Origin of the sequence: Mesorhizobium temperatum, from assembly GCF_002284575.1 — a bacterium.
In the GTDB taxonomy this organism is placed as follows: Bacteria; Pseudomonadota; Alphaproteobacteria; order Rhizobiales; family Rhizobiaceae; genus Mesorhizobium; species Mesorhizobium temperatum.
Window position 1 is genome coordinate 109,327 of the sequence record NZ_NPKJ01000068.1, and the last position, 54,198, is coordinate 163,524.

The window sequence follows — 54,198 nt, forward strand, 5'->3', positions numbered from 1 at the left end:
GGCGCGGCCGGAGCCGGACTGCATCTGGCGCATGAAGAATATCCAGACTCCAAGGATGAGGATCATCGGCAGCCAGGAGATAAGATAGCCGAACAGCGAATTGGAACCGTCGGATTCGGGGCGCGCGTTGATGGTGACGTTCTTGTCCTGGAGTCTCGAAACCAGCGACGGATCACCCGGCGAATAGGTCTGGAAGCCGGTAGAGGTGTCGGTATAGGTGCCCGAGATGCGGGCACCCGCTATGGTCACCGTCTTGACCCGACCGGCCGCGACATCCTGCAGGAACTGCGAATAGGGGACATCGCTCGCTGCTCCGCGCGTCTGCGGCGTCTGGAACAGATTAAAGAGAGCGATGAGCAGGACCGCTATGATCGCCCAGAGCGCGAGATTGCGATAATTCGGATTCATCAATTGTCCCGTTGGCGTCCGCTGGCGGACACGCGTCGTGAGAGGAAACTTGGGTCTAACATAGGGATGGCGCCTTCCCTTGCCAAGCAGAACAGCATGTCGCGGTTAAGCTTTCGCCCATGAATAACCGGCAGTGTGGCCGCGGAAAGGCGTGGCAGGAAGAAGCGGCGCGCCGATCAGTGCGGCGACTGTTCCGGCCGGCGCCAGGTCGAAGGACGGCAGGAAGCGGGCAAAGGGCGCGACCACCGCGCATACCGCCATTCGTGGCAAGACCGGTCTGTCCTGCGCCAGGCTAACGGATTCGCCAAGATGTTCACTTGAGCGCCACAGCACCGGCTCGGCCGCCAGAGCCGCGCGGACAAGGCTTGGCGGCGTGCCGTCTTCGGCAATTGCCAGTTTTGCGGCACGAGCCGCGCCGAGCGGCGCGATCAGAAATGCACCTGGCTCGTCGCCCAATGTGATCCTCCGGCGGCCATCCCAGAGGGCATTGTCCACGGCAGGAGCAGCGGGCGGCAGGTTGCGGGTTTCGCGACGCAGGAAGATGCCGGCACGCCGTGCATCGACCACCGTCCGCGACAATGTGGCGCAAAATGGCGGGGTCCTCAGCCGGTTGAGCAGCGCCTCGCTGCGAACCTGGTCGGGCAGAAAGGCAACGCCGCCGACAGTCGCCAGCAGGATGCGCAGCGCATAGACGGCCGCCGGTTCGTCGCCGGCCGTCGCAAAACCCGGATCGAGACGGATAAGGCCATCGGCGGGGCTGCTGGCAAAGCCACGGATCAGCGCGGCGGCGCGATGGCCAAGCTGTTCGCGCTCCACCGCAGCCCGCGCGGCCAGCGCCACCGCATCTTCCACGCGCTGCGCACCATTGCCGTCGGCAAGCGCTGCGCGGATTCGCGGCCGCTCGAAAGCCTCGTCTTCATTGGTCGGGTCTTCGGCCCAGCCGACATTTGCGCGCCGCAGGAATTCGCGCAGCGCCGCACGTCGTGTGCCGAGAAGCGGCCGTGCGATCCAGATCCGCCAGTCGTAAAGGGTTGCAGGCGCCATGCCGGCAAGGCCTCGCCTCTCTTCGCGTGCCCCATTGCCGCGCGCGTGCCGCATCAGCACGGTCTCGGCCTGGTCGTCGGCAGTGTGGCCGGTCAGGATCAGGCCGATACCTTCCGCCTGCGCTGCCTCGGCCAGCAGCCGGTAGCGGGCTTCTCGCGCAGCAGCCGGCAGGCCGGTCGACGGCTTGCGCCCGGACCAGACCAGGATGCGGTGGGCAACGCCGCGCCCGGCACAAAGCCTGGCCACGGCTTGCGCTTCCGCTGCTGAGCCCGGCCGCAGACCGTGATCGATCGTCACGGCCAGCAATTTCGTTGCCGGCGCGGTACGGTCGAGGTGATCTTTAAGGAGAAGGAGAAGGGCGGTCGAGTCGCTGCCGCCGGACACGGCCGCAACAGCGCCGTTCGTAAAATCGATCTGCGAAAAAACCGAAAGGTCAGGCTCGGTTTCGAGCATCAATGCATGTCGCCCAAAAAACTAGCACGCCGCGAGCGCCCTTTCCTGCTTGACGCGTTCCTTGAGCGTGCCGGAAACGTTGGGATAGCGCTTGCCGATCTCGCCGAAAGTGGCGCAGGCCACGTCGCGCTGGTTCAAGCCGACCAGCGAGACACCGAGCTTCAGCAGCATGTCGGGAGCCTTCTTGGCCTTCGGATAGTCCTTGCTGGCGGCGAGGAAAGTCTCGGCCGCATCGCGGTATTTCTGCTGGCCGAGCAGCGACTCACCCAGCCAGTAATGGGCGTCCGCCGCCTTGGCGTCCTTGGGGAAGCGGGCGATGTGGTCGCGAAAACCCTGTTCGGCAGTGCTGTAGTCGCCCGACAGGATGAATTGGTAGGAGTTGCGGTAAAGCTCCTCCGGGTCGTCGGTGGCGGGCAGCGCCGCAACCACCGTATCGTCGGACTTGCCAGCCTGCGTGCCAGCGGCTTGGTCGCCGACGGCTTGGCCACCGGGGACGGGGGCGGTGTTCTGCGCCGGTGCATGTGCCTGCGTGTTGCCGTCGGCGTCTATCACATTGCCGTTCTTGTCGACAGTGATGGTGCCGAACGTCTTCGGCGGCGTGCCCGGGATCACCGCGCCGGGTTCACCCGTCGGCGATTCGACGATAACCTCCCCGCTCTGGTCGCCGGCTGGCGGTGTGCCCGCATCGGCCGGCGCGTGCGTCGCCGGAGCCTCGGCGACGCTGCTGTCGGTGTTGGTGGTCGCGTCCGACTTCTTCTGCTCGGCTGGTTGCTGCGCGCCTTGCGAGCCGCCTTCCAGCTGCTGGAAGCGGAACTCGTTGTCTTCCTGCTGCTTGCGGATCTGCTCCTGCATCTGCAGCACCTGGAAGTTGAGCTCCTCAATCTTGCCGTTCATTTGCCGGAGTTGTTCCTCCAGCGCGGTAGTGCCGGTGCCATCCTGTGCAAATTGAACCTGATCCGGTTTCTTTTTTTCACCGAAAATGCCGAGCGTCGGCAGGCGGAAGGAAAAACCGCTTTTTTCTGCACCTTGCTCATTGCCGATTGCCGGGGCAGCGACGCTTGATACGAGCAGCAGCGCAAGCGTGCCGCTCAAGACCGATCTGAAATGCATGTGCCTCTCGCCGTGAAATTGTTTGCCTGTTGCATGCCTTTCGATCGGAGTGGGACCGTCAGGCGCCTCGGCTCTTAGCAGGACGGCAGGACTTCGGCCAAATTTTGTTTCAAGTCTCATATCCGGGCGTCGGACATGAAAAAGGCGGCCGCGGCCGCCTTTCGCATATATGTGTTGCATTTCTGCCGATCAGGAATTGCCGATCAAGAACCGGCGCCGCTGATCGTGGTGACGGCGCGGCGGTTCTGCGACCAGCAGGAGATGTCGTCGCAAACCGCGACCGGACGCTCCTTGCCGTAGGAAATGGTCTTCAGGCGCTGGGCGGAAACACCCCTGGCGACGAGAAAGTCGCGGGTGGCGGCGGCACGGCGGGCGCCGAGCGCCAGATTGTATTCGCGCGTGCCGCGCTCGTCGGCATGGCCTTCGATGACGATGGCATACTGCCTATACTGGTTCAGCCACTGCGCCTGGCGCGAAAGCGTCGTCTGCGCGTCGGCGCGGATCGAGGACGAATCCGTGTCGAAGAAGATGCGGTCGCCGATGTTGACGGTGAAGTCCTGGGCCGAACCGGGCGTTGCCGCTCCGGCGCCGCTGAGACCGAGATCGGCGGCGCTGTTCGGGGTTTTTTTCGAAGCGCAACCGGCGATGGCGAGCGACGCCACCAGCGCGATCATCACCGGGTTTCTGGTAAGTGCTGCGATACGGCCCATGCCGCCTCTCCTTCGCAATTCGAGTGATTTCGTTGATCGTCCAGTAACCACGTTTGGGTTAACCGGCGTTCAAGAAACACGGTTAAAATTTGGTTTCGGCTGCCGTCCGCAGCCGTTTTGCCAGTGGGCCCACCAGAGAGGGCTATCCGAAGGGCAACAATGCGCGCGGACCGTAGGCGGAAATGCGGCTAAAACGCGACCAAGCCGTGGAAAGGAGCGAATTGAAGAGTTGAGGAATCCCGTTTCTTCATCTCTCCAATTCCTCACTTACTCGAGCAGCGGCGACCAGGCCGGGTCCGAAGCGAAATTCGCCGTCGGGATCGACTGTTCGTTGCGGCCGGTGAGATCGACCGAAACGAGTTTCGGCCCGCCGGCCGAATCGCGGAAGAACATCAGCACCCGGCCGTTGGGCGCCCAGGTCGGCCCCTCCTGCTGGAAGCCGGTTGAAAGGATGCGCTCGCCCGAACCGTCGACGCGCATGACGCCGATCTGGAACTCGCCGGCGGTCTGCTTGGTGAAGGCGATGAGATCGCCGCGCGGCGACCACACCGGCGTCGAATAGACACCATCGCCGAAGGAGATGCGGGTCTGGCCCGAACCGTCGGCGCCCATCACATAGATCTGCGCGCGACCGCCGCGGTCGGAGGTGAACACCACCTTGCTGCCATCCGGCGAATAGGACGGCGAGGTGTCGATGGCCGTCGAATTGGTGAGCCTGGTCGTCGAGCGGCTCCTCAAATCCATGGCGAAGATGTTGGAATTGCCGTCGTCGCGCAGCAGGCTCATGATCACCTTCTGGCCGTCGGGCGAGAAGCGCGGCGCAAAGGTCATGCCGGGAAAGTCGCCGACCAGTTCGCGCTGCCCGGTCTCGATCTGCAGCAGATAGACCTTCGGCTGGCCGCTTTCATAGGACATGTAAGTGATTTCCTGCCGGTTTGGCGAGAAACGCGGGGTCAGCACGATCGACCTGCCGTCCGACAGGTAGCGGATGTTGGCACCGTCCTGGTCCATGATGGCGAGGCGCTTCTTGCGCGCGTTCTTTGCACCCGATTCGTCGATGAAGACGACGCGCGTGTCGAAATAGCCCTTCTCGCCGGTCAGCCGCTCATAGATGGCGTCGGCGATGATGTGGGCGACGCGCCTCGTGTTGGCGTCGTTGGCGAAGAACTGCTCGCCCGACATCTGCTGGCCGGCAAAGGTGTCCCACAGCCTGTACTGGGCACGGACGCGGCCATCGGCCTCCTTGCTGACGCTGCCGGTGACCAGCGCCTGGGCGTTGATCACTTTCCAGTCCTCGAAGCGAGGCGTGGCATCCGGGTTCGAGATTTTTTCGATGAAGGCGCTCTTGTCGATCGGCGCGAACAGGCCGGAGCGTTTCAGGTCAGCGCTGACGATGCCGGAAATCTCCGCGCCCAACGCATCGCCACCCTGGAAATCGGTGATGGCGATCGGCAGCGGCTCGACATTGCCTTTGTTGACGTTGAGCTCAACGAGTGCCCTCGCCGGCAAGGTGGCGGCGGCAGTCATGCCCAGCGCCATCGCTACGATCATCAGGAGCGGCTTGAGGATGAATTTCATGTCTTCTCGCTTCTCTTTAATGATTCTACGGGGCGCCGGGCCTACAGGCCCAGCATCTCCCTCGGATCGAACGTGACCCGGACGTCGGCCCAGATGTCTTGTTTGCCTGCGGGAACCTGCAGGCCGGCCACATCGCATTTCTGAACCGCGCGCACGGCACTTTCGTCGAACGGGCGGTTGCCGCTCGACTTTTCGACAGATGGCCGTCCGTCCAGCTTGCCGGAGGCGTCGAGATTGAACCTGACTACAACGATGAAATTCTCCGAACCCTCGAGCCCTACCGGCAGGGTCCAGCAACCACCGAGCTGTGCCTCCAACGCGCCCTGCTCCGACCTCGAGAGCTTCTGGCCCTGATCCTTGTCCCCACCGAGCGATGCCTGCTGGGTCGAGCGCTTGGCGCCGCCGCCGGACGGCTTCCGCTTGTCGAGCAGCGCCGAAATCTCGTCGGCGTTGAACTGCTTGTCTTCAGATTTCGGCTTGGATGAGGCTTCCTTGACCGGCTTGTCGGCGTCCTTGCGCTCGGGCGCCTTGGCGCTTTCGGCCTGAGCCGGCTGCGGCTTCGGCCGCGCCTGCGGGGCGGGCGCAGAGTCCGGAAGCTGCGTCGTCTCGGTGGGCGGCTCCTTGGCAATGGCCTCGGCGACGGCGTCCGGCTTGACCTCAGGCTGCGGGTCGATGGCGGCGGTCTTGTCCTGCGGCGGCGTCGGCGCCGGCTCCTTGGCCGGTGTCGGCTCCGGCTCCGCCTGCTTGACCGGCTCGGGCTTGACCTCTTCCTTCGGCTGCGGCACCGGAGCGACCTCGGTCGCCGGAACAGGCTTCGGCTGCTCCTTCGGCTTCGGCACGTCCTCGGGCTTTGGCTTCTCTTTCGGCGTCGGTGCGGGCGGTGGCGCTTCTGCCAGATCGACCGGCTTGGGCTTGGGCTCCGGCGTCGGCGGCTTGTCGGTATCGACGCTGTTCTCGCCGACCGTCTGCGCGTCGGCCACGATGTCCGGGCGCTGGGTCGGCAATGGCGCCGGCTTTTCACTCACCGCAGCCTTCTTGTCGCCTTGCTGTATCTGCGCGATCGCTTCCATCGGCACAATTTCGACCGCCAGCGACTCGGCATCAGACGCCGGCAATGCAGCCGGCCCCGACAGTGTGAACAGGCCGAAGCCGATCACGACCGCGTGCAAGATCACCGATGTGGTGAGGCCGGTCCTCATCTTGCGTCTATTGATCCTGTTCCTGCAGTGAAACCAGGCCGATATTCTTGTATCCGGCGGCCGAAATCCGGGCCATCACCTTCATCGCCGTGCCATAGTCGGTGGACTTGTCGCCGCGGATGAAGATGCGCTCATCATAGCCGGTCTTCGAAACCGCCTGCAGCTTCGCCACCAGCTCCTCAACCGGGATTTCGGTCTCCTGGAGATAGATCTGGCCGGCGGAGTTGATGGAGACGGTGATCGGCTGCGTGTCGACATTCATCGCCTTGGCCTGGGTGTCCGGCAGGTCGATCGGCACGCCGACCGTGAGCAAGGGCGCCGCGACCATGAAGATGATCAACAGCACCAGCATCACGTCGACCATCGGCGTGACGTTGATTTCCGATATCATCGCGTGATGGCGGCCGCGCCGCCTGTGGCCGCGACCACCGCGTCCCCCGCCACCCGCGCCTACAGACATTCCCATGATTGTTCCTCAGGTCTTCTGCGCGACTTTTTCATCGATTTGGCGCGAGAGTATGGCGGAGAACTCGTCCGCGAACCCCTCCATGCGCACGGCGATCTTGCTCGCGTCCGACGACAGCTTGTTGTAGGCGATGACGGCGGGGATGGCCGCGAGCAGGCCTATTGCCGTGGCCAGCAGCGCCTCGGCAATGCCGGGTGCGACCACCGACAGGCTGGTATTCTTGGACGCGGCGATCGCCTGGAACGAGGTCATGATGCCGATGACGGTGCCGAACAGGCCGATGAAGGGCGCCGCCGAGCCGGTGGTGGCGAGAAAGCCAAGCCGTCCTTCCAGCTTTTCCATTTCGCGGGTCAGCGCCAGGTCCATCGCCTTGTCGATGCGGGTCTGCAGGCCAAGCGGCGATTTCGCGCCCTTCTCGAAGCTCTTCTTCCATTCGCGCATGGCGGCGACGAAAATGGCGCCCATGCCTGACGTCTTGCGGTCGGCGAGCGTGCGGTAGAGCTCTTCCAGCGACTGCCCCGACCAGAACACCTGTTCGAAGCGATTGAGCGCGAGCCGCATGCGGCCATAGGCGACGAGCTTGTCGACGATGATCGCCCAGGTCCAGATTGAGGCGCAGAGCAGCCCGATCATGACCAGCTTGACCACCCAGCCGGCCTGCGTGAACAGCGCCCAAATCGACAAATGCGCGCCCGGTTCGGCGAGTGCGATATTTTCCATGGTTACGTCCTTAAGAATTTTCCGGGCACGGCTGGCGGCTGGCCCATGGGCATCCCTTGTGATCCGTTCGCGCAACGCTTGCGGAATAACCCCAAAATGCACCGCTGGCGGCGTTTTCGGGGCAAATCTTGGTGAAAGGAAGGCGCTGGATTCTCCAATCTTCACCACCCTCTTCATGAACCGTTATGGTTAAGGATGGGTTAGGACGGACAGCGCGGCGCATTGCCGCGCCTTGGGCGCGCCGCCTGGCATCGTCGGCGGATCATCGGCGTCAGTAACTTACCGATTTTGAACTTACCGGTTTGTCTTGGGCATGAAGGCTGCGATCCATTCCTTCGGAAAACGTCTTGGCCGGCCGTTCTCGCCGATAATCGCCGCCTCGACCCGCGCCTCGACCAGCACCTCGCTGCCGCGCTTCAACTGCTGAGCCATGAAGATGCGGGCGCCCGAAATGTCCTCGGTGCGCGTTTCGATGGTCAGGATGTCGTCCATGCGGGCGGATCCACGGAAGTCGATCTCCATACGCCGCACCACCCAGATTATTTTTTCGCCATGCTTGCCCTCGGCAAGCTCGGTGTGATGGACGCCGGCAAGCCTGAGATAATCGGAACGGCCGCGCTCGAAAAATTCGAGATAGCGCGCGTGGTAGACGACGCCGGAGAAATCGGTGTCGGCATAATAGACCCGTGCCATCAGCCGGTGGCCGAATTCCGTCAGCGCGCCGGAGAGCCCGGCGCAGAGCGTCGCCGATTCACCATGATCGTCCATTGCGCTTTCCTTTTCGGGCCTGACCGGGCACCTGAAGCGCGACGCGCTTTAGGTGGTTGTTTCCGTGCGGTGTCGTTGTCCCAAACCGCTACACACTTTTTGGGCGACACGCATTAGCTTGGCGCATGAACCCGATGGCACTGTTGACGGCGATGATCAAGACCTTGATGGCGGCGCTGCTTGTGCTGGTCGCGCTGGCGCTGCCGGGCCTGGCGGCGACCTTTTCGATGAAGCGCGGCCTCAACCTCGACCAATGGACGACCTGGCCGGGCGAGGACAAATGGGGCGACCGGCGGGCAATCCTGCCCTATCCGGAATGGCGCAAATTCCTCAACGACGATGACCTTAAGGCGCTGAAGAGCGCCGGCTTCGATTTCCTGCGCATGCCGGTCGACCCGTCGCCGTTCCTGTCCAGCCAGACGCTGGCGCTGCGCGACGATCTCTATGCCAGCGTGCTGGACTCGGTGCGCATGATCAATCGCGCCGGACTGAAAGTGATCGTCGACATGCATCTGATCCCCAGCGGCAGCAGCCGCAAGATCGGCATGGGCGAGGTGATGGACGACCCGAAGGTGCTCGATGCCTATGTCGAAGTGGTGCGCAAGATGGCGCGCACGCTGGCCGATGAGGATCCGCGCCAAGTCGCTTTCGAGCCGATGAACGAGCCGGTCGTCGACTGTGACGCCGACGGCACCGGCCTCTGGCCGGAGCGCCAGCAAAAACTGTTCGCGGCGGCGCGTTCGTCGGCCACCAAGCTCAGCCTGATCCTGACCGGCGCCTGCTATTCCAATGCGGCATCGCTGGCAAAGATCGATCCAAAGGCGATCCCGGACGACAACATCATCTGGACCTTTCATTCCTACGAGCCGTTCCTGCTGACCCATCAGGGCGCGACCTGGGCCGGCGACTTCATCCCTTATGTGACCGGCCTGCCCTATCCGCTCAACGCCGTCCCGCGCGCCCAGCTCGATGCTGCGCTCGATACGATCCGCGCAAGGATCAAGGTCGAGGCGCCATGGACGCGGCAGAGCGGCCTGCTTGCCTATCTCGACGAGCAGGTCGCCAGCATCGACACGGATGAGAAGCTGCGCGAGACGATGGATGCGCCATTCACCAGGGTCGAGGCCTGGGCAAAGGCCAACGGCATCAAGCCGGAGAACATAATGCTTGGCGAATTCGGCATGATCCGCCAGGAATACGGCAATCCCTACGTGATGCCGGCCGAATACCGCGCCGCCTATGTCAGGAACATGGTAGCGCGCGCGGAAGCCCATGGCTTTGCATGGTCGGTCTGGAGCTATGGCGGCGCCTTCGGCATCGTCGAGGCGTTTGATGGCGACAAGGCCGAGCCGGATGTGATGGACGTGGTCAAGTCACTTCATTGACGGTCAGGCTGAACCCAGTTCGATCGAAAGAATCTCTGGGCGCATCCCAAAACGCACCGGCAGAATGCTGAAACCGAGCCCTCCGGAGACGATCAGGTTCCGGTTCTCCTCCACGACATGGCCATAGGCAAAACGGTTGCCGAAGCGGGATGGCACAACCGGAGAATAGCCGAACAGCCGCACCTGTCCGCCATGGGTATGGCCCGAAAGAGTCAACGATACCCGTGACGGGACTTTCGGGAATATGTCCGGCTCATGTGCGAGCAGGATAACGGGAGCCTTGTCGCTCACCCTTGCCAGCGTGCCACGCAGATCGTCCAATCCTTTGAATCTGCTGCGGCCCCAGGCTTTGCCCGGCCGCAGCGCAAGTTGGTCCGCAAGTCCGGCGACCCAGAAGTTATGCCCGTCCTTTTCGAGGCGAACTGCGTCGTTTTCCAGGACCGGGATGCCGGCGCGCTCGAGCGCCCTGCGCGCCACCGTCGGCCCGAACCCGGCCTTCTGCGCGGAAAGGTCCTCCCACCAGTCGTGATTGCCAAGGATTGACCACACGCCGAGCGGCGCCCTCAGGCCGGACAAGGCCGGCGCCCATTCGGAGGAATCCACCCAGTCCGTAACCAGGCGTGTGCCGGCTGCATAGTCACCAAGCAGGACAATCAGATCCGGCTGCAGGGTGTTCGCCCGTTCGGCAAGCGACCTAATCCGCTCCGGCGTCATCCATGGCCGGCAAGCATGAATATCGGCGAGGGCGACAACCCGAAGCCGCAATCCCGCAGGCCAGTTTGGCGGCGTCAATGAATAGCGCTTTACATGCGTCAGCAACATCGGCTCGAGGCCAACCGCATAAGCGCTGAGCGACACCGCCGATAAGAAGGAACCGCCGATGAGGCGCAGGAAGCCACGTCTGGTGATCATCGCTCAACTCCGTCCTTCGTGGGACGGTCCCACAGCGCGAAGCGTTAGAGCCCGCAAATGCGCCGGCAAGCTGACCAGGATTAGGAGATTTTGCGCAGGAGTGAAGCCGCAAGGCGGCGCGTCGCTATTCTTCCTGGAACAGGCTGATCTGCTGCTGCGCCAGGTCCATCGGCGCATCGAGGCCGAGATGCCGCCAGGCATTGGCGGTCAGCACGCGGCCGCGCGGCGTGCGCTGAATAAAACCCTGCTGGATCAGATAGGGCTCGATGATGTCCTCGATGGCGTCGCGCGGCTCGGAAAGCCCTGCCGCGATGGTCTCGATGCCGACCGGCCCGCCGCCAAAATTCCGCGCGATCATCGAGAGATAGCGGCGGTCGAGCGCGTCGAGGCCGAGCGCATCGACCTCGAGCCGCGTCAGCGCCTCGTCGGCGATCTGGCGGTCGACATGACCGTCGCCGGCGACGGAGGCAAAATCGCGCACGCGGCGCAACAGCCGGCCGGCGATGCGCGGCGTGCCGCGCGCGCGCCGTGCGATCTCCAGCGCGCCATCGTCGCCGAGCGGCATCGCAAGGATGCGGGCGCCGCGCCGCACGATCTGCTCCAGTTCCTCGACCGAGTAGAAATTGAGACGGACCGGGATGCCGAAGCGGTCGCGCAGCGGGTTGGTCAAGAGGCCGAGCCGGGTGGTTGCGGCGACCAGGGTGAAACGGGCTAGGTCGATCTTGACCGAGCGCGCCGCCGGCCCTTCGCCGATGATCAGGTCGAGCTGGAAATCCTCCATCGCCGGATAGAGGATCTCCTCGACCGCCGGGTTGAGCCGGTGGATCTCGTCGATGAACAGCACGTCGCGATCTTCGAGATTGGTGAGCAATGCTGCGAGATCGCCGGCCTTGGCGATGACCGGGCCGGAGGTCGAGCGGAAATTGACGCCGAGCTCGCGCGCCATGATCTGCGCCAGCGTCGTCTTGCCGAGGCCGGGCGGGCCGACGAACAGCACGTGGTCGAGCGCCTCGCTGCGGCCCTTGGCGGCCTCGATGAACACTTTGAGATTGGCCCGCACCGCCGCCTGGCCGACGAAGTCGCCGAGCGTCTGCGGCCGCAAGGTCTGCTCGGCATCCTCGCCGCGCTTGTCGGGAGCAATGAGGCGTGGCGAAAGGCTCATGCCGCCTTCCTTGCACAGGGCAGGGAGCGGGACAAGCGTAGACTCACCGCGCCAGTTCCTTCAGCCCGAAGCGGATCAGCTTCGACGCATCGGCGTCCTCGCCGGCGTTTTTCAGCGCCGCCGCCACCGCGTTGGCTGCGATATCGCGCGAATAGCCGAGATTGACCAGCGCCGAGACGGCGTCGGTGATCGGCGCCGGTGCGACGCCTTCGCCGAGTTCCTGCTTCAGGCCGATGGTGCCGGAGGCAGTGCCCGCATAGGCTGGCGCCTTGTTCTTCAGTTCGGTGACGATGCGCTCGGCCACCTTCTTGCCGACGCCCGGCGCGCGGCTGACCATGGCAATATCACGCAGCGCGATGGCATTGGCCAGATCGGCCGGCGCCAGCGTCGACAGAATGGCCAGCGCCACCTTGGCGCCGACGCCCTGCACATTGCTCATCAACAGTCGGAACCACTCGCGCTCCAGCACCGACTGGAAACCGTAGAGCCGCAGCATATCCTCGCGCACATAGGTCTCGATGAACAGCACCACCGCCTCGCCGGGTGCCGGCAAAGCGGCCAGCGTGCGCGCCGAGCAGTGGGCGACATAGCCGACGCCGTGCACGTCGATGATGCAGAAATCCTCGTCGATCTCGTCCAGCGTGCCTTTGAGCTTGCCGATCATGTGTGGTCCCTCATGCCAGCGCCGCCATCCTATAGGCAACACTCTGCCGGTGGTGCGCGTGGCAGATGGCAATGGCCAGCGCGTCGGCGGCATCGTCGGTGTCGAACGTCGCCTTCGGCATCAGCACCTTGACCATCATGTGGATCTGTTTCTTGTCGCCATGGCCGACGCCGATCACCGCCTTCTTGACGGCGTTGGGCGCATATTCGGCAACGACCAGACCTGCCAGCGCAGGCACCAGCATGGCGATGCCGCGCGCCTGCCCAAGCTTCAGCGTCGCGGCCGCATCCTTGTTGACGAAAGTCTGCTCGACCGCCGCCTCGTGCGGCATGGCGGTATGCAGGATCTCGGCAAGCCCATCATGCAACTGGCAAAGCCGTGTCGCCAGCGCCGCCTTGTCGTCGGAACGCACCGTGCCGGAGGCGACGAAGCGCAGCGAATTGCCGATGCTCTCGACGATGCCCCAGCCGGTACGCCTCAGCCCCGGATCGATGCCGATGATGCGAATCGTTTCCCCCATTCGCCGAGTCTACCCTTGATGGACAGCGATGCCAGCGAAATGTGAACAAACCAGAAACAGGTTCTGGCTACGTCCAGGAGAGCTTCTGAGAGACTGTTTCGAAAGTCGCTCCGGCGACTCATATGGTGGTGGTTTCGAGAACCGGAGCGCAGCGGACATTTGGGTCCGTGAGCACCGGAAGCGCAGAAAACGCCATCAGATGGCCGCCGGAGTAGAGTTTCCAAACAGTCTCTTAGCCGCGGGCAAAAGCCGTGTTCAGCAGCGTGATCTGGTCGGAAACCGGATTGACGCGGCGGCCGGATGGCGACACGTCGGCCACGGCGCTGCCGTAGATTTCCTCGTCCATGCGACGCACCAGCGCCTGCAGGCGCAGCGAGCGGTTGACGAGGTCAAGAAAATCTTTGGGCAGTTCGACCCAGCCTGCGGCATCGTTGTTGGCGGAAGCGGTGTCGAGACGCACCTTGGATTTTTCGGAAGCAACCTGATCGCGGGTCATCTCGCCGGAATTCGCCGCGCGCTGCAAAAGCAGCCAGGAGGCGACCTGCATCAGCCTCGTGGTCAGTCGCATCGATTCGGCCGCATAGAGCGTCGCCGCCAGCCTGGACAGTTTCTTCGCCTCCGCCCGGCCCTTGCCGTCCAGATATTCGGCAGCCTGCTCGACCAGGCCCATGCCTTCCTGGTAAAGCGGCTTGAAGGATTGGGAGAAAACCCGGCGCTCCGCCAGCTTGATGGTTTTCGCGCTTCCCTTCGAAGAGTCGTTCATCGATACGCCCTGCACTTGCCTTACAGCCGGCCGAATCGGCGTCATCGCCGTCACGCCCTGCACCCTATATGACCGAGGCTTGAAAATGCGCTTCGGGGCGGGTGAAGGCAAGCACATGTTTAACAAACGGTTAACGGCGATGCACGCACCCGGGCAATCCGGATCGCGGACAAAAAAAGAGCCGCGGATAAGGCGGCTCTCAGGAGTTTAACAGGGAGGCGTCAAACAAAGTGGCTCCAACCACTCGGTAAGAATCCAGATCACTGGATGCACATAGTAAACGCCTGTAAAGCTTAATGAAGCCTTAACGGCGCGGATATTTTTTGAACAAGCGTCGCCCACCTGTGCCGTAACAGCACAATATTCAGGCCTTTTGAGCCTCAGGAAGCCGCTCGGCTTTCCACACCACCGGCAGCGCGATATAGGCGAACAGCAGCAATCCGGCGTAAAACCCCATCGAGGATATTGCCACCAGCGGCTCGATCGCCGGGTTGCCGGCAAGCATGATGTAAAGGCCGATCAACAGGCCGATGCCACTGATTGCCGTCAACCAGAAATGGACCGTGGCGAGCGTCTTTTGCCCGATTGCCGGAAACAAATGGTAGAAGAAGGCAAACACCGCCGACATCAGCCATCCGGCCACCATGATGTGGGCGTGGGTCGGCATCTGCGCATGATCTTTGCTGATCGCCATCTGAAGGCCGAGCGCCATCCCGACCAGTGCGTAGACGACGGCCAGCGTGAAGAAATTTCGTGCTACCTTTTGCATAGTATCCCCCGATTTGCCTTTTCCCGTCATGGGAATGGGTTGAGTTCAGGCGGTCGCCCGCCGCCGGGTCCCGGCATCGGCTCATTTGCATCGGCAATGTTTCTGGACGATGCCGCATGGCGCCCGACCCTTCCCGGCGTTGTCAGAATAGCAGGAAACAGCACGACGCGCTGGCGCAATTGTTGAACGGTCCCGTTACGGCCGTGTCTCATAGGACGTCGAAACAAAGCTGCCTCCCTCGCGACATCGTTCCGAAACAGGCGCCGCGCTAAACGCCCTCTCCTCGCAGCGAGATGGAGCAAATATGCGCCGCTCGCAGTCGTCAAATATCCAAGGAGGGGAACCATGGATTGGTACTCGATCATCAAATTTCTGCACGTCCTCTCGGCGATCCTCTGGGTCGGCGGCGGCTTCACGCTGATGGTGCTTGCGGTGCGCGCCGACCGCGCCGGAAACATCGAAGGCATGCTGCAGGCCATGCGCGCCACTGGCGAGCTGGGCAACAGGTTCTTCGCGCCGATGTCGATGCTGACGCTCGCCTTCGGCCTCATCATGTGCGGGTTCTGGGTCGGCTTCTCCGACCTGTGGATCCTGATCGGCCTTGCCGGCTACGCGACGAATTTCTGCATCGGCATGTTCATCTTCAAGCCGACCGCCGACCGCATGGCGGGGATGATCGCCAAGGACGGCGTCACGCCGGCGGCCCTCGCCCAGGGCCAGCGCATCCTCAACGCTGCACGCGTCGACTATTCGGTGATGCTGGTGATCATCGCCGACATGGTGCTGAAGCCGACCCTGAACGATGTCACCATCCTGGGCTGCATGGCGCTGGTCCTGACCACCGGAATTGCTCTCGCCCTCGGCGGAACGCGCCGGTTGGTGCCGAGCGCCGCCTGAAATCTGCCGTGACGCTGACGGCGGCTCGGCTGTCGGCAGCTTCCATGGCTGGCAATTTAGAGAAGGCCGGCAATCCCGTCCCACAGAAGCTTGACTGCGACGACCGCCACGGTTGCGTAGGTCAAGGGGTAGAACAGTTCCGGCCGCATCCGCCGGACCAGCCAGGCGCCGGCAATGGTCGAAAGCGGCGCCAGCGGTACCAGAACCGCCGACGCGGTCAGGTTGGTGGTGTCGAACTGTCCCAGCGCAAAATAGGGGATGAGCTTCAATGCGTTGGTGGCGGCAAAGAAGATTGCGGCGGTGCCCGACAGCACTTTCGGATCGAGCCGGATCGGCAGCGCGTAGACCTGAAAGGGCGGGCCGCCGACATGGGCGACGAAGCTGGTGAAACCGGCGACCGTCCCCCAGAAGGCGGCAGCCGCGCGGTTGGGCTCGGCCGAGTGGCCCGCACCGTGCCGCATCTGTAGAAAGACCCAGCGAAGCACAAAGATCATGGCCACCGCGCCGACGATCAGCCGCACCATTTCCGCTGTCACCAGTGCAGCGGTCAGCCAGCCGAGGCCGATGCCGATCACCGCCCCCGGCATCATGTCCGTAAGCATCTTGCGGTCGTAGACACCCCACCATGTCCACACCGAGACAATGTCCATCAGGCACAGTATAGGCAGCAGGATGGCAGCGGCCTGCACCGGCGGCATGGCCAGCGCCATCAGCGGCACGCCGACGAAGCCGACCGCACCGCCAAAGCCGCCCTTGGACAGACCGACCAGGATGACGGCTGGAATGGCGGCGGCATAGAACCAAGGATCGAGGAGAAGACCTGACATCGGCGGGGAGCAGTTGGAGGGAAAGCGTGTAGACGCTGGAATAGCCGATAAACCTTCGCGCCGCGACTGCAAATGTGCACACGATGCGATGCGTCGTGAGTGCTGACGCCTGTTACGGTTTTGAGATGGCGGTTGCGGCGAGCGGCGGTGGGCGCCTGCGGATCGGCTGCGCCTTGATAATGGCTGTGCTCGTTTCGGCCTTGTCGGCGATACGGTCGAGGAGCTTGTCGAGGTCGCCAATCGAGCGAACGAACAGCCGGGCAACAAAGCAGTCGTCGCCCGTCACCTTGTCGCATTCGCCAAACTCCGGAATCTCCTCGATCAGCTTCTGGACGATATGCAGCTTGCCTGGCAAAGGCCGGATGCGAACGATCGCCTGCAGCGTGTAGCCGAGCGCTTGGGGATCGATCTCGACAGTGAAGGCCCTGATAACGCCACGATCCTCCAGCCGACGCAGGCGTTCCGCGACGCTCGGCGACGACAGTCCTACCTGCTGGGCCAGTTCCTTCAACGAGGTTCGCGAATCCTTGATCAGGATTTCGAGAAGGCGTCGGTCCAGATCGTCCAGCATTTAACATTCCCAAGGAGAAAGGCCGTCATCACCTTATTTAATTAGGCACGACTGGCATATCACCTGGCGCAAATTATAGAAAGCGCCGATGCGGCATGGAATTATCAAACCATCAGCGTTTTCGAGAGGTAACCTTCATGGACAGTACGGTGCGCGGCACGATCGAAATGACGGCCGCAATGGCGATCCTCGGCACGATCGGATGGTTCGTCGTCATGTCGGGCGAGCCCATCATGGATGTCGTCTTCTGGCGCTGTGCCTTCGGCGCAATAACGCTGCTGATCATCTGCGCTGCCCTGGGGCTGCTGCGCGGCAGGCTGTCACTGCGCATCGTGGCGATCGCGGCCCTCGGCGGCGCGGCCATCGTCATCAACTGGTTGCTGCTGTTCAGCTCGTTTTCCCGCGCCTCGATCTCGATCGCCACGGCAGTCTACAACACCCAGCCCTTCATGCTGGTCGGCTTTGGCGCGCTCTTCTTCTCAGAGCGGCTGACCATGACAAAGCTGACCTGGCTTGGCATCGCCTTCGCCGGCATGCTGCTGATCGTGCAGGCCTCGCCTGATGTTGGCCCCAATACAGGCCCCAATACAGGCATAGGCAATGTCGGTACCGATTATTTTATTGGCATCGCGATGGCGCTGGGTGCAGCTTTCTTCTGGGGCGTCGCCGCCATCGTCACCAAGAAGCTCAAAGGCACGCCGCCGCACCTGATCGCCCTGATCCAGGTCTGCGTCGGCGTCGTCATGCTGGCACCCTTCGCCAACCTTTCCCACCTTCCCGCCGACGTGTGGAGCTGGAGCATGCTGGCGACGCTTGGCGTCGTCCATACCGGTCTGATGTACATCCTGATGTACGGCGCCATTCAGAAACTGCCGACGCATCTGCAGGGGTCGCTGTCCTTCATCTACCCTGTCGTCGCGATCCTGGTCGATGTCGTCGCCTTCGGCCACCGGCTGCATCCGGCGCAGATCGTCGGCGCCGCCGCCATCCTGGTCGCCGCCGCCGGCATGAATCTCGGCTGGACACTGTGGAAATCGAAAGCCCCAGCCGAGAGCACCCAGGCAATCAAGTGAGGCAAGAACGTCGCCGGACGACAATCCTGCGCCAATGATCCTGCCCCGCCCGCCTGTTCAAGGCCGGCACTTTGCTCTATGCCGCAATGCAACCATCTTCGCCCGGCATAGGCGAAAACCGGGATCGAAAACCAATGAACGACGCAACGCCTCCAAATCGCTGCCGCATCGTGCTGATCGCGCCACCCGGCGTGCCGGCTGAGCGCATCGGCGCGGCGTTCGAGGGCGGCGACGTCGCCTCGCTCATCCTGCCCGAAAACGGCATGGACGAGGCCTCCTTCCAGGCGTTCGCCGAACAGATCGTGCCGGCGGCGCAAGCGGCAGGCGTTGCCGTCGTCATTGCCGGCGACACCCGCATCGCCGGCCGCGTCCAGGCCGATGGCATCCATGTCGAGGTCGGCAAGGCCGAACTCGCCGAGACGATCGAACGTTTTCAGGCAAAAATGATGGTCGGCACCGGCGGCGCCAAGACCCGCGACGATGCGCTGGAACTCGGCGAGCTCAGGCCCGACTACATCTTCTTCGGCCGCTTCGGCTACGACAACAAGCCGGAGCCGCACCCACGCAACCTGTCGCTGGGGCAATGGTGGGCGGATGTGATCCAGATTCCCTGCATCGTCATGGCCGGGTCCGACATCGCTTCGGTGGAAGCGGTGGCTGCCACCGGCGCCGAATTCGTGGCGCTGTCCAGCGCCGTCTTTGCCGACGGCGTCGACCCAAAGATAGCAGTCGCTAGCGCCAATGCGCTGCTCGACGAAACCGCGCCACGTTTCGAGGACTGACGTGTCCGCCCGGACAATCCTATTCAGTGCTTTGCTTGCGGCGCTCATGGCGGAGGCCGCCATTGCGGAAACCGTCCCATTGCCGCAACCCAAGCCCGACATCGGTGCAAGCACGGACAAGCCGATCGCCACGCCGCTGCCGCAGCCCGCCACCACCGCCCCGCTGCCGTCGGCCGACGCCATTAATCCTGACCGCTTCGGTGCAAAGCCGTCGGATTCTGCCTATGGCGCCTTCCAGCGCGGCCTTTACAAGACGGCCTACAACCTCGCTTTGGTTCGCGCCCAAAACGGCGATCCGGCGGCGCAGACATTGATCGCTGAGATATTGTCGCGCGGTCTTGGCGTACCGGTCGACGCGGCGGAGGCGGCAAAGTGGTACGCGCTTGCCGCAGAGCAGGGCATACCGGAATCGCAATTCCAATATGCGCTGATGCTGCTCGACGGCCGCTACGTCAAGAAGGACGAGAAAGGGGCCTACGCGCTGATGCAGGCCGCCGCCGAGGCCGGCAACCGTCTGGCGCAGTTCAATTTCGCGCAGCTGCTGGTCCAGCAGGACCCCGGCGATGCCGGCATCGCAAAGGCGGTGTCCTATTATCAGCGCGCCGCCGCGACCGGCCTTGCCGACGCGCAATATGCGATGGCGCAGGTCTATGCCAATGGCGTCGGCGGCAAGCCGCGCGACGATGTCCAGGCGCGAGGCTTGCTGGCGCAGGCAGCACGGCAGAACTACGATACGGCGCAGATCGATCTCGCCGCCTGGATGATCGAGGGACGTGGTGGCGCCCGCGACCTCAAGTCCGGCTTCGGCTGGATGAAGCAGGCCGCCGAGGGCGGCAATGTCGCCGCCCAGAACCGCCTCGCCAAGCTTTACATGGGCGGCATCGGCACCGATCCGGATCCGATACTTGCCGGCGCCTGGTACGTTGTCGCCCGTCGCGCCGGGCTGATCGATCCGCAGATGGACGATTTTCTGCAGGGCCTGACCGACGACCAGACGAAGCAGGCGCTGCAGAAGGCCAACCGCCTGCCGTAGAGCGTCGCGGTCGGTGATTTATCTGGCAGCGGATGCTGACGAGGGGATGGCTCCGCCCCGTTCCCCCTTGCCCACTCCCCTCTTGCCCACTCTCTTGCCTCTCCTGGTGATTTGTGGTCTTGGAGGCGCCAAATCGCTTTCATCGCGAAAATCTCATTCCGGATCACATCATCATGGCCAAGATCAATGGCAACGAAATCCGTCCCGGCAACGTCATCGAGCATGATGGCGGCCTTTGGGTGGCGGTCAGAACCAACGCTGTCAAACCAGGCAAGGGCGGCGCCTATAACCAGGTCGAGTTGAAGAACCTGATCAACGGCACCAAGCTCAATGAGCGTTTCCGCTCCGCCGAAACCGTCGAACAGATCCGGCTGGAGATGAAGGATTTCTCCTTCCTCTACGAGCAGGGCGAAGCGCTGGTGTTCATGGACACCGAAAGCTACGAGCAGCTTGAACTGCAAAAGGATTTCGTCGGCGATCGCGCTGCCTTCCTGCAGGACGGCATGATGGTGACGGTCCAGCTCTATGACGAAAGGCCGATCGGCATTTCGCTGCCCGACCAGGTGACGCTGACCATCACCGAGGCCGATCCGGTGGTGAAGGGTCAGACGGCCGCCTCATCCTATAAGCCGGCGATGCTGGAAAACGGCATCCGCGTGCTGGTGCCGCCGTTCATCGGTTCGGGCGAACGTATCATCGTCGACACCAACGAAATCACTTACGTGCGCCGCGCCGACTAAGGCATGATCCCAAAAAGTTGCAGACTTTTTGGATAAGATCATGCCTCAAAGCAAATAGGCGCGGCAGCAGGAAGAAGTACAATGGCGCGTTCCGCGATCCTCAATGTAATGGTCCAGGCCGCCATGAAGGCCGGCCGCTCGCTGTCGCGCGATTTCGGCGAAGTACAGAACCTGCAGGTCTCGATGAAGGGGCCGGGCGACTATGTCAGCCAAGCCGATCGCAAGGCAGAAGAAATACTCTTCACCGAGCTATCGAAGGCGCGGCCGGGCTATGCCTTCCTGATGGAGGAGCGCGGCCTGATCGAAGGCGACGACGGCCAGCACCGCTGGATCGTTGACCCGCTCGACGGCACCACCAATTTCCTGCACGGCATTCCGCTCTTCGCCATCTCGATCGCGCTGGAGCGCCAGGGCCAGATCGTCGCCGGTGTCGTCTACAATCCGGCGATGGACGAACTCTACACCGCCGAGCGCGGCGGCGGCGCCTTCATGAACGACCGCCGGCTGCGGGTCGCCGGCCGCACCAAGCTGATCGATACGGTGATCGGCTGCGGCGTACCCCATCTCGGGCGCGGCCAGCACGGCAATTTCCTGGTCGAGCTGCGCAACGTGATGGCCGAAGTCTCGGGCGTGCGCCGCCTCGGCTCCGCCTCGCTCGATCTCGCCTACGTCGCTGCCGGCCGCATGGACGGGTTCTGGGAAACCGGCCTGTCTGCCTGGGACGTTGCCGCCGGCATCCTGCTGATCCGCGAGGCAGGCGGCTTCATCTCCGACTTCGCCGGTGGGCAGAACATGCTGGATGGCGGCTCGATCGTCGCTGGCAACGAGATCATCCAGCGTGCGCTGTTGAAGACCGTCAGGAAGCCGGTGGCGCCGCGCTAGGCTCTAGCGGACTTGGCGCGCTGAACCGCCGCAGTCGCAAAACCGCAACCAAAGCTTGAAATATTGTCCGGCATCCGCCCAGATAAGGGATGCAGGATCATTCATGACGCACATCGGCCCCGAATCCCGGATCGAAATCCCCTTCATGGGACGCTGGCACTATTCGCGCGCCGAAATGATCGCCGACGGCATCGTCCATGCGGTGGGCATCGTGCTCGCCATTGCCGCCGGCTCGGCGCTGCTGGCACTGGCCGCGTTCCATGCCGGTCCCGGCGAATACATCGCCGCCGCCTTCTATGTGGTTTCGCTGCTCACCGTGCTGTCGGTGTCGCTGGCCTACAATCTGTGGCCGGTGTCGCCTGCCAAGTGGATATTGCGGCGCTTCGACCATGCCGCGATCTATCTGCTGATCGCCGCGACCTATACGCCTTTCCTCGCCCAGCTCGACAGTTCGCCGCTGGCCGTCTCGATGATCGTCCTGGTCTGGGTCACGGCAGCGATCGGCATCGCCATAAAAGTGCTTCTTCCCGGCCGCTTCGACCGGCTGGCGGTTGTCTTCTATCTCGCCATCGGCTGGAGCGGCATCGTTCTTGTCGAGCCGCTCGTCCAGACACTGCCGACGAGATCGATCGCGCTGATCGTTGCCGGCGGCATCGTCTATTCCTGCGGCGTCATCTTCTTCGCCTGGAAGGGCCTGCGCTTCCACAATGCGCTGTGGCACGGCTTTGTCGTCACCGGCGCCGGCCTGCATCTGGCCGCCATGGTCGACTGCCTGGTCATCAACCGGCTCTGACGCCCATGGCGCTTGGCAATATTGCCATGCGCCATTCATTTGGTCACAATTGCGTTTAGAGTCGCCGTCAAACGTGAAGTGCGGCAACGGCATCGGAAACGGGGCACGGATGGCTTTTTTCAAATCCTTCGGCATGGGCAGGCGCTCCGACGTCCTGATGTACGATCCGCACAAATTGTCGAGCCCGCAGGTTTTTCTGCTGACCATGGTCATCTTCCTGATGATCGTCGCCTTCATCGCCGCCATCCTGACCCGTCAGATCTCGAGCGCCTTCGCCACCAATCCCGGTCTCAATGGCCTCATCATCGGCGTGCTGGTGGTCGGCATCCTGCTGGCCTTCGTGCAGGTCGGCCGGCTGTTTCGCGAAGTACGCTGGGTCAACTCCTTTCGGGCCGGCTCCGAAACCACCGAACCGGTGCTGCTGGCGCCGATGAAGGCGATGATCGGCCGCTCGTCGACGATCGCCTTCTCGACCAGTTCGATGCGCACCATGCTCGATTCGATCGCCACCCGCCTCGACGAAAGCCGCGATACCTCGCGCTACCTTGTCGGGCTGCTGGTGTTCCTTGGCCTGCTCGGCACCTTCTGGGGCCTGCTCAACACGATCGGCTCGATCCGCGAAACCATCGAGTCGCTCGATCCCGGCAGCGGCGATGCGGCAGCCGTGCTCGAATCACTGAAGGCGGGGCTTTCCGCGCCGCTGGCCGGCATGGGCACTGCCTTCTCCTCCTCGCTGTTCGGCCTGTCCGGCTCCCTGGTGCTCGGCTTCCTCGACCTGCAGGCTGGCCGCGCCCAGACACGCTTCTACACCGAGCTCGAAAACTGGCTGTCCTCGGTCACCGATCTGTCGTCCGATATCGTTGTCGCCGAACCGGCCAAGGCCGAATCCTCCGACGAGATCCGCGTCCTGTCGGAAAGACTGCGCAGCATGCAGGAGAACGGCGGCGGCGCCAATCCGCGTGTCGCCACCGCCATGGCCAACCTTGCCGACGGCATTTCGGGCCTGGTCAAGAACATGCGCTCGGAGCAGCAGATCATGCGCGACTGGGTCGAGGCCCAGTCGGACGAGCAGAAGGCGATGCGCAATACGCTGGAGAAGATCGCCGACGCCCTGAAGAAGACTGGAGTCCATTAGCATGGCTCTCGCCAGGAGCCGGCGTACCGATCGCCGTATCGATTACTGGCCAGGCTTCGTCGACGCGCTGTCGACGTTGCTGCTGGCGATCATGTTCCTGCTCACGGTCTTCGTGCTGGCGCAGTTCCTGCTCGGCCGCGAAATCTCCGGCAAGGACACGGTGCTCAACCGCCTCAATTCGCAGATCAACGAACTGACCCAGCTTCTGGCGCTGGAGCGCTCGACGACGCAGGACAAGGAAGATTCGCTCGCCAATTTGCAGGCGTCGCTGTCGGCGTCGGAGGCGGAAAAGAGTCGGCTCGAGCAATTGCTGGCGCAAGGCGCCGGTGCCGGCGACGCGGCCAACCAGCGCGCCACGGCGCTTTCGGGTGAACTCGACAACCAGCGCCAGATCAGCCAGCAGGCGCTGAGCCAGGTCGAAATCCTCAACCAGCAGATCGCGGCGCTGCGCAGGCAGATCGGAGCGCTCGAAGAAGCGCTCAACGTGTCCGAAACGCGCGACCGCGAGTCCAACACCAAGATCGCCGATCTCGGCCGCCGCCTGAACGTCGCGCTGGCGCAACGTGTGCAGGAACTGAACCGCTATCGATCCGACTTCTTCGGGCGCCTGCGCGAAATCCTCGCCGACCGCGAGAACATCCGCATCGTCGGCGACCGTTTCGTCTTCCAGTCGGAAGTGCTTTTCCCGACAGGCTCCGAAGTGATCAACGACGCCGGCAAGGTCGAGATGAAGAAGCTCGCCGGAGCCATCATCGACCTGCAGAAGGAGATCCCGCCGGAGATCAACTGGGTGCTGCGCGTCGACGGCCACACCGACGACAAGCCGCTATCGGGCACCGGCCGTTACCGCGACAATTGGGAACTGTCGACGGCGCGCTCGACCTCGGTGGTGAAGTTCCTGATCGAAAACGGCGTGCCGGCCAACCGGCTGGTTGCGGCCGGCTTCGGCGAATTCCAGCCGCTCGACCCCGCCGACACCGAGGACGCGCGCAACAAGAACCGCCGCATCGAGCTGAAACTGACCGAGCGCTGATCCGGGCTGGCCTCAAGGCGAAGGCCCGGATTTAGGGCGCCCGTGCGGGCCGGCAAGGCCTGAAAAGATTACCTTTTTTTAATTACACTTTGCCGAAAACCGCTCCTAGTTTGTGCCACGGGGCCGACAACCGCCGGCGGTGGAACCGTCCATCGCCACGCGACGGAACCGGACGGCCCAAGGCCGGAAGGCGGCGTCCTAACCGCCGCCTTCCCCCAGTAAAAGGAGACGCAACCATGCGCTCTTTCACTCCCAAAACCCTCAGGCCCAAAACCCTCAGGCCCAAAACCCTCAGGTCTGCAACGCTCGCTGCCCTTCTCGTCACCGTTCCGTTTGCTGGCGCCTACGCCGGCCCGCGTGAGACAGCTTTGATCAACCAGATACAGAGCGTGGATACTGGTAACGGTCCGCGACGCAGGCGAACCAGCTCGAGCCGGACGAGGCGCGCGACTTGCGCACGCAGATCACTCAACTCGATCGGGCAGCCAGAGGGCCGCGCGAGATGGAACGATGCCGACCACCCAATATCAGCAGTTGCTGGCGCAGCTCGATGATGTGAGCCAGAAGCTGCGGGCAGCCACCGGCAGCGCCTTCCTTATCGGCAGCGGCGGCGATGGCGGATTTATCCAAACGGCTACGGCCCAAGCTATCCAAAAGGCTGAAACCATCCATCAGAGCGCCGCAGTTGATCTTGCGCATGATCCTTTGATTTTTGCGCAAGATCCGTTCCGCACCGAAGGCCGGCGCAGCAGATCCGTTCAAGAACCTTCCGAAAATTGATTCCGATTTCGGGGTCATGCGCCCAGCCAAAGTACGATCAGAGCAGCTGCCGCCGGTACGGTCTGGATGTAGAGGATTTTCCTGCCGACCGTCGCCGCGCCGTAGAGGCCTGCGATGGCGACGCAGAGCAGGAAAAACACCTTGATCTGGAAACCGGTCTCGCCGAGGTAAAGCCCCCAGATCAGCCCGGCTGCGAGAAAGCCGTTGTAATGCCCCTGGTTGGCCGCAAGCACTTTCGATGCGCTGGCGAATTCCGGCGTCAGCTTGAACAGCTTGTGGCCGCGCGGCGTATTCCACAGCACCATCTGCAGATAGACGATGTAGAGGTGGATCAGCGCCACCAACCCGACCAGCACATTGGCGATCATGCTCCCGTCGCGGCACGCGCCGCCTCGCGATATTGATCACGCACGCCGCCGCTCCCGCAAGACGCATTGCGGCGTGCATCGTGCTAGCAACCAATGTGCCTATCGCCGACGGCCTTCAGGGTTGCCAATGCCCACGCATTGGTATCTTTTCCCGCCGTTCAGATTCAGCGGAACCCGCCATGTCCTTTCAAAAACTCGACGACCTCGGCCACAAGCTCGAAGCACTGGAGCATGCGCTCGCCATTCTCGGCGCCGACGAGGCGACCCACATGGCCGTCGGCGGCGGCGAAAAGCGCGCCGAGGCGATGTCGGCGCTGGCCGGCATGCATCACGCCAGAGCGACAGCGCCGGAGATCGCCGACTGGATCGCAGCCGCCGAACAGGAAACGCTGAACGAAGAACAGCGGGCAGCGGTCAAGGAGTTCCGGCGGCAATACACCAACCTGACCTGTCTGCCGGTCGAATTCGTCGAGCGTCAAACGACCGCGCGCATGCGCTCCGAGCAGTTGTGGCGCGACTTGCGTGCAAAGAACGACTGGGCAGGTTTTTTGCCGGCGCTCGAAGGCGTCGTGGCGCTGGTGCGCGAGGAAGCAGCACTTCGCGCCGACGTGCTCGGCCTCGATCCCTATGACGCGCTGATGGAGCAATACGATCCCGGCAACCGCGCCGCCGACATCACGCCGGTCTTCGCCGAGTTGAAGACCTTCCTAAGGGATTTTCTGCCGGAGGCACTGGCCGTGCAGGAAGAGCGGCTGGCGAAACATCCGCTGAAGCCGCTTTCGGGCAGCTATGCGATCGAAAAGCAGCGCGAGCTTGGCCTCGCCATGATGGCGGCGGTCGGCTTCGACCTCACCCACGGCTCGCTGTCGGTATCGCATCATCCGTTCTGCGGCGGCGTGCCGAGCGACGTGCGCATCACCACCCGCTACAGGACCTCCGATTTCCTGTCGGCGCTGATGGGCGTGCTGCACGAGACCGGCCATGCGCTTTACGAACAGAACCTGCCGAAGGCGTGGGCGCACTGGCCGCTCGGCAAGGCGCGCGGCATGGCCGTGCATGAAAGCCAGAGCCTGTTCGTCGAAAAGCAGATCGGCCGCAATCCCGAATTCTGGCGCTGGGCGCTGCCTGTGGTCGAACGGCACCTCGGCGAGATCTGGTCGATCGACGACATCCTGCCGCATGTGCATCGGGTCGAGCGCGGCCTGATCCGCGTCGACGCCGACGAGGTCACCTATCCGCTTCACGTCATCCTGCGCTTCGAGCTGGAGCAGGAGCTTGTCTCGGGGCGGCTGGAGGCCGCCGACCTGCCCGAGGCCTGGGACGCCAAGATGCGCGACTATCTCGGCCTGTCGACCATCGACAACCCGGCCGACGGGCCGATGCAGGACGTGCACTGGCCGGGTGCCGCCTTCGGCTATTTCCCCTCCTACACGCTGGGCGCCATGATGGCGGCGCAGCAATGGGCGGCGCTGACCAGAGATCATCCCTCCGCCGACGAAGACCTCGCCAAGGGAAATTTCGCGGCGATCAACGACTGGCGCCGTGACAGGATCTGGTCGCGAGGCTCGCGCTGGTCGACGCCCGAACTGCTCGAACGGGCGACAGGTGAAAAACTGAACGCCGCGTATTTCACGGAGCATCTGAAGAAGCGCTACGGCGGCTGAACACCGCCATCCCCAAGTCGCTTCCTGCTACCGCAGGCTGTAAAAATCTGCACGGCCAGACTTTACTTTGACTGGAAAGCCTCAGAGAAAGAGCTGTCTTCAACTCTGCGGGGGCAGATGTCGGCCTGTATCAGTTTTCGCGAGGTCAAGCCTTTACGGTGCCTCGTCGTATTTTTCATATTATTGATCGGTTTGAGTTCTCCCGCCATGTCCGACGACATGGTTCTCAGGGGCCTGGCGGAAAGCTGGGTAAAGCGGGTTGATATTCCGGCTGCCGACCCGGCGCGATCGGATCAAGTCAAAAATGGCATTTCATGGCTGCTCTCGGACGATCAGATCAATCACCGCGCCGTCGGCTATGTCGAATACTGGCGCACCGTCTACAAGATCGTCGACCGTCCCGGCCTCGAACAAGGCGCGGGGATCGACCTGCAGTTCGACCCGTCCCGGCATAAGGTCACGTTCAACCATCTTCACATCATCCGCGATGGTGCGGTGCTGGATCGGCTGGAAGACGTTAAATTCGACATTTTCCGCAAGGAAAGAGACGCCGAAAAAGGCGTCTTCGATGGCTGGCTGACAGCGCATGCCAATATCGATGACGTGCGCGTCGGCGACATCATCGACTATGGATCGACCTATGAGATAACCCCGCTCGTCGGGAAGGACCTTTTCTTCAAAAGTTTCGCATCCGAATGGGAAGAGCCGGTAGCGTTTATCAGGACCATCATCACCTGGCCGACCGCGCAGCCGCTGCACGTCAAGGCACGGGGAACCCAACTCAAGCCTTCGATCTCTTCATCGGGATCGGACAGTGTCTATTTGTGGGAAATTGCAAACCCGAAACCGATCAAGATTGAGGACAATCTGCCGGCAGAGTATCCGGCCTGGGGCTCTGTCGATGTGTCCTCCACTGCGAATTGGCAAAGTGTGGTCGATGCAGTTGCGGCCTATTATAAGCCCGTGACCACCTTTCCTGCCGACTTCGCCGCAAAGCTCGACGCTATAGCCATCAAGCATCCCGTGCCCGCGGACCGGATGGTCCAGGCGATGCGATTGGTGCAGGACCAGATACGCTATGTCAGCCTGTCGATCGGTGCCGGATCTCACATTCCACGCGACCCTGGGACTGTCCTGCGTAGCGGATTTGGTGATTGCAAGGACAAGGCATTGCTGCTTGCTTCGTCGCTCGTGCGACTTGGCATTTCTGCCGAAGTCGCCCTGGCGGATATCGACCAGGGGCAGGCCTTGGATCAGCATCTGCCGGCGCTTAGCAATTTCGATCATGCTATCGTGAAGGTAAAGATCGGAACCCAGACATATTGGGTGGACGCCACTAATGATCTTCAGGGAGGCAAGGCGCGCAATTTCGCGGAACCCGACTATGGTTTCGCACTGCCGCTTTCCAGCACTGGCGGATTGGAAAAGATGCCAAGTCCGGTGCTTACCAGTCCGTCGGTCCAGGTTGAGGAACAATTCGACTTTCCAAAGAAGTCGGGCGACCCGCTGACCCTGACGGTCTTCTCGATGTATGGAGACGCCAACGCCGACTGGATGCGTCAAAAACTGGCCAGCCAGTCCTTGACCGATCTCTCCAACACCTATTTGCAGTACTACAGCAAGCAGTATCCCGGTATCCGAAGCGTCGCCGGACTGGATATCGTCGATCGCCGCGACGGCAACGTCCTGAGTGTAAAAGAGAGTTACCAGTTGCCGGCAGATGCGCTAGCAGCCAACGACCTTGCCAAGCAATTTACCATCAAGGCCGATCTCGGAAGCAGTCTTCCGACTCCAACGATGGTCGGCAGGATCGGTCCCATTTCTCTCGGCACTCCATTTTACAGGCGCTACAGCATCGTCATACGCAATCTGAAAGCCAGGTTTTCCGGGGAGCAGATAAAGGACGTCGTTACGCCCTACGTTTCGCTCAAGGCATCCTGGAGCAACACCCCAACCGAATTTCGTGTTGGTTGGGACTTCCGGACATTGGAGACGGAGGTGCCGGCCAAGGCGATCGTCGATTATCTGAAATCCGTTGACGACATCGCAGACAACATCCAGTGGCAATATGATCTTACTTACGAAGACCCGCCGCCCGCGAAGGTGAAGGTCCGCGACCCGGCCATGGAACAACGACAAGTTATCGCCAGCACGTTTTTACTGTCCTTGCTCGTCGGAGTTCCACTCTTCATCGCTTATCGACGCAGCAAACGCTCAGTTTTCGGTAGCTGATAAATCCTTCAGCAGCCTATTGGGCTGGCTGGAGGGTGACCCCGTCAGGGCTGCCCGATGCTACTCCGCAGCACCCCTGAAAGCATTCGCGCCGGTTTCGAACTGCAGCTTGGCCAGCCGGGAATAGATGCCGCCCTTGGCGACAAGGCTCTGGTGGGTGCCTTCCTCGACGATGCTCCCGCCATCCATGACCAGGATCCGGTCGGCCTTCAGCACCGTCGCCAGCCGGTGGGCGATGACGATGGTGGTGCGGCCCTGCATCAGCCGTTCCAGCGCCGTCTGCACCAGCGTTTCGCTTTCGGCGTCGAGCGCCGAGGTCGCCTCGTCGAGCAGAAGGATCGGCGCATCACGCAGAATCGCGCGGGCAATCGCCACGCGCTGGCGCTGGCCGCCGGACAGCGTCACGCCGCGCTCGCCGACCTGGCTGGCATAGCCTTTTTCGAGCTTCAGGATGAACTCGTCGGCAAGCGCATCCTTGGCCGCCGCCTCGATCTCGGCGTCGCTGGCGTCCGGACGGCCGAAGCCGATATTGTCGCGCGCGCTGGCCGCGAAGATGGTGACATCCTGCGGCACGATGGCGATGCGCTCCCGGATCGCGGCAGGGTCGGCCTCGCGCACATTGACGCCGTCGATCATGATCTTGCCGGTGTCGGGGTCGTAGAAGCGCAGAAGCAGCGAAAAGACGGTGCTCTTGCCGGCACCCGACGGGCCGACGATCGCCACCGTCTCGCCGGGCTTGACCTGGAAACTCAGACCGTGGACGGCGGCGCGGTCGGGCCCAGCGGGATAGGAGAAGGACACGTCGTCGAAACTTATTGCGCCTCTGGCCGTCGCCGGCAGCGGTTTCGGATGCGCTGGGGCCTGGATCGCGGGCTTCTCGGCCAGGATCTCGGTCAGCCGTTCGGCAGCACCCGCCGCCTGGGAAAGCTCGCCCCACACTTCCGACAGCGCGCCGAGTGCGCCGGCGGCGAACACCGAATAGAGCAGGAACTGGCCGAGCGTGCCAGGCGACAGCGTGCCGTCGAGCACGTCGCGCGAGCCGAACCACAGCACCGCCACCACCGAGGAAAAGATCATGAAGATGGCGAAGAAGGTGAGGAAGGAGCGGGCAAAGATCGAAGATCGCGCCGCTTCGAACGCGGCTTCCACGGCAGATGAAAAATGCCCGGTGACGAGCTTCTCGTTGGTGAAGGCCTGCAGCGTGCGCACCGCGCCGATCTGCTCGCTGGCATAGGCCGTGGCGTCGGCCAGCGTGTCCTGCGCCAGCCGCGATTTGCGCCGCACCGAGCGGCCGAAGGCGACCAGCGGCAGCACGATCACCGGGATGGCGGCGATGACAAGACCCGACAGCTTCGGGCTGGTGAAGACCATCATCGCCACGGCGCCGAGACCCAGGATGACGTTGCGCAGCGCCACCGATGCGGTGGCGCCGACCGCCGACTTGACCTGCGTCGTGTCGGCGGCGAGCCGCGAGACGATCTCGCCCGACTGGGCGGTATCGAAGAAGGACGGCGACAGCGTCGTGACATGGCGGAACACATCGCTGCGGATGTCGGCGACGACGCGCTCGCCCAGCGTGATGACGAAATAGTAGCGGCTGGCTGACGCCGCAGCGAGCAAGGCAGCCATCACCACCAGCATGGCGAAGTACTCGGCGATGAAACTGGAATTGGAGGCGGAAAAGCCGTGATCTATCATCCGCCGTACGGCGAGCGGCAGCGCCAGCGTCGTCGCCGCAGCAATGGTCAGCGAGACGACCGCGCCAATGACCATTTTCCGGTAGCGGGTGATGTAGGGGAACAGGCGCCGCAGCGGCCTGAGCGAGCGCCTACGCTCGTCTGCATCGCCGCTGGTGTGCGCCATGACCGTTTCCTCTGGCTCTTCTGGGCATGCGCCTCAATATGCGCTTACCGCGGCCTTGTGATTCAATTCCGGCTGATGTATAGGCTCGCCGACCGTTTTTAAAAGCCGTGGCTCCTCAATAGCTGCGGCTTCGAGTTTTAAAAAGGGGCGCATCGACGCAGGCTTTATGCCCGTCAGCAGCGCCAGCGAACCAGGAATAGCACAATGAAGACCGACATCCATCCCGACTACCACACCATCAAGGTCGTCATGACCGACGGCACCGAATACATGACCCGTTCGACCTGGGGCAAGGAAGGCGATACGATGAACCTCGACATCGATCCGACCACCCATCCGGCCTGGACCGGCGGCCAGCAGACCCTGCTCGACCGCGGCGGCCGCCTGTCGAAGTTCAAGAAGCGTTTCGAAGGTTTCGGCCTCTAAGCCGCAGGCCTTTTTCGGATCAAAGAAACCCGCCCTCGTGGCGGGTTTTTTGTTGGCAAATGCGGCCTATTCGCCGACCAGTTCGCGCAGCGCCATCCGCTTATAGGCGGCGACCAGGTCGTCACCTTCCTTTCGACCGACCGAGATCGCCAGCCGCATGGTGGCCTCGCCCATCTGCCAGACGAGAAGCGCCGTCGTTTCCAGCGCCGCCGGATCGGCGGTGGGCCGCAGCCGCTTCAGCACGGCGGTGAGGAATTCGGCGTTGGCCCGGCTGTCGGCGAGCTCGAGTTCGCGCAGCGCCTTGTCGGCCTGCGTGCCCGACCAGATGTCGCGCATCACCGGCTCCGCCAGGAACCGCCCGTAATAGATATCCACCAGCTCGGAAAACGCCCGCCGCAGCCCTTCGGCGTCGCTGACCTGTGCAAGGGATGCCGCGATGCAGGCCTGGCTTTCGGCGGTGTAACGCTCGGCCAGCGCCCAGATGATTGCCCGCTTGTCCGGGAAGAACTGGTAGAGCGAACCGATCGACACGCCGGCCCGTTCCGCCACCTCGCCCATGCGCATGGCGTCGCTGCCATGCTCGGCGATCAGCGCGGAAGCGGCGGCCAGCATCCGCTCGACCCGCTCGCGGCTGCGTTGCTGGCTTGGCGCGCGCCGCGGCGATGCGATCTGGCCATCCTGTGAACCCGATATGGCCGTGCCTTCCATCACTGTCTCCCGACGAACAACCAACAAATTGGCTTGACTCACAAAATACGAGGGTTTATCACGTTTTGCAAATATGAGGATTACTCATGTTTGTGAGCAAAGGAAATCACCATGATCGACACAGCAAGAAAACCGACTTTGATCCTCGGCGGCACCGGCAAAACCGGCCGTCGTCTCGCGGACAGGCTGACGGCGCAGGGCCTGCCGGTACGGATCGGCTCGCGCTCGGGCACGCCGCCCTTCGACTGGGAAAACGACGCGACCTGGGCCCCCGCGCTTGACGGTGTCGGCGCCGTCTACATCAGCTACTATCCTGATCTTGCGGTGCCCGGTGCGGCCGAAGCGGTCGGCGCCTTCGCCAACCATGCCGTGGCAAGCGGTGTCCGCCGGCTGGTGCTGCTGTCGGGGCGCAGCGAAACGGAAGCGCAACGCGCCGAAGAGATGCTCAAAGCCTCAGGCGCCGACTGGACGATCCTGCGCTGCGCCTGGTTTTCCCAGAATTTCAGCGAGAGTTTTTTGCTCGATCCGCTGCTCGCTGGCGAGGTGGCTTTGCCGGTCGGCACTGTCGGAGAACCGTTCGTCGATGCCGACGATATCGCCGACGCCGCCGTGATGGTGCTTACCCGGCAAGGCCATGTCGGCCAGCTTTACGAGCTGACGGGACCACGGCTGCTGAGCTTCGCTGACGCGGTCGCCGAGATCGGCAAGGCGAGCGGCCGCGACATCCGGTTCAAACGGATTTCGCATGCCGAGTTCACCGCAGCTGTAGCCGGGTACGAGTTGCCGGCCGAGTTTGCCTGGCTGCTCAACGAGTTGTTCACCGAAGTGCTCGACGGCCGCAACGAGGCGCTGACCGACGGCGTCCAGCGCGTGCTCGGCCGCGCGCCGAAAGATTTTTCCACCTACGCAACCGAAACCGCTGCTATGGGCATCTGGAGTGACTGACATGATCATGAAACTGCTTCCCATCCTCACCTTCGTCGCCGCGCTCGGCTCGGGCGTCGTCGCTGGTGTCTTCTTCGCCTTTTCCAGCTTCGTCATGCCGGGCCTCGCCCGCATGCCTGCCGCGGGCGGCATCGCCGCCATGAATTCGATTAACGTCACTGCGGTGACGCCGATGTTCATGACCGCGCTTTTCGGCACCGGACTGGTCTGCCTCGTCCTCGTCGTCGGCGCCATTCTCGGCTGGAACCAGCCGGGTTCGTTGTGGCTTCTCGCCGGCGCCCTGATCTATCTCGTCGGCAACCTGATCGTGACGATGATTTTCAACGTGCCGCTCAACAACGCGCTGGCCGCCGTCGATCCGGCAAGCGCCAACGGCGCCGCCGTGTGGGCCACCTATCTCAGGGACTGGCTGATGTGGAACCACGTCCGCACCATAACCGCCATCGCCGCGCTGGGCTGCTTCATTTTCGCGTGGCGATGAATGCAGGGGCAGAAATATAAGAGACCTTGCGTCAGGCAGGGTCTTTTGACTTGTGGCCCTTGCGGTCGGCATGGCCGAGATCGCGATCCGGATCGATCACGTCGCGAACCAGTTGCTTGAGCTTTGCGGCATCGGGAAAGCCGCCGTCGCGCTTGCGGTCCCAGATCAGCGTGTCGTTGCAGGAAATGGTGAAAATGCCGCCGGTGCCCGGCACCAGCGTGACCTCGCCCAGATCCGTTGCGAAGGTCGACAGCAGCTCCTGCGCCATCCAGCCGGCCCGCAAGAGCCACTGGCACTGCGTGCAATAAGTGATGCGGATCTGGGGCAGCAGCGCTTGTTCAGTCATGTCTGGCTGAGCTCCGCTCGTACCGGGCTGAGCTCCGCTCATGCCGCGCTGAGCTTCGCCATGGTCTCGTCGTCGACCTCGAAATTGGCGTAGACGCTCTGCACGTCGTCATCGTCCTCGAGCGTGGCGACCAGCTTCATCAGCGACTGTGCCCGCTCCTCGTCGACCGCAATGTTGGTCTGCGGTTTCCAGATCGGCTTCACCGATTCAGCCTCGCCGAGCGCGCCTTCCAGCGCTTTCGACACTTCGCCGAGGTTCTCGAAGGCGCAATAGATCGTATGGCCTTCTTCGTCCGACTGGACGTCGTCGGCCCCGGCCTCGATCGCCGCGTCCATGACCTTCTCGGCGCTGCCGACCGATGCCGGATAGAAGATCTCGCCGACACGGTCCCACATGAACGACACCGAGCCGGTTTCACCCATTGCCCCACCGGCCTTGGTGAAGGCGGCGCGCACATTCGACGCCGAGCGGTTACGGTTGTCGGTCAGCGCCTCGACGATGAGCGCAACGCCACCCGGCCCGTAGCCTTCGTAGCGCACGGCTTCGTAAGTCTCGGCGTCGCCCATCGATGCCTTGTTGATGGCGCGCTGGATATTGTCCTTCGGCATCGACACCGCCTTGGCGTTCTGCACGGCCAAGCGCAGGCGCGGGTTCATCGACGGGTCCGGCGTGCCGCTCTTGGCGGCGACGGTGATTTCGCGCGCCAGCTTGGAAAACATTTTCGACCGCACCGCGTCCTGGCGGCCCTTGCGGTGCATGATGTTCTTGAACTGTGAATGGCCAGCCATGGCACCCCTGTCGTCTTCTTGGCAGAGCATCCTGCAGCGAGACCTCGCCTTTTGCCAAAATGCTCGAATTCAAAATTTCAGAACGTCCCTGATGCGTCCGGATGGACGTACGGCGCTCTATGTCGGAATGGCCGGCTTATAGATAAATCGGCTCAATTCGTCCAGCCGCGCCGTAACGGTGGTGCGCAACGCGCCCGCCAGCTGCATTTCTGCGGCCATTCACCCCTCCAGATCGGATTTCAGCCGGTCGAGAATGCTGATCGCGTGCGTGGCGTACTGGCTGATCCAGCGGTCGTGGATCTGCTTGATCGGCAGCGCATTGAGATGGTTCCAGCGTTCGCGCCCCTCGCGCCGTGCCACGACCAGATCGGCGTCTTCCAGCACTTTCAGATGCAGCATGACGGTGCAGCGGTCCATGTCAGGAAAGGCATCGCACAGCATGCCGGTGGTCCGCGGCGCGTCCTTCAGCTCGTCCAGCAGCGCGCGCCGGCGCGGGTGCGCCAGCGCCTTGAAAACATTGTCGTCCTGCGCTTTGCTTGACATGTTATGTTTTTATAACATAATATTGATCTGATCAAGGAAGGAGCTGTGGATATGTCTCTTGGATTCAGAGTTTCGGGCCGCATCGGCAAACCGGTCGCCGAAGTCTTCGACGCGGTCGTCAATCCGACCAAGCTCAGCGGCTATTTCACCACGATCGGCGGCGCCAGCGCCCCGCTGGTGGCGGGCAGCGGCGTCGTCTGGTGGGGCAAGGTCCCAGTCGAGGTAGACGAGGTGAAGAAAGACAGCCACATCGTGCTGCGCTGGGACGCCACCGACGCCGACGGCAAGCCCGCCTACAAGACCCGCATCGAGATGAATTTCGAGCCGCTGGACGACGGCGGCACCTTCGTCACCATCGCCGAGACCGGCTGGCACGAGGACGCGGTCGGCCTGAAGAAGTCGTATCTGAATTGCGAGGGCTGGTCGCAGATGCTGGCCTGCATGAAAGCCTATGTCGAATACGGCATCAATTTGCGCGACGGCTATTACCGCAGCGAGATGAAGGGCGAGCCCGCCAGCGAAGACAACATCTGAGAAGACGGAGGAAAGAATGTCCGCGAAGATCACCGGCGGTATCAACATCGCCATGAAGGTGCCGCCGCACCAATATCAGGAGACGATCGCCTTCTACCGGGATGTCGTCGGTCTGAAACCATTCACGGCCAAAGTTCCCGCTATCGGTTTCGAACTCGGCCCCAATCGCCTGTGGATCGACGAAGCGCCGATGCTGAGCCAGGCCGAGGTCTGGCTGGAGCTGTTCACCGACGATTTTCCGACCGCCGCCGATCATCTCGCCAAGGCCGGTATCGTGCGCTGCGACGCCATTGAGGCGCTGGGCGAGGGTTTTCGTGGCGGTTGGATCACCAATCCGGCCAACATCGTTCACATGGTGCGCGAACCCGACGCCTGGTGACAGAAGCCTGTTTGGATAGGAGGACGATATGGAAATCCGTGAGACACCGACCGCCGAAGCCGGCATGCTGATCCGGCGGCCGGTCGCAGACGTGTTCGAAGCCATCGTCGATCCGGCGATCACGACGAAATTCTGGTTCACTCATGGCAGCGGCAGGTTGGACAGCGGCAAGGAGGTTCGCTGGGAATGGCGCATGTACGGCGTCTCGACGCCGGTCACGGTCAGCGAATTCGTCAGGAACGAAAAGATCGTCATGCAATGGAGCGATCCGCCGACCACGGTGGTCTGGACCTTTACCGAAATGCCTGAAGGCGCGACCTTTGTCGAGGTTCGCAATTTCGGCTTTGCCGGCAGCCCCGATGAGCAGGTCAAGCAGGCGATCGGCTCGACCGATGGCTTTGCGCTGGTGCTCGCCGGCACCAAGGCGTGGCTGGAGCAAGGCCTGACGCTTGGCCTGATCGGCGACCGTCACCCGGAAGGTGTGCCTACCGACTAAGGTCGCCGGGTGCCAAAAGCCATTCTGCAGCGATCCTTCCCACCCCCCTCTGTCCTGCCGGACAGAGGGGGGTGCTGTCCCTCCGACGTCTCAAAGGTTCTGCATGGCCGCGACAATTGAGGCAGAGCTCAGGCCTTCGCGCCGTCGCTTCGCTCCGCCAACCTTAGTGGCCCGCGCCGGCCTTTGCCTTTCTCCGACGTCGCGACAGCATGTTGAGGCCCTCGACCAGCGCAGAGAACCCCATGGCGGCGTAGATGTAGCCCTTCGGCACATGGAAGCCCATGCCGTCGGCGATCAGCGTCATGCCGATCATCAACAGGAAGCTCAGCGCCAGCATAACGATGCTCGGGTTCTTGGCGATGAAATCGGCGAGCGGCCCGGCCGCCAGCATCATCACGCTGACCGCCACGATCACGGCGATGTACATGATGGCGATCTCGTCGGTCATGCCGACCGCGGTGATGATCGAATCGATCGAGAAGACGAGGTCGAGCAGCAGGATCTGGAAGATGGCGCCGGCCAGCGACAGCTGCAGCGTCTGGCCTATCATCGTGTCCTGGTGATCCTCGAGATCGACTGTGTGGTGGATCTCCTTGGTCGCCTTCCAGACGAGGAACAGCCCGCCGGCGATCAGGATCAGATCGCGCCAGGAAAAACCATGGCCGAAAGCGGTGAACACCGGCGTCGTCAACTGGACGATGATCGAGATGGTGGCAAGCAGGACCAGCCGCATGATCAGCGCGGCAGAAATGCCGAGCCGCCGGGCGCGGGCCCTTTGAGCCTCCGGTAATTTGTTGGTCAGGATCGAGATGAAGATCAGATTGTCGATGCCGAGCACGACCTCCAGCACGATCAGCGTCAGCAACGCTACCCATGCGGTCGGATCGGAGACAAAGGCGAAATGTGGCGCCAGGAATTCGATGAGCTGCATGGAGGTCGTCCCCTCTTTACGATCTGAAGCAGGCGTAGCCGGCAGTTAGGCACAACAATCGCTTACATCAATGTCATGACCAGAACGATGGCGCCGTTTCCTCCAGCCGCGGCCCGCGGCGAAACGGCGCAATCCGCTCGGTCAGGCCACTGCGATCCGAAATGTCGACGCCGACGCCGCACAATGTCGCCGGGCCGGTCGCCGCCTCGAAGCGCCCTTTCGGCACCTTTGACAGAAACCGGTTGAGCGGTTCCTCCTTGTCCATGCCGAGCGAGGAATCATAGTCGCCGCACATGCCGGCGTCGGAGATATAGCCGGTGCCGCCATTGAGGATATGGTGGTCGCCGGTCGGCTGGTGCGTATGAGTGCCGACGACCAGGCTGGCGCGGCCGTCGACGAAATGCGCGAAGCACATTTTTTCCGAGGTCGCCTCGGCGTGGAAATCAATGACCACCGCATCGGCCTGCTCGCCGAGCGGGCAGGCGGCGAGCTCGCGCTCACCGGCCTGGAACGGATCGTCGAGTTCAGGATGCATGAACACCCGGCCCATGATGTTGGCGACCAGAACGCGCGCGCCATTCCTGGCAATGTAGACGCCGGAGCCTCGCCCCGGCGTGCCCTTGGGGAAATTGGACGGGCGCAGGAACCGCTCTTCGCGCGGTGCGAAAGCCAGCGCATCGCGCTGGTCCCAGACATGGTTGCCGGTGGTGACGACATCGGCCCCCGCCGAGATCGTCTCGCGAAAGATCTCCTCGGTGATGCCGAAGCCGCCGGCGGCGTTCTCACCATTGACGATGACGAAGTCGAGTTTGAAATCCGAGATCAGGCCGGGCAGTTGTTCCCACACCGCTGTGCGTCCCGTCTTGCCGACCATATCGCCGAGGAAGAGAAGTCTCATATAAGGATGATCCCGAACCAAAGGTCAGCGAAGAAAAAAGCTGCATGACTTTCGGAAAAGACCATGCGTCCAGGAACTTATCTACAATTTCGGCGCGAACTGGCGCAACCCGTTCTCGGTGAGTATTTCCGGGATGATCATGTCATGCGGCTCGTCCGGCACCAGCGCCACCTCCTGGCAGTCGAAAGCAATGCCGATCAGCCGGGGCGACTGTCCCTTGTCGACCAGCCGCGCGATCGCGCGGTCGTAATAACCGGCGCCGTAGCCGATGCGGTGGCCGCGCGCGTCGAAAGCCGCGAGCGGCACCAGCATCACTTGGGGATCAAGCACCTGCGCCTCCTCATGCGGCCCGACGGTGCCGAACCCCATATCGATCATCGGGGCGCCACGCACCAGTTCGCGAAAGACGATGGTGGTCTTGTCGAGAATGGCAGGCAGGCAAAGCCGTGCCCCGTTTTCGCGCAAGGCAAACATCAGCGGCCGGACGTCGACTTCTGAGCGCATCGGCCAGAAGCCGGAGACGATCTGGCCCGGCTCTATCGCAATGCTATCCCGCGCCGTCTCGGCCATTTCGAGCGCCGCTTCCACCCGCCAGAACGGATCGAGCGCGGCGCGGCGCCCGAGTGCTTCCTTGCGGAGATGTTTCTTCAGGTCTTTTGGAGAGGTCATGGAGCCAAGGTAGAAAAGGTCGGATCTGGTTGAAGCTTTGGGAGCGACGTTTTCTACCGCATGATCCATCGAATTGTGAGTGGATCTTTTGCGTCGAGTGACGATCCACGCAACCGGTGGAGAGAGCGATCCCGGGAACCTACAAAGTAGGTGGGCGCCGTATGAGAAAACCCACGGGTCTTCCCAGGGACAGCTCCCTAGGGATCATTAAGGCCCCGGGGAAAATGTTCTCCTGCCGGGAAGCGCAGACCGTCGCACCCAATATAGGCCGACGATCGACCAAGCGCCAGAGAGACGGCATGCTTCGCGGCTTAATTCGTCACAAGGTTCTGCCTTGGAGTTGCGCGGCACGAGGTTTCACCGCGCCCTCGCCGCTGCGCCTTGCGCTGGCCAAGCTGCCTCCTTACGGTTGCCATAACAACCGAGGAGCAAGAATGCGTTTCGAAGGCACGGCGGCCTATGTCGCCGACAAGGATCTGATGGTGGCGGTCAATGCGGCGATCGCGCTGGAGCGGCCATTGCTGGTTAAGGGCGAGCCCGGCACCGGCAAGACCGAACTGGCGAGGCAAGTGTCGGCCGCGCTCGGCCTCGAGCTGATCGAATGGCACGTCAAATCGACGACAAGGGCGCAGCAGGGCCTCTACGAGTATGACGCCGTCTCGCGGCTGCGCGACAGCCAGCTCGGCGACGAGCGCTTCAACGACATCAGGAACTACATCAAACGCGGCAAGCTGTGGGACGCCTTCGCCGTCGGCAAGAAGGTCGTGCTTCTGATCGACGAGATCGACAAGGCCGATATCGAATTCCCCAACGATCTGTTGCAGGAACTCGATAGGATGGAGTTCTTCGTCTACGAGACCGGCGAAACGGTCCGCGCCGCTGTGCGCCCGATCGTCATCATCACCTCCAACAACGAGAAGGAACTGCCGGACGCTTTCCTGCGCCGCTGCTTCTTCCACTATATCCGCTTTCCCGATGTCGAGACGCTGCACAGGATTGTCGATGTGCACTATCCCGGCATCAAGCAGAACCTGGTGCGCGCCGCACTCACCCAGTTCTACGAGATCCGCGAAGTGACGGGTCTGAAGAAGAAGCCGTCGACCTCCGAGGCACTCGATTGGATCAGGCTGTTGGTCACCGACGACATCGCGCCCGAGGATTTGCGCGCCGACCCGAAGAACGCGCTCCCCAAGCTGCACGGCGCGCTTTTGAAGAACGAACAGGACGTCCATCTGTTCGAGCGACTGGCCTTCATGGCGAGAAGGCAGGGGTGAGGAGCGGTCGGCCAAAGGCCGACAAAAAGCCAACGATTTGGCTTTTCGAGCGACAACGCTCGGAGCCATAGCGGAGGGCCGGGCATGCGGCGGACTGACAGCGCTTTCCCGTTGCTGGACCGTTGCCGCCAGCCCTGCACCGGGGCAGCTTGGGCCCGAAGCTTCGGAAGGAAACGAAATGACCGAGATTATTGTCCGCCCACTTGCGCAATCCGACCACGCCGACTGGCAGCGCCTGTGGACCGCTTACCTCATCTTCTACGAAACCAAGCTGCCGGAAGACGTCTACACCGTCACCTGGAAGCGGCTGTTCACGGCGGGTGAGTTCGAACCAAAGGGGTTCATCGCCACGCTCGGCGGTAAGGCGGTCGGCCTGACGCACTATCTCTACCATCGCTCCTGCTGGTCCGAAAAAAACAACTGCTATCTGCAGGACCTGTTCGCCGACCCGGATGTGCGCGGCAAAGGCGTCGGTGCCGCCCTGATCGAGGCGGTCAAGCAGGAAGCCGGCAAGATCGGCGTCAAGAACGTCTACTGGATGACGCACGAGACCAACACCACCGCGCGCAAGCTCTACGACCATGTGGCGCGCCGCACCGGCTTCATCGAGTATGATTTGATGTGATGAACGGTCGATCGCCCGGCTTGCCGGATGGATTTAAGGAGGAATCATGACGCACTATGTCGGAATTCTTGACGGCGCAGATGATGTCTGGGGGGTGCGGGTGCCCGATCTTCCCGGATGTCACGGCGGTGGCGCAAGTCCCGAAGAGGCGATAGCCGATGCGACCTCCGCTATTCGCGAATGGGCCGAGGCACGGATGGCGAAGCACTTGCCCTTGCCCGGCTCGCGTACAGTAGCAGATCTGCTCCGACTGGGCGAAATCGATAGCGCTGCCGGCGAATCTGCTGTGATGATCCCCGCGCTGATCGATTCCAGACGGCCTGTCCGGGCCAATCTGTCGCTCGACGCAGCCCTTTTGGCGGCAATTGATGCCGAAGCGAGCCGACGCGGCCTCACGCGTTCCACTTTCATCGCCAGCGCCGCGCGGGAGAAGATCGAAGGTCACAGATAAAAGTCGGACGATGTTCATCCCCTTCTTCCTCGAACTGAAGGCTGCGCGGATTCCGGTCTCGCTCCGGGAGTATCTGTCGCTGCTGGAAGGGCTGGAGGCAGGGCTGGTCGACTATGACGTCGAGGGTTTTTACTATCTCGCCCGCTCAGCACTGGTGAAGGACGAGCGTCACATCGACCGTTTCGACCAGGTCTTTTCGCACGTTTTCAAGGGCGTTGAAGCGCTGGCTGGCGAAAACCCGGTCGACGTCGAAAACATCCCGGAGGAATGGCTGCGGCGGCTTGCCGAAAAGCACCTGACCGATGAAGAGAAAAAGCTGGTCGAGGCCCTGGGCGGTTTCGAAAAGCTGATGGAAACGCTGAAAAAGCGGCTGGAGGAACAGAAGGGCCGCCACCAGGGCGGGTCGAAATGGATCGGCACCGGCGGCACCTCACCCTTCGGCGCCTATGGCTACAATCCCGAAGGCGTTCGCATCGGCCAGCACGAAAGCCGCAACCGCCGTGCGGTGAAAGTCTGGGACAAGCGCGAATTCAGGAATTTCGACGATGCCGTCGAGCTCGGCACCCGCAATATCAAGATCGCGCTGAAGCGCTTGCGCCGTTGGGTGCGCGAAGGCGCCGAGGAGGAGTTCGACCTGCCCGGCACAATTCACGCCACGGCCGAACATGGTTATCTCGACGTGCAGACACGGCCCGAGCGGCGCAATGCCGTGAAGCTGCTGATGTTCTTCGATGTCGGCGGCTCGATGGACGATCACATCAAAAGCGTCGAGGAGCTGTTTTCGGCCGCCCGCGCCGAATTCCGCCAGCTCGAATACTTCTACTTCCACAACTGCCTCTACGAGGGCGTGTGGAAGGACAATCGCCGCCGCCATGCGGAGGTAATCCCGACCTTCGACCTGCTCCACAAATACGGTCCGGACTACAAGGTGATCGTCGTCGGCGATGCCTCGATGAGCCCCTATGAGATCGCGCATCCCGGCGGCTCGGTCGAGCACTGGAATCCGGAGGCCGGCGTGGTCTGGCTCGGCCGTCTGCTGCAGCAATGGCCGAGCGCGGTGTGGCTCAACCCGGAAAATGAGAAACACTGGGGCTATACTCATTCGATCGCCATGATCCGCGATATCTTTGGCGGCCGCATGTTTCCGCTGACGCTCGCCGGGCTCGAAGCCGCGACGAAGCAACTTTCAAGGAAGCACTGAATGGATTCACGCAAAACAGGACGGCCGACCTGTTTCCTCTGCCTGCAATGTGGCGTCCAGTTCGCGGCGGCAGCGACGCCGCCGCAACATTGCCCGATCTGCGAGGACGAGCGGCAATATGTGCGCTGGGAGGGCCAGGCCTGGATCACGCCGGAAGAGCTCGCCGCCGGGCATCGGATCGTGATGAAGGACGATGCCGGCGTGCTCGCCTTCGGCATCGAGCCGCGCTTCGCCATCGGTCAGCGGGCGCTGCTGGCACAAACCCCGCACGGCAATGTGCTGTGGGACTGCATCTCGATGGTCAGCGACGAGGCGGTGGCCGAAATCAACCGACGAGGCGGCCTCACCGCGATCGCCATTTCGCACTGCCATTATTATTCGGCAATGGTCGAGTGGAGCGAGGCGTTTGGCGGCGTGCCGATCTATCTGCACGCCGATGACCGTCAGTGGATCATGCGGCCGCATCCGGCTGTTATCAGTTGGGAGGGCGAGACGCGCGCCCTAAACCCCTCGCTGACACTTATCCGTTGCGGCGGTCACTTTGCCGGTGGCCAGGTGCTGCACTGGAAGCGCGACGGCGGCGACGCCATCCTGGCCGGCGACATCTTGCAGGTGACCCCAACGCGCCGCCATGTCAGCTTCATGTACAGCTACCCGAACTACATCCCGCTCAATACGGCGAAAGTGCTCGGCATCGGGGCTGCGCTGGAGCCTTTCGCGTTCGACCATATCTACGGCGCATGGTGGAACCAGAACGTCCTCGGAGATGCAAAGACGGCATTTGCAGGGTCGGTTGCGCGGTATCTCGCGGCGATCGCCTGAGGAATTCTTCGCGGCAGCATCGGAAATACCGGCAAACGCCGTAACAAATGCCTATTTTAGGCGAACTTGGGAAGACAACCCCAATAGCGGCATGAACTAAGAGGCAAAAAATGGATAGTCACACCTACCCAGTCACCCGCACCGATGCCGAATGGCGCGCCCGGCTGACGCCGGAGCAATATGCGGTGATGCGCAACCACGGCACCGAGCGGCCGGGCAGCTGCGCCCTGCTCCACGAGAAGCGCGCCGGCACCTTTTCCTGCGTCGGCTGCGACCAGCCTTTGTTCGAATCCAAGCTGAAGTTCGAGAGCGGCACCGGCTGGCCGAGCTTCAACGACCCGGTGCCCGGTTCGGTCGAGACGACCGTCGACCGCAGCTTCGGCATGGTCCGCACCGAATGCCACTGCGCCCGCTGCGGCAGCCATCTCGGCCACGTCTTCGAGGATGGCCCGCCGCCGACCGGGCTGCGCTATTGCATCAACGGCGTCGCGCTGAAATTCGAGCCGGCCGCCTGACTGGAGTTCGACGTTGGCAAAGGACGGCTTCGGCCGGCCTTTGCCGGCAGCACCGTCCCGTCAGACCACCACCACCAGTATCAGCCACAGCACAGCCCCCAGCGTCATCAGCGAAGCCTTGATGCCGCCGGATTTCTCGGCGGTCCGCCACACCGCAAAAGTCAGAAAGAAATTATACGGCATCGGCGCGAAATGCACCGCCAGAACGAGAGCGAGCGGCAGCTTCAGCCCGAGCAGGATCAGTGCCAGCACCGACAATGCGATATTGATCGCCGTCCCGACAAGGACAAGATCGCGCCAGAACAGCCGGTCAAGCGGGGCCGTGCCTTGCCAGCGCGATCGGAAGAAACCCGCCCCACGGCCTGCCTTGCCGTCTTCGCCTTCGAAAGTCTCTGGCGCACTCATCGATGCGGCTTTCTCTCATTCGATAGCCGCAGAGATGTCCAAAGCAGCAAGCCTGTCAACGCAAGTCGATCATCGGCACGCAAGCGTCTGATTTGGAAGATTGTCATCAAACGGTCGTGAAACCTTTCTACGTCGCCCTTGTCGGCATCTCGGCAAAGACAACCTTGCCGGAATCTGCCGCCCCCATCATCCAGTCGCCTGCCAAGGAGGTCTTGAGATGAGCGATAATGTCTACAACGCGCTGTTTCTTTGCAACGCCAATTCGGCTCGATCCATCATGGCGGAAGCCATCCTCAATCGGATCGGTGCCGGCAAGTTCAAGGCCTTTTCCGCCGGTTCGCAGCCGAAGGGCGAGGTCAATCCCTACGCACTGCAGCTGCTCGAAAGCCTCAACTACGATACGAGCTTCGCCCGCTCGAAAGGCTGGGACGAGTTTGCCGAGCCCGAAGCGCCGGAAATGAATTTCATCTTCACGCTCTGCGACAGCACCGCAAACGAATCTTGTCCGATCTGGCCGGGTCATCCGATGACCGCGCTCTGGTCTATACCAGACCCAGCCAAGGCGGACGGCACCGAAGCCGAACTGCACCTTGCCTTTGCCGATGCGTATCGCATGCTCAACAACCGCATCTCGCTGTTCACCAATCTGCCGATGGATGCGCTCGACCATCTGGCGCTGCAACACCATCTCGATGCGATCGGCCGCGACACGGAGAAGCCGAACTAATGCATGTCGCCCAAAAGTGCGCAGCGGTTTTGGGGTAACGACATGCATAAAAACAAAACTAAAGCGCGTCGCACGAATCCCTTCAGACGCGACGCGCTTTAGGGTCAAGCCGCCGCAGGCAGGCGATTTCACGAACCGGTTTCGCCACCCTCGCCCAGAACCTCGGCAACGGCGCGCTCGAAGCGCGATGCTTCCGTCACCAGCCAGTCGGCCATGGCCGGCCAATTGTCCTCGGCAAAGCAGTTCACCCGCCACAACGAATTGATGCCGAGGCCCTCGCAACTCTGTTCCGGCCCGAGCTTCAACCTGTCTTCGATCGCCGGCTGGAACGGCTTCAACCGCGACCAGGCTTCCGTGGCACCGAACTTCTCGTTGCGGCCGAAGAAGACGCCGACATGGTTCTGCGCCGGCGCGACATACATGGAAAGGACCAATGCGAAGTCGGGCAGCCCGCGCTGCCAGAACCAGGGTCCGCGCCGCGCCATCAGAGCCCTTTCTTCCGGATGCCGTTCCGCGAACAGCGTCCAGAAGCCCCGTTGGCGGAATTCAGAGGCGCGGCGGACGCCAAAGTCGAATTCGCTCATGGTTCGACCCGTTGAGGGCGCCGCAACCGGCGCCCAGGGCTGTTATCAGCCTTACACCATGCCGAGAGCGGCTTTGTAGAGGTCGAGGATGGTTTCCTCCTCTTGCCGCTCGGCCTGATCCTTCTTGCGCAGCCGGATGATCGACCGCATCGCCTTGGTGTCGAAGCCGGTGCCTTTGGCCTCGGCGAACACTTCCTTGATGTCGTCGGCGATCGTCTTCTTCTCTTCCTCGAGCCGCTCGATGCGTTCGATGAAGGCTCGCAGCTGGCCGGCGGCAACAGTCTGGCTGGTTTCGGTGATGTCGTCGGCCATTTTTTCTCCGCGTCGTTTTCCATGCCGCGACTCAGGAACTGTCGCGGCGAATTTGCAGCGGTTCGATGCCCGACCGGGGGCGGCGGGTCAAGCTGTTATCGATGCGGCATGAAGGGCTGCCGCCAGACGCAGACAACTCTGCCTGGGCAACATTTCTGTCTCATCCGAATGCGATCAGCAGATCCTTGGCGTCGATCTGATCGCCGGCCTTGACCAGCACTTCGGCGATTGTGCCGTCGCGCTCGGCATGCAATACCGTCTCCATCTTCATCGCCTCGATCGACAGCAGCACGTCGCCGGCCTTGACCGCTTGGCCGGCGGCAACGGCAAGCGCCGAGACGACGCCGGGCATCGGCGCGCCGACATGCGCCTCGTTGCCCGGCTCAGCCTTGCGCCGCGCCTTGGCGGCGGAAGCGCCATGCGCGCGGTCCGGCACTTTGACCCGGCGCGGCTGGCCGTTGAGCTCGAAGAACACAGTGACCATGCCCTTCTCGTCGACATCGCCGATGGCCAGGCAGCGCACCACCAGCGTCTTGCCCTTCTCGATGTCGACAAAGATCTCATCTTCCGGCTTCATGCCGTAGAAATAGGTTGGCGTCGGCAGCACACTGACCGGCCCGTAGGTTTCTTGCGCTGCGGTAAAGTCGGAGAAAACCTTCGGGTACATCAGCCACGAGGCGAATTCGAACTCGTTGAGTTTGCGCTCGAGCTTGTCTTCGATCTCCTTGCGGCTGGCCTTGAGATTGGCTGCTTTCAGCAGCGAACCGGGCCGCGCGGTGATCGGTTTGTCGCCTTTCAGCACCTTCTTCTGCAATGCCTCCGGCCAGCCGCCGGGCGACTGGCCGAGGTCGCCGCGCAGCATCGACACGACCGAGTCGGGGAAGGCGATATCCCTGGCCGGATTTTCGACATCGGCGACCGTTAGGTCCTGGCTCACCATCATCAGCGCCATGTCGCCGACGACCTTGGACGACGGCGTCACCTTGACGATGTCACCGAACATCAGATTGACGTCGTGATAGGTCTGCGCCACTTCGTGCCAGCGCGTCTCCAGACCGAGCGAGCGCGCCTGTTCCTTGAGATTGGTGAACTGCCCACCCGGCATTTCGTGCAGGTAGACTTCCGAGGCTGGCCCCTTCAGATCGCTCTCGAAGGCGGCATACTGGTTGCGCACCGCCTCCCAATAGAACGAGATGTTCCTGATCCATTGCGGGTCGAGGCCCGGATCCCGCTCGGTGCCCTTCAGCGCCTCGACGATCGAGCCCAGGCAAGGCTGCGAGGTGTTGCCCGACAAGGAATCCATCGCCGCGTCGATGGCGTCGACGCCGCTGTCCACCGCAGCCAGCACCGTCGCCGCCGAGAGGCCTGACGTGTCGTGCGTGTGGAAATGGATCGGCAGGTCGGTCGCTTCGCGCAGCGCCCTGAACAGCACTCGTGCCGCCGCGGGCTTCAGGAGGCCGGCCATGTCCTTGACCGCGACGATATGGGCGCCGGCCGCCTGCAACTCCCTGGCCAGCGCGACGTAGTATTTGAGGTCGTATTTGGCGCGGGCCGGGTCGAGTATATCGCCGGTGTAGCAGATCGCCGCTTCGATCAGTTTGCCTTCGGCGCCGACCGCGTCCATGGCGACGCGCATGTTGTCGACCCAGTTCAAACAGTCGAAGACGCGAAACAGGTCGATGCCGCCGACGGCTGCCTGTTTGACGAAATGCTGGACGACATTGTCGGGATAGTTGGTATAGCCGACGCCGTTGGCGCCGCGCAAAAGCATCTGCAGCAACAAATTTGGCGCTACCTCGCGCACCAGCGACAGCCGTTCCCACGGGTCTTCTGTGAGGAAGCGCATGGCGACGTCGAACGTCGCCCCGCCCCAGCATTCGAGCGACAAAAGCTGCGGCAGCGCGCGCGCATAGGTGCCGGCAATGCCGGCGATGTCATATGTGCGCACCCGCGTCGCGAGCAAGGACTGGTGTCCGTCGCGCATCGTCGTATCGGTGACCAGCACCTCTTTCTGCGCGCGCATCCAGGCCGCGAATTTCTCCGGCCCAAGCGCGTCGAGCTTCTGCTTGCTGCCATCGGGCACATTGCCGTTGAGATAGGGCACCATCGGTGCCGCCGCATCGGCCTTCGGCTGCGGCCGGCCGCGCGTCTCGGGATGGCCGTTGACGCTGACGTCGGCCAGGTAGTTGAGCAGCTTGGTCGCGCGATCCTGCCGCTTCACACTCGCGAACAGTTCGGGTGTCGTGTCGATGAACTTGGTTGTGTAGGAATTGTCGGCGAAACTCGGGTGATTGATGATCGCCTCGAGGAAGGTGAGGTTGGTCGCCACGCCGCGAATACGGAACTCGCGCAGCGCGCGGTTCATGCGGGCGATGGTCTCGGCCGGCGTCGGTGCCCAGGCCGTCACCTTCTCCAGCAGCGGGTCGTAGAAACGGGTGATCACGGCGCCGGAATAGGCGGTGCCGCCATCGAGGCGGATGCCGAAACCGGTGGCGCCGCGATAGGCGGTGATGCGGCCATAGTCGGGAATGAAATTATGCTCGGGATCTTCGGTGGTGATGCGGCACTGCAGCGCGTGACCGTTGAGCCTGATATCCTTCTGCGCCGGCACACCCGATTCCGGCGTGCCGATGGCGAAACCATCGAGGATGTGGATCTGCGCCTTGACGATGTCGATGCCGGTCACCTGCTCGGTGACGGTGTGCTCGACCTGGATGCGCGGGTTGACCTCGATGAAGTAGAATTTGCCGGTGTCGGCATCCTGCAGGAACTCGACCGTGCCGGCGCCGATATAGCTCGTCTCGCGGGCGATCTTCAGCGCGTAACCGCAAAGCTCTTCGCGCAGTGACATTTCGAGATACGGCGCCGGCGCGCGCTCGACCACCTTCTGGTTGCGGCGCTGGATCGAGCAGTCGCGCTCGAACAGGTGCACCGCATTGCCATGTATGTCGCCCAGCACCTGCACCTCGACATGGCGGGCGCGCTCGATCAGCTTTTCGAGATAGACCTCGTCCTTGCCGAAGGCGGCTTTCGCCTCGCGCTTGCCTTCCATCACCTCGCGGGCAAGATCGGCCTCGGAGCGGATGGCGCGCATGCCGCGCCCGCCGCCGCCCCACGATGCCTTCAGCATCACCGGATAGCCGATCTCCTTGGCCAGTTTCTTGACCGCGTCCATGTCGTCGGGCAACGGATCGGTGGCCGGGATCACCGGCACGCCGACCTCGATCGCCAGATTGCGCGCGGCAACCTTGTTGCCGAGCCGGCGCATGGTATCGGGCTTCGGCCCGATGAAGGTGATGCCGGCCTCTGCGCAGGCTTCGGCGAATTCGGGGCTTTCCGACAGAAGCCCGTAGCCGGGATGAATGGCGTCGGCGCCCGAAAGCCTGGCGACGCGGATCACCTCTTCGACCGACAGATAGCTTTCGATCGGCCCCATATCCCTGGTCAGATGCGGCCCGCGCCCGACCTGGTAGCTTTCGTCGGCCTTGAAGCGATGCAGCGAGTATTTGTCCTCCTCGGCCCAGATCGCAACGGTTTTGAGGCCGAGTTCGTTGGCCGCGCGGAAGACGCGGATGGCGATTTCGGACCGGTTGGCGACAAGGATCTTCGTGATTGCCAAGGACAAGGCTCCGGACGCTGACGGGAAGGGAACTGGCGCCATGATTAACGCGAAAATGCTGCAGTGCAAACAAAATCGCGAGAAGATTAAACCGATTTAAATCGATTCCCAACGTTGAAGCGCTTCGCCGCTGATCCAGCGTGCGCCGGGCACTGTCGAACCGGCTTTCGGAAAGGATCGTGCTTCACACGAAAAATGCCCGGCGCAGAGCGCCGGGCATTTCCAGATTTAAGACTTTTGCCGGCTTATTGCTCGACGTAGGTGTACTTGCCGTCGTCACCCTTCTTCCAGGTGTACATGACGTAATCCGGACGGGTGATGTCGCCTTTCGCATCATAGCCGATCTCGCCGATCGCGGTCTTCCAGGGGCCGGCCGACTTGATGGTCTCGGCTACCTTCTGAGCGTCATCGGCTGAACCGGTCTTGGTGATGGCGGCCGCGACGATTTCCATCGCCGCGTAGGAGTAGAGGGTATAGGCCTCAGGCTCGAAGCCGGCCGCGCGGAACTTCTCGACGAGTTCCTTGGCGTTCGGATTCTTGCGCGGATCCGGAGCGAACGTCATCAGCGTGCCATCGACGGCGTCGCCGGCGATCGAGGCCAGTTCGTTGGACACGATGCCGTCGCCGGACATGAAGGTTGCCTTGAGGCCCTGGTCGGCGAGCTGGCGCATGATCAGGCCGGCCTCGGTGTGCAGGCCGCCATAGTAGACGACGGAGACGCCCGCGTCCTTCATCTTGGCGATGAGGGCCGAGAAATCCTTGTCGCCGACATTGATGCCTTCATACATGGCCTCGGTCACGCCATTGGCTGCAAGCGCCTTCTTGGTTTCGTCGGCGAGGCCTTGGCCATAAGGCGTCTTGTCATGGATGACAGCGATCTTGGCATCCTTGAAGTTCGCGGCGAGATAGTCGCCAGCAACCTTGCCCTGCTGATCGTCGCGTCCGCAGGTGCGGAAGGTGTTCCACATGCCGCGTTCGGTGAACTTCGGATTGGTCGCAGCCGGGGTGATCTCGAGGATACCGTTCTCGGCGTAGACTTCCGATGCCGGGATCGAAACGCCCGAGTTGAAGTGGCCGACCACGTACTTGACGCCGTCAGCGACGAACTTGTTGGCGACCGAGATGCCCTGCTTCGGATCGGAGACGTCGTCGCCGACCGTGAGCTTGACCTGCTCGCCGTTGATGCCGCCGGCCGCATTGATGTCGGCGACAGCCTGTTCGGCGCCCTTTTGCAGTTGCGCGCCGAAGGCGGCGTTCGGACCGGTGATCGGACCGGCAACGCCGACCAGGATGTCAGCCCACGCGCTTCCGCTGAACGCGACAAGCGCGGTCAGGGCGACGGCGGACAAAAGTGATTTCTTCATGTAAGACGCTCCCATTTACCGAGCGGGCGTGGATGATGCTTTCATGCGATGCCCGCTCTTACTCGCAGAAAGCGTACTTTGCCGATTTTCAGGCACTTGTCACGCCGATTCATCATCGAAACGGCGTTAATCATGAACGTCAACCTTTCGGTTTCCAGCTCAAGAGAGAAGCTCTTTCGTAGAGCCAATTATACTGCGTCACCATCTGGTTGGTGCGCGTGTATTGATAGCCGATGAAGCCCAGGATTATCAGCACGATGGTGTCGACGATGTAGTAATGCAGCGAGAACATTGTGCCGCCGAACAGCGCATGATGGATGAACCTGATCCCGATGCCGAGGCCGAGCATGTAAAGGAACAATTGGACGAAGCTGCGCCATGTCTGGGCGCAGGCCTTGCCCGTCATCCACGCCGCCCAGCCGCCGAGCAGGCAGGTGACGAAAAAGAACTGCCAGATCGAGGGTTCCTCGTAGAGAATGCCCTGCATGATGAAGTCTCCCGTGCTCAGTGATGGCCGCCTTCGAGATAGGCGGCGCGCACTTCCGGATCGGCGAGCAGTTCCTTGCCAGTGCCGCTCATCGTCACGTTGCCGTTGACCATGACATAGCCGCGATTGGCGAGCCTCAGCGCGCCGAAAGCGTTCTGCTCGACCAGGAACACGGTCAGCCCCTGCGTGCGGTTCAGTTCGCGGATGGCGTCGAAGATCTGCTTGACGATCAGCGGCGCCAGGCCCAGCGAAGGCTCGTCGAGCAGAAGCAGCTTCGGCCGCGCCATCAGTGCGCGTCCGATCGACAGCATCTGCTGCTCGCCGCCCGACAGCGTGCCGCCGCGCTGGGCGATGCGCTCCTTGAGGCGCGGGAACAGCGTGAACACCTTCTCGACGTCCTCGTCATAGTGCTGGAGGTTGTCGAGGCTGGCGCCCATCTGCAGGTTTTCCATCACCGTCATGCGCGGGAAGATGCGCCGGCCCTCCGGCGATTGGGCGATGCGCATGCGCGCGATCTCGTGGGTCGGCATCTGGGTGATATCGGTGCCGGCGAAGGTGATGGTGCCCGCCCGGGCGCGCGGAGCACCAAAGATGGTCATCATCAGCGTCGACTTGCCGGCGCCGTTGGCGCCGATCAGCGCGACGATCTCACCCTGCTTGACGGTAACGTCGACGCCGTTCAGCGCCCTGATATTGCCGTAGTAGGTCTGAACGCCCTTGATATCGAGCAGCGTTGTGCCGGCCATTATTTACGCCCTCCGCGCCGGTTGGAAACGCCCGGTGTCTTCGGCTTTACCGGAGCCTTCGTGGCCGGCTCTGCCGCGGAGGATTTCGCGGCAGAAGGTTTCGCCGTCGGTCTGGCTTTGGCCGGCGAGGCTGCCTTGCTTGCTGCGGCGCTCGACCTTGCATCGACCTGCCCGGCCTTCGAGGCGCCCTTCGACACCGTGACGCGTTCGCCCTCGCTGTGGCCGACCGTATCGGTCACAGGTCCGGCGAGATACGAAGATGACGTGCCCGGGCCGTGCGCCGCATCCGGGCCCGTATCCAGTTGCTCGATGACGTCTTCGTCACCGACCTCGGTCAGCACCGTCTCGACGTCCTCGTCTTCGACCCCGAGATAGGCGGCAATGACACGCGGGTCGGTGCGTACCGCCTGCGGACTGCCGTCCGAGATCTTGCGCCCGTATTCGAGCACCACGACATGGTCGGAAATCTGCATGACCACCGCCATGTCGTGCTCGATCAGCAGGATCGAGGTGCCGGTGTTGTCCTTGATGTCCATCAGCAGCGCGTTGAGCGCCATTGATTCCTTCGGATTGAGCCCCGCGGCCGGTTCGTCGAGGCAGAGCAGTTCCGGACCCGTGCACATCGCCCGCGCGATCTCCAGGCGCCGTTGCGCGCCGTAGGGCAGGTCGCCGGCCGGATCGTCGGCGCGGTCGACGAGATTGGCTTTCTCCAGCCAGTGCCTGGCCAGGTCGATCGACTCGGCCGACGCTGTCCGGTAGCCGCTGTAACCGAACAGGCCGAGGATAGTGTAGCCGGATGCCTTCATCAGCTTGTTGTGCTGCGCCACCAGCAGGTTCTCCAGCAGCGTCATGCCCGAGAACAGACGAATGTTCTGGAAGGTACGCGCCACCTTGGCACGCGCCGGAATCTCATGATTCGGCAGGCGCTCGAGCAGATAGCTCGAGCCGTCGCGCCGATTGAGCGTGAGCATGCCCTCCGACGGTTTGTAGAAGCCGGTGATGCAGTTGAACACGGTGGTCTTGCCGGCGCCGTTCGGGCCGATCAATGCGGTGATCTCGCCACGCTTGGCCTGGAATGACAGGTCGCCAATGGCGACCAGGCCACCGAACTTCATCGAAAGATGTTCGACCTCGAGGATGGCGTTGTTCATGGATGGGCTCGCATTCATCAGCCGTGTCCCTCCTTGGTGAAGGACCCTGACACGGCTCTGCGTATCTTGAGGAAGGCGGTCGGCTCACGACTGCCGACGAAGCCGCGCGGCTTCCAAACCATGACGATGACCATGGCGATGCCGAACAGCAGCATGCGGTAGAGTTCCGGCGTGAAATCTGGACCGAAGACCTGCTTCAGGAAATCGAGTTCGCGCAGCGCCTCGGTGCCGCCGATCATCACCATGGCGGCGACGGCAATGCCGACCAGCGAGCCCATGCCGCCGAGCACGACGATGGCGAGGATGATCGCCGATTCCAGGAAGATGAAGGATTCGGGGCTGACGAAGCCTTGCCTTGCGGCGAAGAACGAGCCGGCGAAGCCGCCGAACATGGCGCCGGTGGCAAAGGCGGTGAGCTTGGTGGTGGTGGTGTTGATGCCGAGCGAGCGGCAGGCGATCTCGTCTTC

61 protein-coding genes, 1 other RNA gene and 1 pseudogene (2 of these 63 cut by a window edge) are annotated in these 54,198 nt (G+C 62.6%); 26 read left to right on the forward strand and 37 right to left on the reverse strand.

The window, feature by feature from the left end; all coding sequences use genetic code 11:
• The 9 genes from ftsH to ybgC all read right to left on the reverse strand — a co-directional run.
• Positions 1-408, reverse strand: partial view of an ATP-dependent zinc metalloprotease FtsH gene (gene ftsH / locus CIT26_RS26865; protein ID WP_065011263.1) — the start only. 1,521 nt of this gene lie to the left of the window's left edge; only the first 408 of its 1,929 coding nucleotides appear in the window; it begins with the start codon at positions 406-408; the stop codon falls past the left edge of the window.
• 105 nt (positions 409-513) lie between these two features.
• Positions 514-1,905 carry a tRNA lysidine(34) synthetase TilS gene (tilS, locus tag CIT26_RS26870; RefSeq protein ID WP_095495373.1) on the reverse strand — a complete coding sequence of 464 codons (1,392 nt, stop codon included), beginning with the start codon at positions 1,903-1,905 and terminating at the stop codon, positions 514-516.
• A 21-nt stretch (positions 1,906-1,926) separates the two neighbouring features.
• Positions 1,927-3,015, reverse strand: a complete 1,089-nt coding sequence (gene ybgF, locus CIT26_RS26875) for a tol-pal system protein YbgF (protein WP_095495374.1) — start codon at positions 3,013-3,015, stop codon at positions 1,927-1,929.
• Between the two features lie 203 nt (positions 3,016-3,218).
• The gene (pal, locus tag CIT26_RS26880) at positions 3,219-3,725 is read right to left on the reverse strand and encodes a peptidoglycan-associated lipoprotein Pal (RefSeq protein WP_029348860.1); all 507 of its coding nucleotides are present in this window, start codon (positions 3,723-3,725) and stop codon (positions 3,219-3,221) included.
• 267 nt (positions 3,726-3,992) lie between these two features.
• The gene (gene tolB, locus CIT26_RS26885) at positions 3,993-5,276 is read right to left on the reverse strand and encodes a Tol-Pal system beta propeller repeat protein TolB (protein WP_245319594.1); all 1,284 of its coding nucleotides are present in this window, start codon (positions 5,274-5,276) and stop codon (positions 3,993-3,995) included.
• A 68-nt stretch (positions 5,277-5,344) separates the two neighbouring features.
• Positions 5,345-6,502 (reverse strand): cell envelope integrity protein TolA, encoded by a 1,158-nt coding sequence (gene tolA / locus CIT26_RS26890; RefSeq protein ID WP_095495376.1) that lies wholly within the window; start codon positions 6,500-6,502, stop codon positions 5,345-5,347.
• Positions 6,503-6,509: 7 nt separating this feature from the next.
• Positions 6,510-6,968: a protein TolR gene (gene tolR, locus CIT26_RS26895; protein WP_095495377.1), complete on the reverse strand. Its 459-nt coding sequence runs from the start codon at positions 6,966-6,968 to the stop codon at positions 6,510-6,512.
• Between the two features lie 9 nt (positions 6,969-6,977).
• On the reverse strand, positions 6,978-7,688 hold the full coding sequence (gene tolQ, locus CIT26_RS26900) for a protein TolQ (protein WP_023799988.1): 711 nt from the start codon (positions 7,686-7,688) through the stop codon (positions 6,978-6,980).
• A 294-nt stretch (positions 7,689-7,982) separates the two neighbouring features.
• Positions 7,983-8,456, reverse strand: a complete 474-nt coding sequence (ybgC, locus tag CIT26_RS26905) for a tol-pal system-associated acyl-CoA thioesterase (RefSeq protein WP_095495378.1) — start codon at positions 8,454-8,456, stop codon at positions 7,983-7,985.
• A gap of 134 nt (positions 8,457-8,590) precedes the next feature.
• Here ybgC and CIT26_RS26910 point away from each other — a divergent pair, with 134 nt between their 5' ends.
• Positions 8,591-9,841, forward strand: coding sequence for a glycoside hydrolase family 5 protein (locus tag CIT26_RS26910; protein WP_095495761.1), 1,251 nt, complete (start codon positions 8,591-8,593; stop codon positions 9,839-9,841).
• Between the two features lie 3 nt (positions 9,842-9,844).
• On the opposite strand, the gene CIT26_RS26915 is transcribed toward CIT26_RS26910, so the two are convergent.
• The 6 genes from CIT26_RS26915 to CIT26_RS26940 form a co-directional block, all read right to left on the reverse strand.
• Positions 9,845-10,753 (reverse strand): metallophosphoesterase, encoded by a 909-nt coding sequence (locus CIT26_RS26915; protein ID WP_095495379.1) that lies wholly within the window; start codon positions 10,751-10,753, stop codon positions 9,845-9,847.
• Between the two features lie 124 nt (positions 10,754-10,877).
• The gene (gene ruvB / locus CIT26_RS26920; protein WP_095495380.1) at positions 10,878-11,915 is read right to left on the reverse strand and encodes a Holliday junction branch migration DNA helicase RuvB; all 1,038 of its coding nucleotides are present in this window, start codon (positions 11,913-11,915) and stop codon (positions 10,878-10,880) included.
• 43 nt (positions 11,916-11,958) lie between these two features.
• Entirely contained in the window at positions 11,959-12,579 is a 621-nt protein-coding gene (gene ruvA, locus CIT26_RS26925) for a Holliday junction branch migration protein RuvA (protein WP_095495381.1), read from the reverse strand.
• Between the two features lie 10 nt (positions 12,580-12,589).
• Positions 12,590-13,099: a crossover junction endodeoxyribonuclease RuvC gene (ruvC, locus tag CIT26_RS26930; RefSeq protein WP_095495382.1), complete on the reverse strand. Its 510-nt coding sequence runs from the start codon at positions 13,097-13,099 to the stop codon at positions 12,590-12,592.
• A 232-nt stretch (positions 13,100-13,331) separates the two neighbouring features.
• Positions 13,332-13,862, reverse strand: a complete 531-nt coding sequence (rcdA, locus tag CIT26_RS26935; RefSeq protein ID WP_095495383.1) for a protease adaptor protein RcdA — start codon at positions 13,860-13,862, stop codon at positions 13,332-13,334.
• A 364-nt stretch (positions 13,863-14,226) separates the two neighbouring features.
• Complete coding sequence (locus CIT26_RS26940; protein WP_095495384.1) at positions 14,227-14,631, reverse strand: heme-copper oxidase family protein; 405 nt, start codon at positions 14,629-14,631, stop codon at positions 14,227-14,229.
• Between the two features lie 345 nt (positions 14,632-14,976).
• Here CIT26_RS26940 and CIT26_RS26945 point away from each other — a divergent pair, with 345 nt between their 5' ends.
• Positions 14,977-15,528, forward strand: a complete 552-nt coding sequence (locus CIT26_RS26945; protein WP_095495385.1) for a DUF2269 family protein — start codon at positions 14,977-14,979, stop codon at positions 15,526-15,528.
• 56 nt (positions 15,529-15,584) lie between these two features.
• On the opposite strand, the gene CIT26_RS26950 is transcribed toward CIT26_RS26945, so the two are convergent.
• Together CIT26_RS26950 and CIT26_RS26955 are read right to left on the reverse strand one after the other, a co-directional pair.
• Positions 15,585-16,355, reverse strand: a complete 771-nt coding sequence (locus CIT26_RS26950; RefSeq protein WP_095495386.1) for a sulfite exporter TauE/SafE family protein — start codon at positions 16,353-16,355, stop codon at positions 15,585-15,587.
• A gap of 112 nt (positions 16,356-16,467) precedes the next feature.
• Entirely contained in the window at positions 16,468-16,926 is a 459-nt protein-coding gene (locus tag CIT26_RS26955) for an Lrp/AsnC family transcriptional regulator (protein ID WP_095495387.1), read from the reverse strand.
• Positions 16,927-17,063: 137 nt separating this feature from the next.
• Between CIT26_RS26955 and CIT26_RS26960 the strand changes: the two genes are divergently transcribed.
• From CIT26_RS26960 to CIT26_RS37960, 9 genes are all read left to right on the forward strand, one after another.
• Complete coding sequence (locus tag CIT26_RS26960) at positions 17,064-17,999, forward strand: DMT family transporter (protein WP_095495388.1); 936 nt, start codon at positions 17,064-17,066, stop codon at positions 17,997-17,999.
• Between the two features lie 134 nt (positions 18,000-18,133).
• Positions 18,134-18,781, forward strand: a complete 648-nt coding sequence (locus tag CIT26_RS26965) for a thiamine phosphate synthase (protein ID WP_095495389.1) — start codon at positions 18,134-18,136, stop codon at positions 18,779-18,781.
• Positions 18,782-18,827: 46 nt separating this feature from the next.
• A complete protein-coding gene (locus CIT26_RS26970; RefSeq protein WP_167391562.1) occupies positions 18,828-19,814 on the forward strand; it encodes a tetratricopeptide repeat protein in 987 nt (328 codons plus the stop codon).
• 173 nt (positions 19,815-19,987) lie between these two features.
• Entirely contained in the window at positions 19,988-20,554 is a 567-nt protein-coding gene (efp, locus tag CIT26_RS26975; protein ID WP_023800001.1) for an elongation factor P, read from the forward strand.
• 81 nt (positions 20,555-20,635) lie between these two features.
• On the forward strand, positions 20,636-21,436 hold the full coding sequence (locus CIT26_RS26980; RefSeq protein ID WP_095495391.1) for an inositol monophosphatase family protein: 801 nt from the start codon (positions 20,636-20,638) through the stop codon (positions 21,434-21,436).
• Between the two features lie 103 nt (positions 21,437-21,539).
• On the forward strand, positions 21,540-22,229 hold the full coding sequence (gene trhA / locus CIT26_RS26985) for a PAQR family membrane homeostasis protein TrhA (protein ID WP_095495392.1): 690 nt from the start codon (positions 21,540-21,542) through the stop codon (positions 22,227-22,229).
• 109 nt (positions 22,230-22,338) lie between these two features.
• Positions 22,339-23,364 (forward strand): MotA/TolQ/ExbB proton channel family protein, encoded by a 1,026-nt coding sequence (locus tag CIT26_RS26990; RefSeq protein ID WP_095495393.1) that lies wholly within the window; start codon positions 22,339-22,341, stop codon positions 23,362-23,364.
• A gap of 1 nt (position 23,365) precedes the next feature.
• Positions 23,366-24,397, forward strand: coding sequence for a peptidoglycan -binding protein (locus CIT26_RS26995; RefSeq protein ID WP_095495394.1), 1,032 nt, complete (start codon positions 23,366-23,368; stop codon positions 24,395-24,397).
• Between the two features lie 510 nt (positions 24,398-24,907).
• A complete protein-coding gene (locus tag CIT26_RS37960; protein ID WP_245319571.1) occupies positions 24,908-25,177 on the forward strand; it encodes a hypothetical protein in 270 nt (89 codons plus the stop codon).
• A 14-nt stretch (positions 25,178-25,191) separates the two neighbouring features.
• Here the strand turns inward: CIT26_RS37960 and CIT26_RS27005 are convergent, their stop codons facing one another.
• Entirely contained in the window at positions 25,192-25,545 is a 354-nt protein-coding gene (locus CIT26_RS27005) for a DUF1304 domain-containing protein (RefSeq protein WP_095495395.1), read from the reverse strand.
• A gap of 179 nt (positions 25,546-25,724) precedes the next feature.
• On the opposite strand from CIT26_RS27005, the gene CIT26_RS27010 reads away from it, so the two are divergent.
• Both CIT26_RS27010 and CIT26_RS27015 read left to right on the forward strand, forming a co-directional pair.
• A complete protein-coding gene (locus tag CIT26_RS27010; protein WP_095495396.1) occupies positions 25,725-27,209 on the forward strand; it encodes a carboxypeptidase M32 in 1,485 nt (494 codons plus the stop codon).
• 207 nt (positions 27,210-27,416) lie between these two features.
• Positions 27,417-29,441 (forward strand): DUF3857 domain-containing protein, encoded by a 2,025-nt coding sequence (locus CIT26_RS27015; RefSeq protein WP_167391544.1) that lies wholly within the window; start codon positions 27,417-27,419, stop codon positions 29,439-29,441.
• Between the two features lie 60 nt (positions 29,442-29,501).
• Here the strand turns inward: CIT26_RS27015 and CIT26_RS27020 are convergent, their stop codons facing one another.
• Entirely contained in the window at positions 29,502-31,304 is a 1,803-nt protein-coding gene (locus CIT26_RS27020; protein WP_095495398.1) for an ABC transporter transmembrane domain-containing protein, read from the reverse strand.
• 33 nt (positions 31,305-31,337) lie between these two features.
• Positions 31,338-31,526 carry a hypothetical protein gene (locus CIT26_RS36105; RefSeq protein WP_143747925.1) on the reverse strand — a complete coding sequence of 63 codons (189 nt, stop codon included), beginning with the start codon at positions 31,524-31,526 and terminating at the stop codon, positions 31,338-31,340.
• On the opposite strand from CIT26_RS36105, the gene rpmE reads away from it, so the two are divergent.
• Entirely contained in the window at positions 31,509-31,730 is a 222-nt protein-coding gene (gene rpmE, locus CIT26_RS27025; protein WP_006327661.1) for a 50S ribosomal protein L31, read from the forward strand. The two genes, CIT26_RS36105 and rpmE, sit on opposite strands and share 18 nt — an antisense overlap.
• Positions 31,731-31,796: 66 nt before the next feature.
• Here the strand turns inward: rpmE and CIT26_RS27030 are convergent, their stop codons facing one another.
• Entirely contained in the window at positions 31,797-32,438 is a 642-nt protein-coding gene (locus tag CIT26_RS27030) for a TetR/AcrR family transcriptional regulator (protein ID WP_095495399.1), read from the reverse strand.
• Positions 32,439-32,549: 111 nt separating this feature from the next.
• On the opposite strand from CIT26_RS27030, the gene CIT26_RS27035 reads away from it, so the two are divergent.
• Together CIT26_RS27035 and CIT26_RS27040 are read left to right on the forward strand one after the other, a co-directional pair.
• The gene (locus tag CIT26_RS27035) at positions 32,550-33,383 is read left to right on the forward strand and encodes a Rossmann-fold NAD(P)-binding domain-containing protein (RefSeq protein ID WP_095495400.1); all 834 of its coding nucleotides are present in this window, start codon (positions 32,550-32,552) and stop codon (positions 33,381-33,383) included.
• A gap of 1 nt (position 33,384) precedes the next feature.
• Positions 33,385-33,864 carry an anthrone oxygenase family protein gene (locus tag CIT26_RS27040; RefSeq protein ID WP_095495401.1) on the forward strand — a complete coding sequence of 160 codons (480 nt, stop codon included), beginning with the start codon at positions 33,385-33,387 and terminating at the stop codon, positions 33,862-33,864.
• A 31-nt stretch (positions 33,865-33,895) separates the two neighbouring features.
• Here CIT26_RS27040 and CIT26_RS27045 read toward each other — a convergent pair whose 3' ends face one another.
• The 3 genes from CIT26_RS27045 to CIT26_RS27055 all read right to left on the reverse strand — a co-directional run bounded on the left by CIT26_RS27045 (position 33,896) and on the right by CIT26_RS27055 (position 35,541).
• Positions 33,896-34,210, reverse strand: a complete 315-nt coding sequence (locus tag CIT26_RS27045) for an Rdx family protein (RefSeq protein WP_095495402.1) — start codon at positions 34,208-34,210, stop codon at positions 33,896-33,898.
• A 38-nt stretch (positions 34,211-34,248) separates the two neighbouring features.
• Entirely contained in the window at positions 34,249-34,998 is a 750-nt protein-coding gene (locus CIT26_RS27050; protein WP_023800014.1) for a YebC/PmpR family DNA-binding transcriptional regulator, read from the reverse strand.
• A 219-nt stretch (positions 34,999-35,217) separates the two neighbouring features.
• Positions 35,218-35,541 carry an ArsR/SmtB family transcription factor gene (locus CIT26_RS27055; RefSeq protein ID WP_095495403.1) on the reverse strand — a complete coding sequence of 108 codons (324 nt, stop codon included), beginning with the start codon at positions 35,539-35,541 and terminating at the stop codon, positions 35,218-35,220.
• 51 nt (positions 35,542-35,592) lie between these two features.
• On the opposite strand from CIT26_RS27055, the gene CIT26_RS27060 reads away from it, so the two are divergent.
• Genes CIT26_RS27060 through CIT26_RS27070 form a run of 3 tightly spaced genes read left to right on the forward strand, consistent with a single transcriptional unit; the run spans position 35,593 to position 36,950 of the window.
• Positions 35,593-36,075 (forward strand): SRPBCC domain-containing protein, encoded by a 483-nt coding sequence (locus tag CIT26_RS27060; protein ID WP_095495404.1) that lies wholly within the window; start codon positions 35,593-35,595, stop codon positions 36,073-36,075.
• 16 nt (positions 36,076-36,091) lie between these two features.
• Positions 36,092-36,454, forward strand: coding sequence for a hypothetical protein (locus tag CIT26_RS27065; RefSeq protein ID WP_095495405.1), 363 nt, complete (start codon positions 36,092-36,094; stop codon positions 36,452-36,454).
• A gap of 28 nt (positions 36,455-36,482) precedes the next feature.
• Positions 36,483-36,950: an SRPBCC family protein gene (locus CIT26_RS27070; RefSeq protein ID WP_095495406.1), complete on the forward strand. Its 468-nt coding sequence runs from the start codon at positions 36,483-36,485 to the stop codon at positions 36,948-36,950.
• A 163-nt stretch (positions 36,951-37,113) separates the two neighbouring features.
• Here the strand turns inward: CIT26_RS27070 and CIT26_RS27075 are convergent, their stop codons facing one another.
• The 4 genes from CIT26_RS27075 to ssrS all read right to left on the reverse strand — a co-directional run bounded on the left by CIT26_RS27075 (position 37,114) and on the right by ssrS (position 39,702).
• Positions 37,114-37,881: a TerC family protein gene (locus tag CIT26_RS27075; RefSeq protein WP_095495407.1), complete on the reverse strand. Its 768-nt coding sequence runs from the start codon at positions 37,879-37,881 to the stop codon at positions 37,114-37,116.
• A 73-nt stretch (positions 37,882-37,954) separates the two neighbouring features.
• Positions 37,955-38,779, reverse strand: coding sequence for a TIGR00282 family metallophosphoesterase (locus CIT26_RS27080; RefSeq protein WP_095495408.1), 825 nt, complete (start codon positions 38,777-38,779; stop codon positions 37,955-37,957).
• 81 nt (positions 38,780-38,860) lie between these two features.
• On the reverse strand, positions 38,861-39,448 hold the full coding sequence (locus CIT26_RS27085; RefSeq protein ID WP_095495762.1) for a 5-formyltetrahydrofolate cyclo-ligase: 588 nt from the start codon (positions 39,446-39,448) through the stop codon (positions 38,861-38,863).
• Positions 39,449-39,546: 98 nt separating this feature from the next.
• A non-coding RNA gene (gene ssrS, locus CIT26_RS27090) (6S RNA) lies at positions 39,547-39,702 on the reverse strand.
• A gap of 180 nt (positions 39,703-39,882) precedes the next feature.
• Between ssrS and CIT26_RS27095 the strand changes: the two genes are divergently transcribed.
• The 6 genes from CIT26_RS27095 (at position 39,883) to msrB (ending at position 44,336) form a co-directional block, all read left to right on the forward strand.
• Positions 39,883-40,722 carry an AAA family ATPase gene (locus tag CIT26_RS27095; protein ID WP_095495409.1) on the forward strand — a complete coding sequence of 280 codons (840 nt, stop codon included), beginning with the start codon at positions 39,883-39,885 and terminating at the stop codon, positions 40,720-40,722.
• 178 nt (positions 40,723-40,900) lie between these two features.
• Positions 40,901-41,347, forward strand: coding sequence for a GNAT family N-acetyltransferase (locus CIT26_RS27100; protein WP_095495410.1), 447 nt, complete (start codon positions 40,901-40,903; stop codon positions 41,345-41,347).
• Positions 41,348-41,393: 46 nt separating this feature from the next.
• Positions 41,394-41,798 (forward strand): type II toxin-antitoxin system HicB family antitoxin, encoded by a 405-nt coding sequence (locus CIT26_RS27105; protein WP_095495411.1) that lies wholly within the window; start codon positions 41,394-41,396, stop codon positions 41,796-41,798.
• Positions 41,799-41,808: 10 nt separating this feature from the next.
• Complete coding sequence (locus CIT26_RS27110) at positions 41,809-42,999, forward strand: vWA domain-containing protein (protein WP_095495412.1); 1,191 nt, start codon at positions 41,809-41,811, stop codon at positions 42,997-42,999.
• Positions 43,000-43,821: an MBL fold metallo-hydrolase gene (locus tag CIT26_RS27115; protein WP_095495413.1), complete on the forward strand. Its 822-nt coding sequence runs from the start codon at positions 43,000-43,002 to the stop codon at positions 43,819-43,821. It abuts the gene before it with no gap.
• Between the two features lie 110 nt (positions 43,822-43,931).
• Positions 43,932-44,336, forward strand: coding sequence for a peptide-methionine (R)-S-oxide reductase MsrB (gene msrB, locus CIT26_RS27120; RefSeq protein ID WP_095495414.1), 405 nt, complete (start codon positions 43,932-43,934; stop codon positions 44,334-44,336).
• A 60-nt stretch (positions 44,337-44,396) separates the two neighbouring features.
• Here the strand turns inward: msrB and CIT26_RS27125 are convergent, their stop codons facing one another.
• Complete coding sequence (locus CIT26_RS27125; protein ID WP_095495415.1) at positions 44,397-44,741, reverse strand: hypothetical protein; 345 nt, start codon at positions 44,739-44,741, stop codon at positions 44,397-44,399.
• 217 nt (positions 44,742-44,958) lie between these two features.
• Here CIT26_RS27125 and CIT26_RS27130 point away from each other — a divergent pair, with 217 nt between their 5' ends.
• The gene (locus CIT26_RS27130) at positions 44,959-45,468 is read left to right on the forward strand and encodes an arsenate reductase ArsC (protein ID WP_095495416.1); all 510 of its coding nucleotides are present in this window, start codon (positions 44,959-44,961) and stop codon (positions 45,466-45,468) included.
• Positions 45,469-45,596: 128 nt separating this feature from the next.
• Here CIT26_RS27130 and CIT26_RS27140 read toward each other — a convergent pair whose 3' ends face one another.
• From CIT26_RS27140 to livM, 8 genes and pseudogenes are all read right to left on the reverse strand, one after another.
• The gene (locus tag CIT26_RS27140; protein WP_095495417.1) at positions 45,597-46,052 is read right to left on the reverse strand and encodes a hypothetical protein; all 456 of its coding nucleotides are present in this window, start codon (positions 46,050-46,052) and stop codon (positions 45,597-45,599) included.
• Between the two features lie 51 nt (positions 46,053-46,103).
• Entirely contained in the window at positions 46,104-46,364 is a 261-nt protein-coding gene (locus tag CIT26_RS27145) for a DUF2312 domain-containing protein (RefSeq protein WP_023800031.1), read from the reverse strand.
• 160 nt (positions 46,365-46,524) lie between these two features.
• A complete protein-coding gene (gene pyc / locus CIT26_RS27150) occupies positions 46,525-49,983 on the reverse strand; it encodes a pyruvate carboxylase (protein ID WP_095495418.1) in 3,459 nt (1,152 codons plus the stop codon).
• Positions 49,984-50,228: 245 nt separating this feature from the next.
• Complete coding sequence (locus tag CIT26_RS27155) at positions 50,229-51,347, reverse strand: branched-chain amino acid ABC transporter substrate-binding protein (RefSeq protein ID WP_095495419.1); 1,119 nt, start codon at positions 51,345-51,347, stop codon at positions 50,229-50,231.
• Between the two features lie 139 nt (positions 51,348-51,486).
• Positions 51,487-51,834, reverse strand: a complete 348-nt coding sequence (locus tag CIT26_RS27160; RefSeq protein WP_095495420.1) for a DUF6867 family protein — start codon at positions 51,832-51,834, stop codon at positions 51,487-51,489.
• Positions 51,835-51,851: 17 nt separating this feature from the next.
• Positions 51,852-52,580, reverse strand: coding sequence for an ABC transporter ATP-binding protein (locus CIT26_RS27165; RefSeq protein WP_095495421.1), 729 nt, complete (start codon positions 52,578-52,580; stop codon positions 51,852-51,854).
• Positions 52,581-52,588: 8 nt separating this feature from the next.
• Positions 52,589-53,749: pseudogene (locus tag CIT26_RS27170) on the reverse strand (ABC transporter ATP-binding protein); the annotation flags it as partial.
• On the reverse strand, positions 53,749-54,198 hold the 3' portion of the coding sequence (livM, locus tag CIT26_RS27175) for a high-affinity branched-chain amino acid ABC transporter permease LivM (protein WP_095495422.1). Its footprint extends 1,146 nt past the window's final position; the window shows 450 of its 1,596 coding nt (coding positions 1,147-1,596); the start codon falls outside the window, past its right edge; it ends in the stop codon at positions 53,749-53,751. The gene livM and the pseudogene CIT26_RS27170, both read right to left, overlap by 1 nt.

Bases quoted from the DNA above. Each gene is read 5' to 3' on its own strand.
- tilS (WP_095495373.1), bottom strand. From the start codon at position 1,905: ATGCTCGAAACCGAGCCTGACCTTTCGGTTTTTTCGCAGATCGATTTT.
- ybgF (WP_095495374.1), bottom strand. From the start codon at position 3,015: ATGCATTTCAGATCGGTCTTGAGCGGCACGCTTGCGCTGCTGCTCGTA.
- pal (WP_029348860.1), bottom strand. From the start codon at position 3,725: ATGGGCCGTATCGCAGCACTTACCAGAAACCCGGTGATGATCGCGCTG.
- tolB (WP_245319594.1), bottom strand. From the start codon at position 5,276: ATGATCGTAGCGATGGCGCTGGGCATGACTGCCGCCGCCACCTTGCCG.
- tolA (WP_095495376.1), bottom strand. From the start codon at position 6,502: ATGAGGACCGGCCTCACCACATCGGTGATCTTGCACGCGGTCGTGATC.
- tolR (WP_095495377.1), bottom strand. From the start codon at position 6,968: ATGGGAATGTCTGTAGGCGCGGGTGGCGGGGGACGCGGTGGTCGCGGC.
- tolQ (WP_023799988.1), bottom strand. From the start codon at position 7,688: ATGGAAAATATCGCACTCGCCGAACCGGGCGCGCATTTGTCGATTTGG.
- ybgC (WP_095495378.1), bottom strand. From the start codon at position 8,456: ATGGACGATCATGGTGAATCGGCGACGCTCTGCGCCGGGCTCTCCGGC.
- CIT26_RS26910 (WP_095495761.1), top strand. From the start codon at position 8,591: ATGGCACTGTTGACGGCGATGATCAAGACCTTGATGGCGGCGCTGCTT.
- CIT26_RS26915 (WP_095495379.1), bottom strand. From the start codon at position 10,753: ATGATCACCAGACGTGGCTTCCTGCGCCTCATCGGCGGTTCCTTCTTA.
- ruvB (WP_095495380.1), bottom strand. From the start codon at position 11,915: ATGAGCCTTTCGCCACGCCTCATTGCTCCCGACAAGCGCGGCGAGGAT.
- ruvA (WP_095495381.1), bottom strand. From the start codon at position 12,579: ATGATCGGCAAGCTCAAAGGCACGCTGGACGAGATCGACGAGGATTTC.
- ruvC (WP_095495382.1), bottom strand. From the start codon at position 13,099: ATGGGGGAAACGATTCGCATCATCGGCATCGATCCGGGGCTGAGGCGT.
- rcdA (WP_095495383.1), bottom strand. From the start codon at position 13,862: ATGAACGACTCTTCGAAGGGAAGCGCGAAAACCATCAAGCTGGCGGAG.
- CIT26_RS26940 (WP_095495384.1), bottom strand. From the start codon at position 14,631: ATGCAAAAGGTAGCACGAAATTTCTTCACGCTGGCCGTCGTCTACGCA.
- CIT26_RS26945 (WP_095495385.1), top strand. From the start codon at position 14,977: ATGGATTGGTACTCGATCATCAAATTTCTGCACGTCCTCTCGGCGATC.
- CIT26_RS26950 (WP_095495386.1), bottom strand. From the start codon at position 16,355: ATGTCAGGTCTTCTCCTCGATCCTTGGTTCTATGCCGCCGCCATTCCA.
- CIT26_RS26955 (WP_095495387.1), bottom strand. From the start codon at position 16,926: ATGCTGGACGATCTGGACCGACGCCTTCTCGAAATCCTGATCAAGGAT.
- CIT26_RS26960 (WP_095495388.1), top strand. From the start codon at position 17,064: ATGGACAGTACGGTGCGCGGCACGATCGAAATGACGGCCGCAATGGCG.
- CIT26_RS26965 (WP_095495389.1), top strand. From the start codon at position 18,134: ATGAACGACGCAACGCCTCCAAATCGCTGCCGCATCGTGCTGATCGCG.
- CIT26_RS26970 (WP_167391562.1), top strand. From the start codon at position 18,828: ATGGCGGAGGCCGCCATTGCGGAAACCGTCCCATTGCCGCAACCCAAG.
- efp (WP_023800001.1), top strand. From the start codon at position 19,988: ATGGCCAAGATCAATGGCAACGAAATCCGTCCCGGCAACGTCATCGAG.
- CIT26_RS26980 (WP_095495391.1), top strand. From the start codon at position 20,636: ATGGCGCGTTCCGCGATCCTCAATGTAATGGTCCAGGCCGCCATGAAG.
- trhA (WP_095495392.1), top strand. From the start codon at position 21,540: ATGACGCACATCGGCCCCGAATCCCGGATCGAAATCCCCTTCATGGGA.
- CIT26_RS26990 (WP_095495393.1), top strand. From the start codon at position 22,339: ATGGCTTTTTTCAAATCCTTCGGCATGGGCAGGCGCTCCGACGTCCTG.
- CIT26_RS26995 (WP_095495394.1), top strand. From the start codon at position 23,366: ATGGCTCTCGCCAGGAGCCGGCGTACCGATCGCCGTATCGATTACTGG.
- CIT26_RS37960 (WP_245319571.1), top strand. From the start codon at position 24,908: ATGCCGACCACCCAATATCAGCAGTTGCTGGCGCAGCTCGATGATGTG.
- CIT26_RS27005 (WP_095495395.1), bottom strand. From the start codon at position 25,545: ATGATCGCCAATGTGCTGGTCGGGTTGGTGGCGCTGATCCACCTCTAC.
- CIT26_RS27010 (WP_095495396.1), top strand. From the start codon at position 25,725: ATGTCCTTTCAAAAACTCGACGACCTCGGCCACAAGCTCGAAGCACTG.
- CIT26_RS27015 (WP_167391544.1), top strand. From the start codon at position 27,417: ATGTCCGACGACATGGTTCTCAGGGGCCTGGCGGAAAGCTGGGTAAAG.
- CIT26_RS27020 (WP_095495398.1), bottom strand. From the start codon at position 31,304: ATGGCGCACACCAGCGGCGATGCAGACGAGCGTAGGCGCTCGCTCAGG.
- rpmE (WP_006327661.1), top strand. From the start codon at position 31,509: ATGAAGACCGACATCCATCCCGACTACCACACCATCAAGGTCGTCATG.
- CIT26_RS36105 (WP_143747925.1), bottom strand. From the start codon at position 31,526: ATGGATGTCGGTCTTCATTGTGCTATTCCTGGTTCGCTGGCGCTGCTG.
- CIT26_RS27030 (WP_095495399.1), bottom strand. From the start codon at position 32,438: ATGGAAGGCACGGCCATATCGGGTTCACAGGATGGCCAGATCGCATCG.
- CIT26_RS27035 (WP_095495400.1), top strand. From the start codon at position 32,550: ATGATCGACACAGCAAGAAAACCGACTTTGATCCTCGGCGGCACCGGC.
- CIT26_RS27040 (WP_095495401.1), top strand. From the start codon at position 33,385: ATGATCATGAAACTGCTTCCCATCCTCACCTTCGTCGCCGCGCTCGGC.
- CIT26_RS27045 (WP_095495402.1), bottom strand. From the start codon at position 34,210: ATGACTGAACAAGCGCTGCTGCCCCAGATCCGCATCACTTATTGCACG.
- CIT26_RS27050 (WP_023800014.1), bottom strand. From the start codon at position 34,998: ATGGCTGGCCATTCACAGTTCAAGAACATCATGCACCGCAAGGGCCGC.
- CIT26_RS27055 (WP_095495403.1), bottom strand. From the start codon at position 35,541: ATGTCAAGCAAAGCGCAGGACGACAATGTTTTCAAGGCGCTGGCGCAC.
- CIT26_RS27060 (WP_095495404.1), top strand. From the start codon at position 35,593: ATGTCTCTTGGATTCAGAGTTTCGGGCCGCATCGGCAAACCGGTCGCC.
- CIT26_RS27065 (WP_095495405.1), top strand. From the start codon at position 36,092: ATGTCCGCGAAGATCACCGGCGGTATCAACATCGCCATGAAGGTGCCG.
- CIT26_RS27070 (WP_095495406.1), top strand. From the start codon at position 36,483: ATGGAAATCCGTGAGACACCGACCGCCGAAGCCGGCATGCTGATCCGG.
- CIT26_RS27075 (WP_095495407.1), bottom strand. From the start codon at position 37,881: ATGCAGCTCATCGAATTCCTGGCGCCACATTTCGCCTTTGTCTCCGAT.
- CIT26_RS27080 (WP_095495408.1), bottom strand. From the start codon at position 38,779: ATGAGACTTCTCTTCCTCGGCGATATGGTCGGCAAGACGGGACGCACA.
- CIT26_RS27085 (WP_095495762.1), bottom strand. From the start codon at position 39,448: ATGACCTCTCCAAAAGACCTGAAGAAACATCTCCGCAAGGAAGCACTC.
- CIT26_RS27095 (WP_095495409.1), top strand. From the start codon at position 39,883: ATGCGTTTCGAAGGCACGGCGGCCTATGTCGCCGACAAGGATCTGATG.
- CIT26_RS27100 (WP_095495410.1), top strand. From the start codon at position 40,901: ATGACCGAGATTATTGTCCGCCCACTTGCGCAATCCGACCACGCCGAC.
- CIT26_RS27105 (WP_095495411.1), top strand. From the start codon at position 41,394: ATGACGCACTATGTCGGAATTCTTGACGGCGCAGATGATGTCTGGGGG.
- CIT26_RS27110 (WP_095495412.1), top strand. From the start codon at position 41,809: ATGTTCATCCCCTTCTTCCTCGAACTGAAGGCTGCGCGGATTCCGGTC.
- CIT26_RS27115 (WP_095495413.1), top strand. From the start codon at position 43,000: ATGGATTCACGCAAAACAGGACGGCCGACCTGTTTCCTCTGCCTGCAA.
- msrB (WP_095495414.1), top strand. From the start codon at position 43,932: ATGGATAGTCACACCTACCCAGTCACCCGCACCGATGCCGAATGGCGC.
- CIT26_RS27125 (WP_095495415.1), bottom strand. From the start codon at position 44,741: ATGAGTGCGCCAGAGACTTTCGAAGGCGAAGACGGCAAGGCAGGCCGT.
- CIT26_RS27130 (WP_095495416.1), top strand. From the start codon at position 44,959: ATGAGCGATAATGTCTACAACGCGCTGTTTCTTTGCAACGCCAATTCG.
- CIT26_RS27140 (WP_095495417.1), bottom strand. From the start codon at position 46,052: ATGAGCGAATTCGACTTTGGCGTCCGCCGCGCCTCTGAATTCCGCCAA.
- CIT26_RS27145 (WP_023800031.1), bottom strand. From the start codon at position 46,364: ATGGCCGACGACATCACCGAAACCAGCCAGACTGTTGCCGCCGGCCAG.
- CIT26_RS27155 (WP_095495419.1), bottom strand. From the start codon at position 51,347: ATGAAGAAATCACTTTTGTCCGCCGTCGCCCTGACCGCGCTTGTCGCG.
- CIT26_RS27160 (WP_095495420.1), bottom strand. From the start codon at position 51,834: ATGCAGGGCATTCTCTACGAGGAACCCTCGATCTGGCAGTTCTTTTTC.
- CIT26_RS27165 (WP_095495421.1), bottom strand. From the start codon at position 52,580: ATGGCCGGCACAACGCTGCTCGATATCAAGGGCGTTCAGACCTACTAC.